43 protein-coding genes are annotated in these 48,186 nt (G+C 34.1%); 29 read left to right on the forward strand and 14 right to left on the reverse strand.

Annotation, left to right across the window (positions count from 1 at the left end):
* Nucleotides 1–356: 356 nt before the first annotated feature.
* From ACUSJC_RS15055 to ACUSJC_RS15100, 10 genes are all read left to right on the forward strand, one after another.
* A complete protein-coding gene (locus ACUSJC_RS15055) occupies nucleotides 357–1,817 on the forward strand; it encodes an NAD(P)/FAD-dependent oxidoreductase (RefSeq protein WP_449270389.1) in 1,461 nt (486 codons plus the stop codon).
* An 18-nt stretch (nucleotides 1,818–1,835) separates the two neighbouring features.
* Nucleotides 1,836–1,964, forward strand: a complete 129-nt coding sequence (locus ACUSJC_RS15060; protein WP_449270390.1) for a hypothetical protein — start codon at nucleotides 1,836–1,838, stop codon at nucleotides 1,962–1,964.
* Nucleotides 1,965–2,215: 251 nt separating this feature from the next.
* Nucleotides 2,216–3,523 carry a TolC family protein gene (locus tag ACUSJC_RS15065; protein ID WP_449270391.1) on the forward strand — a complete coding sequence of 436 codons (1,308 nt, stop codon included), beginning with the start codon at nucleotides 2,216–2,218 and terminating at the stop codon, nucleotides 3,521–3,523.
* 59 nt (nucleotides 3,524–3,582) lie between these two features.
* The gene (locus ACUSJC_RS15070) at nucleotides 3,583–4,665 is read left to right on the forward strand and encodes an efflux RND transporter periplasmic adaptor subunit (protein ID WP_449270392.1); all 1,083 of its coding nucleotides are present in this window, start codon (nucleotides 3,583–3,585) and stop codon (nucleotides 4,663–4,665) included.
* A gap of 99 nt (nucleotides 4,666–4,764) precedes the next feature.
* On the forward strand, nucleotides 4,765–7,962 hold the full coding sequence (locus ACUSJC_RS15075; protein ID WP_449270393.1) for an efflux RND transporter permease subunit: 3,198 nt from the start codon (nucleotides 4,765–4,767) through the stop codon (nucleotides 7,960–7,962).
* A gap of 12 nt (nucleotides 7,963–7,974) precedes the next feature.
* Complete coding sequence (locus tag ACUSJC_RS15080) at nucleotides 7,975–8,280, forward strand: hypothetical protein (protein WP_449270394.1); 306 nt, start codon at nucleotides 7,975–7,977, stop codon at nucleotides 8,278–8,280.
* Between the two features lie 5 nt (nucleotides 8,281–8,285).
* A complete protein-coding gene (locus ACUSJC_RS15085) occupies nucleotides 8,286–8,474 on the forward strand; it encodes a YgaP family membrane protein (protein ID WP_449270395.1) in 189 nt (62 codons plus the stop codon).
* A gap of 343 nt (nucleotides 8,475–8,817) precedes the next feature.
* Nucleotides 8,818–9,294: a hypothetical protein gene (locus ACUSJC_RS15090; RefSeq protein WP_449270396.1), complete on the forward strand. Its 477-nt coding sequence runs from the start codon at nucleotides 8,818–8,820 to the stop codon at nucleotides 9,292–9,294.
* Between the two features lie 115 nt (nucleotides 9,295–9,409).
* Complete coding sequence (gene ffh / locus ACUSJC_RS15095; RefSeq protein ID WP_449270397.1) at nucleotides 9,410–10,750, forward strand: signal recognition particle protein; 1,341 nt, start codon at nucleotides 9,410–9,412, stop codon at nucleotides 10,748–10,750.
* Nucleotides 10,751–10,811: 61 nt separating this feature from the next.
* Complete coding sequence (locus tag ACUSJC_RS15100; protein WP_449270398.1) at nucleotides 10,812–11,696, forward strand: bifunctional 5,10-methylenetetrahydrofolate dehydrogenase/5,10-methenyltetrahydrofolate cyclohydrolase; 885 nt, start codon at nucleotides 10,812–10,814, stop codon at nucleotides 11,694–11,696.
* A 298-nt stretch (nucleotides 11,697–11,994) separates the two neighbouring features.
* On the opposite strand, the gene ACUSJC_RS15105 is transcribed toward ACUSJC_RS15100, so the two are convergent.
* Nucleotides 11,995–13,590, reverse strand: a complete 1,596-nt coding sequence (locus ACUSJC_RS15105) for a peptide chain release factor 3 (protein ID WP_449270399.1) — start codon at nucleotides 13,588–13,590, stop codon at nucleotides 11,995–11,997.
* A gap of 173 nt (nucleotides 13,591–13,763) precedes the next feature.
* On the opposite strand from ACUSJC_RS15105, the gene ACUSJC_RS15110 reads away from it, so the two are divergent.
* From ACUSJC_RS15110 to ACUSJC_RS15125, 4 genes are all read left to right on the forward strand, one after another.
* A complete protein-coding gene (locus tag ACUSJC_RS15110; protein WP_449270400.1) occupies nucleotides 13,764–15,734 on the forward strand; it encodes a peptidylprolyl isomerase in 1,971 nt (656 codons plus the stop codon).
* Complete coding sequence (locus ACUSJC_RS15115) at nucleotides 15,734–16,582, forward strand: hypothetical protein (protein WP_449270401.1); 849 nt, start codon at nucleotides 15,734–15,736, stop codon at nucleotides 16,580–16,582. The genes ACUSJC_RS15110 and ACUSJC_RS15115 overlap by 1 nt, the downstream gene beginning before the upstream one ends.
* Entirely contained in the window at nucleotides 16,566–17,915 is a 1,350-nt protein-coding gene (locus ACUSJC_RS15120) for a peptidylprolyl isomerase (RefSeq protein ID WP_449270402.1), read from the forward strand. The genes ACUSJC_RS15115 and ACUSJC_RS15120 overlap by 17 nt, the downstream gene beginning before the upstream one ends.
* A 179-nt stretch (nucleotides 17,916–18,094) precedes the next feature.
* Nucleotides 18,095–19,048, forward strand: coding sequence for an AAA family ATPase (locus ACUSJC_RS15125; protein WP_449270403.1), 954 nt, complete (start codon nucleotides 18,095–18,097; stop codon nucleotides 19,046–19,048).
* On the opposite strand, the gene ACUSJC_RS15130 is transcribed toward ACUSJC_RS15125, so the two are convergent.
* Nucleotides 19,033–20,061 carry a hypothetical protein gene (locus ACUSJC_RS15130; protein WP_449270404.1) on the reverse strand — a complete coding sequence of 343 codons (1,029 nt, stop codon included), beginning with the start codon at nucleotides 20,059–20,061 and terminating at the stop codon, nucleotides 19,033–19,035. The genes ACUSJC_RS15125 and ACUSJC_RS15130 overlap by 16 nt on opposite strands.
* 150 nt (nucleotides 20,062–20,211) lie before the next feature.
* Here ACUSJC_RS15130 and ACUSJC_RS15135 point away from each other — a divergent pair, with 150 nt between their 5' ends.
* From ACUSJC_RS15135 to ACUSJC_RS15145, 3 genes are all read left to right on the forward strand, one after another.
* Entirely contained in the window at nucleotides 20,212–21,330 is a 1,119-nt protein-coding gene (locus tag ACUSJC_RS15135) for an acyltransferase family protein (protein ID WP_449270405.1), read from the forward strand.
* A 238-nt stretch (nucleotides 21,331–21,568) separates the two neighbouring features.
* Nucleotides 21,569–24,361, forward strand: coding sequence for a bifunctional aconitate hydratase 2/2-methylisocitrate dehydratase (locus tag ACUSJC_RS15140; protein WP_449270406.1), 2,793 nt, complete (start codon nucleotides 21,569–21,571; stop codon nucleotides 24,359–24,361).
* Nucleotides 24,362–24,463: 102 nt separating this feature from the next.
* Nucleotides 24,464–26,725: an aconitate hydratase gene (locus ACUSJC_RS15145; protein WP_449270407.1), complete on the forward strand. Its 2,262-nt coding sequence runs from the start codon at nucleotides 24,464–24,466 to the stop codon at nucleotides 26,723–26,725.
* Between the two features lie 124 nt (nucleotides 26,726–26,849).
* Here ACUSJC_RS15145 and ACUSJC_RS15150 read toward each other — a convergent pair whose 3' ends face one another.
* Nucleotides 26,850–28,298, reverse strand: coding sequence for a glyceraldehyde-3-phosphate dehydrogenase (locus ACUSJC_RS15150; RefSeq protein WP_449270408.1), 1,449 nt, complete (start codon nucleotides 28,296–28,298; stop codon nucleotides 26,850–26,852).
* A gap of 135 nt (nucleotides 28,299–28,433) precedes the next feature.
* Between ACUSJC_RS15150 and ACUSJC_RS15155 the strand changes: the two genes are divergently transcribed.
* Entirely contained in the window at nucleotides 28,434–29,096 is a 663-nt protein-coding gene (locus ACUSJC_RS15155) for an acyloxyacyl hydrolase (protein ID WP_449270409.1), read from the forward strand.
* A 22-nt stretch (nucleotides 29,097–29,118) separates the two neighbouring features.
* Here ACUSJC_RS15155 and ACUSJC_RS15160 read toward each other — a convergent pair whose 3' ends face one another.
* A complete protein-coding gene (locus ACUSJC_RS15160) occupies nucleotides 29,119–30,501 on the reverse strand; it encodes a Do family serine endopeptidase (protein WP_449270410.1) in 1,383 nt (460 codons plus the stop codon).
* A gap of 198 nt (nucleotides 30,502–30,699) precedes the next feature.
* Here ACUSJC_RS15160 and dapF point away from each other — a divergent pair, with 198 nt between their 5' ends.
* The 5 genes from dapF to ACUSJC_RS15185 all read left to right on the forward strand — a co-directional run bounded on the left by dapF (nucleotide 30,700) and on the right by ACUSJC_RS15185 (nucleotide 34,854).
* Entirely contained in the window at nucleotides 30,700–31,482 is a 783-nt protein-coding gene (dapF, locus tag ACUSJC_RS15165; protein WP_449270411.1) for a diaminopimelate epimerase, read from the forward strand.
* 3 nt (nucleotides 31,483–31,485) lie between these two features.
* The gene (locus tag ACUSJC_RS15170; protein ID WP_449270412.1) at nucleotides 31,486–32,016 is read left to right on the forward strand and encodes a GNAT family N-acetyltransferase; all 531 of its coding nucleotides are present in this window, start codon (nucleotides 31,486–31,488) and stop codon (nucleotides 32,014–32,016) included.
* 4 nt (nucleotides 32,017–32,020) lie between these two features.
* Nucleotides 32,021–33,061: an endolytic transglycosylase MltG gene (gene mltG / locus ACUSJC_RS15175; RefSeq protein WP_449270413.1), complete on the forward strand. Its 1,041-nt coding sequence runs from the start codon at nucleotides 32,021–32,023 to the stop codon at nucleotides 33,059–33,061.
* Nucleotides 33,062–33,173: 112 nt separating this feature from the next.
* Complete coding sequence (locus ACUSJC_RS15180; protein ID WP_449270431.1) at nucleotides 33,174–34,109, forward strand: DUF2279 domain-containing protein; 936 nt, start codon at nucleotides 33,174–33,176, stop codon at nucleotides 34,107–34,109.
* Nucleotides 34,110–34,206: 97 nt separating this feature from the next.
* Nucleotides 34,207–34,854 carry a peptidoglycan-binding protein LysM gene (locus ACUSJC_RS15185; protein ID WP_449270414.1) on the forward strand — a complete coding sequence of 216 codons (648 nt, stop codon included), beginning with the start codon at nucleotides 34,207–34,209 and terminating at the stop codon, nucleotides 34,852–34,854.
* A gap of 5 nt (nucleotides 34,855–34,859) precedes the next feature.
* Here ACUSJC_RS15185 and ACUSJC_RS15190 read toward each other — a convergent pair whose 3' ends face one another.
* From ACUSJC_RS15190 to dnaA, 3 genes are read right to left on the reverse strand one after another with little or no spacing between them, the layout of a single operon-like run.
* Complete coding sequence (locus tag ACUSJC_RS15190; protein ID WP_449270415.1) at nucleotides 34,860–35,582, reverse strand: SAM-dependent methyltransferase; 723 nt, start codon at nucleotides 35,580–35,582, stop codon at nucleotides 34,860–34,862.
* Entirely contained in the window at nucleotides 35,579–36,037 is a 459-nt protein-coding gene (locus tag ACUSJC_RS15195) for a low molecular weight protein-tyrosine-phosphatase (RefSeq protein WP_449270416.1), read from the reverse strand. Before ACUSJC_RS15195 ends, ACUSJC_RS15190 begins: the two co-directional genes overlap by 4 nt.
* The gene (gene dnaA, locus ACUSJC_RS15200; protein ID WP_449270417.1) at nucleotides 36,037–37,464 is read right to left on the reverse strand and encodes a chromosomal replication initiator protein DnaA; all 1,428 of its coding nucleotides are present in this window, start codon (nucleotides 37,462–37,464) and stop codon (nucleotides 36,037–36,039) included. Before dnaA ends, ACUSJC_RS15195 begins: the two co-directional genes overlap by 1 nt.
* Nucleotides 37,465–37,666: 202 nt before the next feature.
* On the opposite strand from dnaA, the gene ACUSJC_RS15205 reads away from it, so the two are divergent.
* Nucleotides 37,667–38,071 carry an acyl-CoA thioesterase gene (locus ACUSJC_RS15205; protein ID WP_449270418.1) on the forward strand — a complete coding sequence of 135 codons (405 nt, stop codon included), beginning with the start codon at nucleotides 37,667–37,669 and terminating at the stop codon, nucleotides 38,069–38,071.
* Here the strand turns inward: ACUSJC_RS15205 and ACUSJC_RS15210 are convergent.
* From ACUSJC_RS15210 to ribD, 4 genes are read right to left on the reverse strand one after another with little or no spacing between them, the layout of a single operon-like run.
* Entirely contained in the window at nucleotides 38,063–38,689 is a 627-nt protein-coding gene (locus ACUSJC_RS15210; protein WP_449270419.1) for an IMPACT family protein, read from the reverse strand. The two genes, ACUSJC_RS15205 and ACUSJC_RS15210, sit on opposite strands and share 9 nt — an antisense overlap.
* The gene (locus ACUSJC_RS15215; protein ID WP_449270420.1) at nucleotides 38,690–39,544 is read right to left on the reverse strand and encodes an EamA family transporter; all 855 of its coding nucleotides are present in this window, start codon (nucleotides 39,542–39,544) and stop codon (nucleotides 38,690–38,692) included.
* Nucleotides 39,537–40,148: an HAD family hydrolase gene (locus ACUSJC_RS15220; protein WP_449270421.1), complete on the reverse strand. Its 612-nt coding sequence runs from the start codon at nucleotides 40,146–40,148 to the stop codon at nucleotides 39,537–39,539. Before ACUSJC_RS15220 ends, ACUSJC_RS15215 begins: the two co-directional genes overlap by 8 nt.
* On the reverse strand, nucleotides 40,126–41,181 hold the full coding sequence (gene ribD / locus ACUSJC_RS15225; RefSeq protein WP_449270422.1) for a bifunctional diaminohydroxyphosphoribosylaminopyrimidine deaminase/5-amino-6-(5-phosphoribosylamino)uracil reductase RibD: 1,056 nt from the start codon (nucleotides 41,179–41,181) through the stop codon (nucleotides 40,126–40,128). The genes ACUSJC_RS15220 and ribD overlap by 23 nt, the downstream gene beginning before the upstream one ends.
* A gap of 81 nt (nucleotides 41,182–41,262) precedes the next feature.
* On the opposite strand from ribD, the gene ACUSJC_RS15230 reads away from it, so the two are divergent.
* The 3 genes from ACUSJC_RS15230 to ACUSJC_RS15240 are packed head-to-tail and all read left to right on the forward strand — an operon-like array spanning nucleotide 41,263 to nucleotide 43,127.
* Complete coding sequence (locus tag ACUSJC_RS15230) at nucleotides 41,263–41,769, forward strand: GNAT family N-acetyltransferase (protein ID WP_449270423.1); 507 nt, start codon at nucleotides 41,263–41,265, stop codon at nucleotides 41,767–41,769.
* A 20-nt stretch (nucleotides 41,770–41,789) separates the two neighbouring features.
* Nucleotides 41,790–42,713 carry a peptide chain release factor N(5)-glutamine methyltransferase gene (gene prmC / locus ACUSJC_RS15235; RefSeq protein WP_449270424.1) on the forward strand — a complete coding sequence of 308 codons (924 nt, stop codon included), beginning with the start codon at nucleotides 41,790–41,792 and terminating at the stop codon, nucleotides 42,711–42,713.
* A gap of 45 nt (nucleotides 42,714–42,758) precedes the next feature.
* Nucleotides 42,759–43,127 carry a four helix bundle protein gene (locus tag ACUSJC_RS15240; RefSeq protein WP_449270425.1) on the forward strand — a complete coding sequence of 123 codons (369 nt, stop codon included), beginning with the start codon at nucleotides 42,759–42,761 and terminating at the stop codon, nucleotides 43,125–43,127.
* Nucleotides 43,128–43,182: 55 nt separating this feature from the next.
* On the opposite strand, the gene ACUSJC_RS15245 is transcribed toward ACUSJC_RS15240, so the two are convergent.
* On the reverse strand, nucleotides 43,183–44,427 hold the full coding sequence (locus ACUSJC_RS15245; RefSeq protein WP_449270426.1) for an ABC transporter permease: 1,245 nt from the start codon (nucleotides 44,425–44,427) through the stop codon (nucleotides 43,183–43,185).
* Between the two features lie 199 nt (nucleotides 44,428–44,626).
* On the opposite strand from ACUSJC_RS15245, the gene hisS reads away from it, so the two are divergent.
* Nucleotides 44,627–46,330: a histidine--tRNA ligase gene (hisS, locus tag ACUSJC_RS15250; protein ID WP_449270427.1), complete on the forward strand. Its 1,704-nt coding sequence runs from the start codon at nucleotides 44,627–44,629 to the stop codon at nucleotides 46,328–46,330.
* Between the two features lie 47 nt (nucleotides 46,331–46,377).
* Nucleotides 46,378–46,722 (forward strand): hypothetical protein, encoded by a 345-nt coding sequence (locus ACUSJC_RS15255; protein WP_449270428.1) that lies wholly within the window; start codon nucleotides 46,378–46,380, stop codon nucleotides 46,720–46,722.
* A 70-nt stretch (nucleotides 46,723–46,792) separates the two neighbouring features.
* Here the strand turns inward: ACUSJC_RS15255 and ACUSJC_RS15260 are convergent, their stop codons facing one another.
* Together ACUSJC_RS15260 and ACUSJC_RS15265 are read right to left on the reverse strand one after the other, a co-directional pair.
* Nucleotides 46,793–47,128 carry a hypothetical protein gene (locus ACUSJC_RS15260; protein ID WP_449270429.1) on the reverse strand — a complete coding sequence of 112 codons (336 nt, stop codon included), beginning with the start codon at nucleotides 47,126–47,128 and terminating at the stop codon, nucleotides 46,793–46,795.
* A gap of 110 nt (nucleotides 47,129–47,238) precedes the next feature.
* On the reverse strand, nucleotides 47,239–47,595 hold the full coding sequence (locus ACUSJC_RS15265; RefSeq protein ID WP_449270430.1) for a helix-turn-helix domain-containing protein: 357 nt from the start codon (nucleotides 47,593–47,595) through the stop codon (nucleotides 47,239–47,241).
* Nucleotides 47,596–48,186: the final 591 nt, after the last annotated feature.

Consider the following 48,186-nt stretch of genomic DNA (forward strand, 5'->3'; position numbering starts at 1 on the left):
TCGATTGCGCAGATGGTACTGCAATCCTGTGGGAGAGTATGTCGCCGCCTTTCTTTAGAAAACCCTATCCAAAACGGATAGGGTTTTTTGTTTTATACCGGTTTTGAAAGACAACTACCTCAAAATATAGCCCCGATGGAAGTGAACTACTCTGTAGTGCACACAGCGGGACTACAAATCTTTTGGAATACTAAACGTGGGCTGCTTATTCCTCCCATAGAAATGTTGTGCATCATTCTATGGATTGGAGTGTTTAGTGTTTTTATAATTGGTTTATAGCTAGGTTGATATGTAACAAATGTTGCTGTAAGAGCTTAGCAATCCGCTTACCTTTGACTTATCAAAACTAATCATAAATGTCCAAAATAGTCATAGTAGGTGCAGGAATTGCAGGTCATACTGCTGCAGCACATTTAAGAAGAAAATTAGGGAAGGAACACGAAGTCTTGGTGGTTTCTCCTAATAGAAATTACCAATGGGTTCCTTCTAATATTTGGGTAGGAATCGGAAGAATGAAACCTCAAGATGTCATTTTCCCATTAGAACCATTATACAAAAGAAAAGGTATCGGATACAAACAAGCCAAAGCCGTTTCTTTTCATCCGGAAGGAGATACTCAAGAATCTAAACCTTATATTTTGGTGGAAGGTGTTTTCGGAGAGAATCTAGGGAAACAAGAAAAAGTTACCTATGATTTTCTGATTAATGCAACCGGTCCAAAATTAGCTTTCGATTTAACGGAAGGATTATTACCAGCTACAAACGATGTGTATTCAGTTTGTACATACGATCATGCTACTCATGCATCAGAAGCGTTACACAGATTAATAAATGAACTGAAAAAATCAGATAAAAAAGCCAAAATTTTAATTGGAACGGGGCATCCCAAAGCAACTTGTCAAGGTGCGGCTTTCGAATATATTTTGAATGTCGAAAAAGAACTGCAAAAGTTTGGAGTTCGTGAAAAAGCTGATATCACCTGGATTTCTAACGAATATGAATTAGGTGATTTTGGTATGGATGGAATGTTATTGGATTATAACGGTTTCAACATGAAATCTTCTGATATGGTCGAAATGGTTTTTGAAGATCGTGATATCAAATGGATTCTAGGAGCAGGAGTCAATAAAATTGAAAAAGGGAAAGCGCATTATGAAAATTTGGAAGGCGAATATAAAACCGAAGAATTTGATTTTGCAATGTTGATTCCCGCTTTCTCCGGACATGGTTTTAAAGCTTACGACAAAAATAATCAAGATATAACCGACAAATTATTTAAAGGTTTTATGATTGTAGATGCCGATTATACACCGAAACCTTACGAAGAATGGTCAGTACAAGATTGGCCGGAAACCTATCAAAACCCATCTTATAAAAATATTTTTGCACCCGGAATTGCTTTTGCCCCGCCACATACTATTTCTAAACCAAGAAAAAGTAAAAACGGAACCGAAATTTTCCCTGCGCCACCGCGTACCGGTATGCCATCAGGTATTACGGCAAAATTAGTAGCAGATAATATCATTGATAGTATTAAATCAGGAAAAGAATCTCTACATCACAAAGGATCAATGGGAAATATGGGAGCAGCTTGTATAGCTTCAGCAGGTTATGGACTAACACAAGGAAGCGGAGTAAGCATTACTACATATCCTATTGTTCCCGATTATAAAAAATATCCGAAGACTCAAGGTAGGGATATCAACAAAACGTTTGGTGATATTGGGTTAGCGGGACACTGGGTTAAATTAGCATTGCATTATGCATTCATTTGGAAAGCAAAAATGCGTCCGTTTTGGTGGTTAATTCCTGAATAAAAATTTAAAAAGAAAACAATGGCTCAAAGAATATCAAAATCTCAAAAGCGTAAAATGCAAAATCCTTTGATACAGTTTTTTAAATTCTTGTATTTGAATGTAAGAATTCTAAAAATTGTAGCCGGAGGTCACGGCAGCACGCGATAAGAATTTCATCGACGATGTTGATGATTGTTTTTAGTTTTATTGGTTAGTACAGGAAGCATCTCTTATGAGGTGCTTTCTCTTTTTGTAATAAATGTTGCAAACCAATGTAACTCTTGTTACTGATTGTACAGTTATGGAAATCTAAATTTGCTGTAAAATAATTGATGTTTGAAGTTTTAAATAGTTGAACGATAAATTACTATAAAACTTTCAATAGGTCTAACCGATTAAAAGCAAATAATAAGAAACAAATGAAAAAAAGTATCATTGTATTAACATTAACGTTTTTCTCCCAGCTTTTTTGGGCACAAGACACACTTTCCATCAAAAAAGAAGAAGTGCTTGGAAAAATAAACGAGAAGAATTTGCAGATAAAAATTGCAGAAGAAGCTTTCAACTCAGCACAAGCCGATTATCGTCAGTCCAATGCTTTGTTCTTGCCCAATATTTCAGCTTCTCATACGGCAATTACGACTACCAATCCGTTGATGGCTTTCGGTTCCAAATTAAATCAGGAGATTTTAACACAAGCCGATTTTAATCCCGCTTTGTTAAATGATCCCGAACATATTGAAAACTTCGCTACGATGATTGAAGTACAGCAACCTATTTTCAATATGGACGGAATTTACGGTCGCCAAGCAGCTAAAGCTAAAATGAATGCTTATAGTTTGCAAACGGAACGAACCAAAGAATATTTACAATTAGAAGTTTCCAAAGCTTTCATGCAATTGCAATTGGCCTACAAAGCCGTTGCAGTTTTAGAAAAGGCAAACGAAACGGCGCAAGGCAATCTTAAAATGGTGGAAAACTATTTTAAAAATGGAATGTTGCAAAAAACAGATGTTTTGGATGTAAAAGTTCGTGTAAACGAAATTGCTAACCAATTGCAATATGCAAAAAGTAACGTTCAAAATGCTTCCGATTATTTAGCTTTTCTTTTAAATGAAGACATGAAAGGAAAAGTGTATAAGCCATTTGAAGCATTGGAAAATGAAATTACAATTGAAAATCAGGTGACTGTTCTTCCAGAAAATAGAAAAGATATTCAGGCAATGGATGAATCAGCAGCAGCGTACAAAAAAATGTTCCAATCGGCTAAAATGGGCTTTTTACCACGATTAAATGCTTTCGGAAATTATCAGTTGTATGACGATAAATTATTTGGTACAGCAGCAAAAGGATATTTGATTGGTGCCCAATTATCATGGAATGTTTTTGATGGGTATAAAAACATTGGGAAAACCCAAAAAGCAAAAGCTGATTTCCACAAAGCTCAAACAGAAACTGAACAATACAAAAAACAAAGCCAGTTAGAATTGAACAAAACCAATCGTCAATTGGTCGATGCCGAAAACAAAGTTAATTTATCCCGATTAGCTTTTGATCAAGCGGAAGAATCATACAGAATTCGTAAAAATAGATTCGAACAAGGTTTGGAAAAAACAACCGATTTGTTAATGGCTGAAACACAAAAAGCTAAAAAAGAACTAGAGTTTTTACAAGCTGTATTCGAATATAATTTCACTAAACAATATTTACAATTCTTAACTAACTAAAAAGATTTGTCACTTCGAACAAAGTGAGAAATCTCATAACAATATTTAATAGACTAAAAATGAAAAAAACAATCGCTATAGTAACAATAACTTCTGCATTACTAATGTCTTGCGGAGGTGATAATAGAGAAAAAGTTGCAGAGTTAAAACCAGTTGCCGTAAAAGTAGCCGGAACAGGAGCAACTGAAGAAGGAACTTATGTTTCAGCCAGTGGAAAAATTGAAGCAGAGAATAGTGCTAATGTAAGCACTAGAATGATGGGATATGTGACCAAACTAAATGTGAAAGTGGGTCAAAAAATACGCAAAGGGCAATTGTTAGTGAGCGTAAACAACACCGATTTACAAGCTAAAAAAGCACAAGTTGAAGCATCTATCATTCAAGCACAAGCGGCTTATAATAATGCTAAAAAAGATTACGATCGTTTTGTGAATTTATTTGCGCAACAAAGTGCTTCTCAAAAAGAATTAGATGATATGACAGCTCGTTACGAAATGGCAAAAGCAGGTTTAGAAGCTGCAAAACAAATGCGTAACGAAGTGAATGCTCAGTTTGCCTATGCAAATATTGCCGCTCCTTTTGATGGTGTAGTAACCAATACATTTGTAAAAGAAGGCGATATGGCTAATCCGGGAATGCCTTTAGTAAGTGTTGAAGGAGCTAAAAAATTACAAGTAACGGCAATGGTTTCCGAAAGTGATATCGCTTCTGTAAAAGAAGGAATGAAAGTGAATGTCTTGGTGAAATCAGTAGGCCAACAATTAACAGGTAAAGTTTCAGAAGTGAGTTTATCGGCTAAAAATACAGGCGGACAATATTTGGTGAAAATCGATTTAGAGAAAACAGAAGTCAAAATATTATCGGGAATGTTTGTAAATGTTCAGTTTCCCATTGAAAAGAGAGCAACACAAACGGAAGTTTCAGATGTAGTTTTAATTCCGCAAAGCGCATTGATAAAACAAGGACAATTAACCGGAATTTATACGGTAGGAAGTGACAATGTAGCTGTTTTAAGATGGTTGCGTTTAGGGAAAACTTTTGGAGACCAAGTAGAAGTATTATCAGGTTTAAACAGTAAAGAACAATACATTGTTTCTGCAGAAGGTAAATTGTTTAATGGCGCTAAAATCAGTATTCAGTAATCAGTATTCAGTAATCAGTTTTTGTTACTTCAAGCTGTCACCTCGAGCGGAGAAGTCTCATAAAGTATCAAAGTCTCAAACTTTAAACAAACTAAAAAAATGCAAGAAGGTATTTCAGGTAAAATAGCCAATTTTTTCATCAACTCTAAACTAACCATTCTATTGATGGTAGGGTTAATGATCATTGGCGTCTACAGTTCGTTCTTGATTCCAAGGGAAGAAGAACCGCAAATTAATGTTCCAATGGCCGATGTAATGGTCATGTATCCAGGAGCAAATCCTAGCGAAGTGGAAAGTCGTGTGGTAAAACCATTAGAAAAGGTAATCAGTAATATCAAAGGAGTAGAACACATTCACAGTATGGCTTTCAATGGCTATTCTATGATGGTTGTTCAGTTCTATGTAGGTGAAAACAGCGAAGATTCATACGTTAAATTGTATGACGAATTGATGAAACACCGCGATATGTTTCCGGAAGGTGTGATGCAACCCATCGTGAAAACACGTTCTATTGACGATGTACCAATGTTAGGACTAACGCTTTGGAGTGAAAAATATAGTGATTTTGAATTGCGTCGCATTGCAGAGCAAGTAACTGACGAAATTGAAAAAGTAAAAGACGTAGCGATTACGAAAGAAATTGGAGGTAGAACTCGCGAATTGAAAGTTGTTTTAGATAAAGATAAAATGGCTGAAAATGGCGTGGATGCATTGAGTATCATGCAAATGATCAAAGCTAATAACGGAAGTTCTCAATCCGGAAGTTTTGTTCGCAACGACCAAGAATATTTAGTGACCACAGGTAAGTTTTTAGCCAATACCGAAGACGTTGAAAATTTGGTAGTTGGTGTCAATAAAAACATGCCGGTGTATTTAAAACAAGTGGCAATCATTCAAGACGGACCGCAATCGCCTAAAAATTACGTTTCGTTTGGGTATGGCAAAGCTAATGAAAAGTTCAATGAAAATCAATCAGAATATCCGGCGGTAACGATTTCTATTGCCAAAGTGAAAGGTGCTGATGCCATGAAGATTTCTGAAAAGATTTTGAATCACGTAGAAGAATTAAAGAAAACATTAATTCCAAACGATGTTCATGTCGAAATTACGCGTAACTATGGCGAAACGGCTTCTCACAAAGTAGGCGAGTTGTTAATGCACTTAGGTGTTGCCATTTTAGCCGTAACGGTTTTGGTGATGTTGGCTATGGGCTGGAGAGGTGGATTAGTCGTGTTTTTTTCTGTTCCGTTAACGTTTGCTTTAACGTTGTTTAGCTACTATATGTTAGGGTACACCCTAAACCGAATTACCCTTTTTGCCCTTGTATTCGTTGTGGGTATTGTAGTGGATGACAGTATCATTATTGCCGAAAATATGCACAGGCATTTCAAAATGAAACGACTACCCTTTAAACAAGCTGCTATTTATGCGATTAATGAAGTAGGTAACCCAACCATTTTAGCAACATTTACCGTTATTGCAGCTATTTTACCAATGGCTTTCGTAAGCGGTATGATGGGACCTTATATGAGTCCGATGCCGATTGGAGCTTCTATCGCGATGATGTTGTCATTGTTCGTAGCTTTAACAATTACGCCTTATTTAGGATATCACTTGTTACAAGAAAAAGACGAACAAGAGCATAAAGATGAACAAGGTTTAGAAACAAGTTGGATTTACAAAATCTATAAAAAACTAGAACAACCTTTGTTAGATAGTGCTACAAAAAGAAATGTAATGTTTGCTATTACCATTTTCTTATTGTTGGGTTCAGTAGCTATGTTCTTTACCAAATCGGTAGCGGTTAAAATGTTACCATTTGATAATAAAAACGAATTCCAAGTCGTAATCGATATGCCGGAAGGAACTACTTTAGAAAGAACGGCTGCGGTAACTAAAGAAATTGCGCAATATCTTTCTACAGTTCCGGAAGTGGTAACCTATCAAAATTATGTAGGAGCTTCAGCACCTATTACTTTTAACGGTTTGGTACGTCACTACGATATGCGTGGCGGAAGCAATATGGCTGATATTCAGGTGAATTTGTTACACAAAGAAGATAGAAGTTTACAAAGTCATGATATTGCAAAAGAAGTACGTCCGCAAGTACAAAAAATTGCTAAGAAATATGGAGCCAATGTTAAAATTGTAGAAGTTCCGCCTGGACCACCTGTATTATCAACTTTGGTAGCCGAAGTGTACGGACCTGATTATAAAGAGCAAATTAAAGTAGCAAATCAGGTGAAACATATTTTAGAAACTACTTCTGATGTAGTAGATGTCGATTGGATGGTGGAAGCGCCTCAAGTAGAATACAAATTAGAAGTAGACAAAGAAAAAGCAATGTTAAATGGAATTGCACCGCAACAAGTAGTGGGTAATTTAACGTATTTGCTTCGCGAAATGCCGGTTTCTAATTTATACGATGAAACTTCGGTAGATCCTGTGGGTATTGTATTAGCATTAGATGATACTGAAAAAACATCTTTGGAAGACATTGAAAATTTAAAAATCAGAGGCAGCCAAGGAAACGTAGTTTCAGTAAGTGATTTGGTTCAGGTAAAAGCCGATACCTTGCAAAAAGCAATTTACCGTAAAGATCAAAAACGAGTAGTATACGTGTTAGCCGATATGGCAGGAGCATTAGAAAGTCCGGTATATGCTATCTTAGGGATGAATGAAAAATTGCAAAAAATTCAGTTACCTAAGGGATATTCGGTTAACGAATTGTACATGGACCAACCGGAAAGTGAAAGTGATTTCACGGTAAAGTGGGATGGTGAGTGGCAAATTACTTTGGAAGTATTCCGCGATTTAGGAGCAGCCTTTGCTGTGGTGGTAATTATCATTTACATGTTGATTGTGGGGTGGTTCCAAAATTTTAAAACACCAATGGTAATGATGGTAGCGATTCCGTTGTCATTAGTAGGAATTGTGTTAGGTCACTGGTTGTTAGGGGCTTTCTTTACGGCAACATCATTCATCGGAATGATTGCTTTGGCGGGAGTTATGGTACGGAACTCGGTTTTGTTGATTGACTTTATCGAAATTCGTTTGAACGACGGTATTCCCATTAAACAAGCTATTATTGAAGCAGGAGCAGTTCGTACAACGCCTATTTTATTAACAACCGGAGCAGTAGTAATTGGAGCTTCTATTATTTTGTTTGACCCCATTTTCCAAGGTTTAGCGATTTCATTAGTAGCCGGTGCTATTGTGTCAACTTTGTTAACATTACTTGTTGTTCCGTTGATTTATTACATCACAGAACACAAAAAATGGGAGAAAAATAATTAAAATATGAAAGAGATGAAACTAGTCATTATAACCGCAATTTCAGAATTTGAAAAAGAGGTAAAGAAAATCTTGAAAGAATCAAAAGTGTTGTCGTATTCGTATAGAGAAGTAAAAGGCTATCGCGATAGCACCGAAGAAGCTGTGGAAACCAATTGGTTTGGTGCCGAAATGAATGAAACACAATCGGTTTTATTCTACGCTTTGGTTTCAAAAGAAAATGTAAGCTTGTTGCTGAATTTGACAAACGAGTTCAATGAAAAACAAGAAGCAAAATCACATATTCATATTGCTGTACTTAATGTAGAACAAACAAATTAAAAATTATGATCAATAGACTAATACGAGCAATCGCAGGAACATTCGTTATCATCAGTGTTTTATTAGGAATGTATGTTAACGAAAACTGGTTTTGGTTTACCATTTTTGTAGGAGCCAATTTACTTCAGTCCTCTATAACCAAATGGTGTTTGATGGAAGACATTCTTCGAAAAGTTTTTAAAGTAAAAGATTAATTACGGAATCCCAACTTAGGTTGGGATTTTTTGTATAAACGAGGTATTAAAAACTCATTAAAAGTTTTTTCATTGGAAAAACACATAACCTTGTTTCATCTTTTTTCAATGTTCTTAAATACTTGTTTCATGAACATCTTCGGAATAATTTAAATCTCTTGTGGCTAAAACGAACAGGTAATAGAATTTAAAATTTACTTGCTAATTTGGAAATAAAGTATTAAATTTTAGTGTGTTGATTTTTTAAGGATTTGCATTTTAATTCTATTTAGTAAAAAAAATTGAGAAAAAACGTTAATTATTTATGCTTAAAAATTACTATTAACTTCAAATAATAATTCTAATGAAAAAGCTGTCTTTATTACCTGTTTTAGCCCTTTTGTTTGTACTTAATGTTGCTTCGATGTGCAGTAACGATGATGATAACAGTACCAATACTCAGGATCCTACTCCTATTGTAAATACAATGACTAATGGTACTTGGCGTATTACTTTTTATGAAGATGATGGTGAAAATAAGACCAGTTATTTTTCTGGGTATAATTTTACTTTTGGCACTTCTAATGTTTTAACGGCAACTAATGGAACAAATACTTATACTGGAGTTTGGTCTGTAACAAACAGTGATGACAATAGTAACGATGATAATCCAAGTAGTAGTGATTTAGATTTTAATATTCTCTTTAACTCACCGGATTTATTTAATGATGAATTGAGTGATGATTGGAATATCATTACTTATACAAGTACAAAAGTTGAATTGGTTGATGTGAGCGGTGGTAACGGAGATACCGATTACTTGACTTTTGAGAAAAATTAATTTGATATAATAAGATTATAGCCAGTCCTTTGCGACTGGCTTTTTTAATTACTTCAATATTTGAAACTTTTATAGTTTATTGTATCTTTGTGGCTTATTAAAACTACAGCAAATTATGTTTGATAATTTAACCGATAAGTTAGACAAGGCTTTCCATATATTAAAAGGACACGGGAAAATCACCGATGTAAATGTCGCAGATACACTTAAAGAAGTTCGTAGAGCATTACTTGATGCCGACGTTAACTTTAAAATTGCGAAAGATTTTACCAATAAAGTAAAAGAAAAAGCAATTGGTGAAAACGTATTAACGAATTTACAACCAGGTCAATTAATGGTTAAGATCGTTAAAGACGAGTTAACCGAATTGATGGGTGGCGATGTTGCCGGAGTTAATTTGTCAGGCAATCCGTCTGTAATTTTGATGTCAGGTCTTCAAGGTTCGGGTAAAACTACGTTTTCAGGTAAATTAGCCAACTTTTTAAAGACTAAAAAAACGAAAAAACCTTTGCTAGTAGCGTGTGACGTTTATCGTCCTGCCGCTATCAATCAGTTGCATGTTGTCGGAGAGCAAATAGGAGTAGAGGTTTATAGTGAACCAGAAAATAAAAATCCTGTTGAAATTGCTCAAAATGCAATCAAACATGCTAAAGCTAACGGTTTTAATGTAGTTATTGTCGATACGGCAGGTCGTTTAGCGGTAGATGAAGAAATGATGAACGAAATTGCTAACGTTCATAAAGCAATTCAACCGCAAGAAACTTTGTTTGTCGTTGACGCCATGACAGGTCAAGATGCTGTTAACACGGCAAAAGCATTCAATGATCGTTTGAATTTTGACGGAGTGGTATTAACCAAATTAGATGGTGATACTCGCGGTGGAGCAGCTATTTCTATTAAATCGGTAGTAAACAAACCAATTAAGTTTGTAGGTACCGGTGAAAAAATGGAAGCAATTGATGTTTTCTATCCTTCTCGTATGGCTGACCGTATTCTGGGAATGGGAGATGTTGTTTCGTTAGTAGAACGCGCACAAGAACAATATAACGAAGAAGAAGCAAGAAAACTTCAAAAGAAAATTGCTAAAAACGAATTTGGTTTCGATGACTTCTTAACGCAAATCCAACAAATCAAGAAAATGGGTAACATGAAAGATTTAGTGGGTATGATTCCTGGTGCCGGAAAAGCGTTAAAAGATGTAGAAATTGAAGATGATGCTTTCAAACATGTAGAAGCTATCATTTATTCAATGACACCGGAAGAAAGAAGTAAACCGGCAATTATTGATGGGAAACGTAAAGTCAGAATTGCGAAAGGTTCCGGAACCAAAGTAGAGCAAGTCAATCAATTGATGAAACAATTCGACCAAATGAGCAAAATGATGAAGATGATGCAAGGCGGTGCCGGCAAAAATTTGATGCGAATGATGGGCGGAGGAATGAAAGGAATGAGATAAAAATAGAGGCGCGTGATTTTTCGCGTCTTTTTTTATACAAATAAATTAACAACACAACAATATGGTATTATTAGACGGTAAAAAAGTATCGGAAGATATTAAAAATGAAATTGCTGCTGAGGTAGCAAAGATGAAAGAAAACGGTGAAAAAGTTCCTCATTTAGCAGCAGTTATTGTCGGGAATGACGGCGCTAGTTTAACTTATGTAGGAAGTAAAGTAAAAGCTTGTGAGCGTGTAGGTTTTGAATCTACTTTAGTAAAAATGCCAAGCACAACTTCTGAAACTGAATTGCTAAAAAAAATTCAAGAGTTAAATGAAGATGATAATATTGATGGTTTTATCGTTCAGCTTCCGTTACCGAAACAAATTGATACACAAAAAGTATTAATGGCTGTTGATCCAAGTAAAGACGTAGATGGTTTCCATCCGGAAAATTTCGGAAAAATGGCTTTAGATATGAGTACATTTATTCCGGCTACACCATTTGGAATTTTAGAGTTGTTAGAACGTTATAACGTAGAAACGCAAGGGAAACATACTGTTGTTATTGGTCGTAGTCATATCGTGGGACGCCCGATGAGTATTTTAATGGGAAGAAAAGGATTTCCCGGAAACTCAACAGTGACGTTAACACACAGTCATACTAAAAACATCAATCAAATTACAACTCAAGCCGATATTATTATTACAGCATTAGGGGTTCCTAATTATTTAAAAGCTGAAATGGTAAAAGACGATGTAGTAGTTATTGATGTGGGAATCACTCGCGTTGCTGATGAAACTACTGAAAAAGGATACCGTATTACCGGAGATGTTGACTTTGAAAATGTTTCTAAAAAAGCATCATATATCACACCGGTTCCTGGTGGAGTTGGACCAATGACAATTGCTATGCTTTTGAAAAATACATTACTGGCAAGAGAAAGAAGAAGTTTAAAGAAATAAATGAGATATTACAAAATAAAAAAGGAAGCTGATGCTTCCTTTTTTATTTTGTATGTACTACTTTCCTTGAATTGAAAAAGTAAAGAGCAAACATAATACCTGCAATTGCTAACCATATCATTTGACTATCAATTGGAGTAGAAGGTGGATCTCCATCTGCTAAGGTACCGGACGATTGTGCTGTACTGTCAAAACCAATTAACAGAACAAACAAGCTTATAAAAAGCTTTAGATAAAGAGGTTTCATTTGTAAAGTAGATCTTTGGGGTTATATCTAATGCTAAGTTAGCAAAAAAAATTAATTCTGATAATAATCTGATGTAAAATAAAGTTTAACAGAAGGATATTTTTGTTGTGTCATTTGAATAGAAAACTCACTATCCGCTAAAAATACCAATTGTCCGTGTTTGTCGTGACCTAAGAATTTTTGCTTAACACGTTTAAATTCTGCAAATTCTTCATTTTTAGCATCATCAGGTTTTACCCAACACGCTTTGTAAGCTGGAAAGTTTTCATAGCTACATTTTGCGCCATATTCATGTTCTAAACGATACTGGATAACTTCATATTGAAGTGCTCCAACGGTTCCGATAACTTTTCTTCCGTTTAATTCTAAGGTAAATAACTGCGCTACACCTTCGTCCATTAACTGATCTAATCCTTTTTCCAACTGTTTTGCTTTCATTGGATCGGCATTGTTCACATAACGGAAATGCTCTGGAGAGAAACTCGGGATTCCTTTAAAAGCCATTACTTCGCCTTCTGTTAAGGTATCTCCGATTTTGAAGTTTCCGGTATCGTGTAAACCAACAATGTCACCAGGATATGAAATGTCTACAATTTCTTTCTTCTCAGCAAAGAAGGCATTTGGACTAGAGAATTTTAAATTTTTGTTATGACGAACATGTAAATAGGGTTTGTTTCTTTCGAATGTTCCCGATACGATTTTGATAAAAGCCAAACGGTCGCGGTGTTTCGGATCCATATTAGCGTGAATTTTAAATACAAATCCACTGAATTTTTCCTCTTCCGGTTTTACCAATCGAGTGTCTGATTCTTTAGGTCTTGGTTGCGGAGCAATTTGAATGAAGCAATCTAATAATTCACGAACCCCGAAGTTATTCAAAGCGGAACCGAAGAAAACCGGTTGTAAATCTCCTTTTAAATAAGCGTCTCTATCAAAATCAGGATAAATTTCGGTAACCAATTCTAATTCTTCACGAAGCTTATCGGCGTGTTTTTGACCTACAATTTTATCTAATTCCGGATTGTTGACATCATCAAAAGCAATAGTTTCTTCAATATCTTTACGACTATCTCCTGTAAACAAGTTAATATTCTTTTCCCAGATATTGTAAATTCCTTTGAAGTCATACCCCATACCAATTGGGAAACTTAAGGGAGTAACGGTAAGTTTTAATTTTTGCTCTACTTCATCTAATAAATCAAAAGCATCTTTACCTTCACGGTCTAATTTATTGATGAAAACGATCATAGGAATGTTTCGCATTCTACAAACTTCAACCAATTTTTCGGTTTGTTCCTCAACCCCTTTGGCAACATCAATTACGACAATAACGCTATCAACTGCAGTTAAAGTTCTATAAGTATCTTCAGCGAAATCCTTGTGTCCGGGCGTATCAAGAATATTGATTTTTTTGTCTCTATAATTAAAAGCTAAAACTGAAGTTGCAACGGAAATTCCTCTTTGGCGCTCAATTTCCATAAAGTCGGAAGTTGCTCCTTTTTTAATTTTATTGCTTTTTACCGCTCCTGCTTCCTGAATAGCACCACCAAATAACAGCAATTTTTCAGTTAATGTCGTTTTACCGGCATCGGGATGTGAGATAATACCAAAGGTTCTTCTTTTTGCAATTTCTTCTATAAAGCCCATTTTCTTTCTTTTAATTCGGGTGCAAAATTAGTTTAATTAATTTAGAATTAAAATCTTCGGTTAAAAACAATTCTTTTATGAAATAATTTTTTGTTAATAGCCTTTAGAATAGTTGCTTTATATATTTGAATTAGTATTTTTGTTGGTCGCAATTAAAAAATAAATACGTAAAAATGAAGAAAATAGCTTTCTTACTATTTGTAGTTTGTTTAAATTCAGTGAGTTTTGCTCAAAATGTGCAAAAAGAAGTACTTTTTACAATAGACAACCATCCTTATTACACTGATGAATTTACTAGAGTTTACAATAAAAACTTAGATTTAGTAAAGGATGATTCTCAAAAAGATTTAAATCATTATTTGGATTTGTTTGTGGGATACAAACTAAAAGTTGAAAAAGCTAAGAAATTAGGTCTGCAAGATCAGGCTAAATATAAAAACGAATTAGGTTCTTATCGTAACCAATTGGCTAAAAATTATGTAAACGATAGCAAAGTAACCAATGCTTTGATTGACGAAGCTTATGCCAGAACAAAAGAGGAAATAAGAGCTTCTCATATTTTGGTTTTGGTAGATGAAGGAGCAGAACCTAAAGATACTTTAAAAGCGTATAATAAAATTTTAGCATTAAAAAAACGTATTGATACAGGAGAAAATTTTGAAGATGTGGCTCAAAAGTCTTCTGAAGATCCTTCTGCAAAAGAAAATAAAGGGGATTTAGGATATTTTTCAGCATTTAAAATGGTATATCCTTTTGAAACAGCAGCTTATACTACACCAGTAGGTAAAGTGTCTAAAATTTTTAGAACTCGTTTTGGATACCATATTTTAAAAGTAACGGACAAACGTTTAAACAGAGGAGAAGTAACCGTTGAACATATTATGTTGCTTAATCCTTCAGTGCCAAGTGCTGAAGCAAATGCTGCAGTGAAAAAATCAATGGATGAGATTTACCAAAAAATCAAACAAGGCGAAAGCTTTGAAGAATTGGCAAAACAATTTTCAGAAGATAAATCAACAGCAGCTAAAGGCGGATTATTACAAAAATTCGGTTCAGGACAATTAACTTCTCAGGAATTTGAAGACGCTGCATTCTCACTAAAAGAAAAAGGTCAGGTTTCAGAACCTTTTAAATCTAAATTTGGTTGGCACATTGTTAAACTAGTAGAGAAGAATCCGGTTCCTGAATTGGATGAAATCAAATACGATTTAGAAAGTAAAATCAAAAAAGATGAACGCTCTCTTTTAATCACAAATTCATTAGCTAAAAAATTAAGAGCCAAATATGATGTAAAGCAAAATGCTAAAATGTTAGCTCAAATCAAAAAAGAAGTTACCGAAGATATTTATAAAGGGATTTGGGAATTTCCGGCAGACAGCAAAAAATATGATACTGATTTAATCGTTATCAATAAAGATAGAAAAATTTCCGGTTCAGCTTTCATTACCTATTTACAAAGTCAGCAAAAAGGAAATGTAAAAACGAGACCTATTTCGGCTTTGGTTGACGAATTATACAATAAATGGCTAGACGATCAGTTAATTATATATTTCAACGAACATTTAGAAGATGAATTTCCAGAGTTTAGATATGTAATGGAAGAATACCGTGACGGATTGTTGTTGTTTGATTTAATGGAAAAAGAAATTTGGGAAAAAGCTAAGACAGATACTGTTGGATTAGAGAAATTCTACAAAGCTAATTTGAAAGATTACATGTGGAAAACCAGATATAATATTGATATCTATTCTTCTACAGATAGTAAGATGATTGCGAAAGCACAATCTTATATCAAAAAAGGAAAATCTATTGATTATATCAAAGAAAAATTGAATAAAAAAGACAAAGTAAACATTATGGTAAAATCAGGAGTTTTTGAAGAAGATTTCGATGTCTTACCTGATTTAGCTATTAAATCTACAGGAGTTACTCAAGTAGCAGAAAAAGGAAATTATTATTTTGTAGGGAATGTAAAAGAAATTTTACCGGCTGCTCCAAAAGAAATTAACGAATGCAAAGGGAAATTAACGAGCGATTACCAACAATATTTAGAAAGTAATTGGGTTTCTGAACTTAGAAAAGAATTTAGTGTAAAAATAGATAACGCAGTTTTTGAAAAAGTAAAAGCTCAAATCAAAAAATAATGAAATACGTAACTTCATTAGTATTGTTGATTACACTGGTCTCTTGTAATTATTTTAAAAAGCCTAAAGAGCCTAAAGCCGTTGCAAGAGTAGGTGAAGTCTTTTTGTACGAAGAAGATATAGAACATTTAGTTCCAAAAGGGACTTCTAAAAAGGACAGTATAGCTATTGTTAGAGCTTTTATTGATCGTTGGGCAACACAAAAATTGTTGCTCAATGCGGCAGAAGTTAACTTAACAGAAAGCCGTCAAGAAGAATTCAGCCAATTAATAGAGCAATATAAAACCGATTTGTTTACCAATGCTTATTTGGAAGACTTGGTTGTTAGGAAAATTGATACTGTTGTAACTGACGAGCAAATAGTAGCTTTCTATGAAAAAAATAAGCAACTGTTTAAAAACGCCAACGAATTGGTTAAGCTGCGTTACATTAATTTAGTTAAAGAAAATCCAAAATTTGAGAAAATTAAAACAAAGTTTATTTCCTTTACCAAAAAAGATCAGGAAGAGCTTAATAAGCTGAGCATTCAGTTTAAAAGTTATGCTTTTAATGATTCAGTTTGGGTAGATATCAACCAGATTTATGAGAAGTTGCCATTTATAAATATAGACAATAAAGAGAAGTACATTACAGATGGTATTAATTTTCAATATCCGGATTCTACAACAGTTTGGTTAGTAAAAATAAAACAGGTGATGCCTCAGGATTCACCGACACCTTTACAATTTATAAAACCAACTATTAAACAAGTTATCATTAATAACAGGAAATTAGAATTAGTAAAAACATTAGAAAAGGAAATTACAGAAGATGCGATTAAAAATAAGGAATATGAGATTTATAAATAAAACTACAGCACTTTTTTTATTATTTACGACAGTAGTATTTGCGCAACCTAAAAAAGAAAAAGTAGATGGAGTTGTTGGTGTTGTAGGAGAATATGTTATTCTAGATTCTGATGTTGATTTAGAGTTTATTCAATTAAAGGCTAATGGAATAGATACTAAAAACATTACCCGTTGTGAACTTTTTGGAAAGTTATTAGAGGATAAATTATATGCTCATCAAGCTATTCAGGACAGTATTGTAGTGACAGACCAAGAAGTAAATGACCACATGAATCAACAAATTGATGCAATGATAGAGCAAGTGGGGTCTTTGGATAAAGTAATTAAATTTTACAAGAAAAAAGATGAAGAGGATTTTAGAAGTTACTTTTTTGATATCGTTAAAATGTATAAGTTGACTTCTCAAATGCAAAAGAAAATTGTGGATGAAATTGAAATTACTCCGGAAGAAGTTCGTAATTTCTTTAAAGATATTCCGGCTGATGAAATACCACTTTTTGGTGCTGAGGTAGAAATTGCACAATTGGTTAAAAAACCAAAAGTTACCGAAGAAGAAAAGCAACGAGTGATCAATAAATTAAAAGAAATTCGTCAAGAAGTTTTAGATGGAGCAAGTTTTTATACCAAAGTTGTTTTAAATTCTGATGACGCAGCTTCATTAGGGAATGGGGGATATTATAAAATTAATCGAAAAACACCATTTGTTAAAGAGTTTAAAGATGTTGCCTTTAGTTTAGCAGAAGGTGAAATTTCAGAACCTTTTGAAACAGAATTTGGATACCATATTATTTATATAGAAAAAATAAGAGGACAAGAGTTAGAATTAAGACATATTTTAATTTCTCCTAAAGTTTCTGATGAAGCCTTAAAAGAGGCAAAAGCTGAAATTGAAAAAATTAGAGAAAAAATTGTTGCCGGAGAAATTTCTTTTGCAGATGCGGCTAAAGCAACTTCTGATGAAAAGGAAACGCGTAACAGTGGGGGGATTTTGTTTAATCCCAGAACGATGGAATCAAAGTTTGAATTGACCAAAATGGATCCTTCATTGTACAATCAAGTAGTAGATTTGAAAGTAGGAGAGGTTTCACAGCCTATTTTAGATCAAGACGAGCGCGGTAATAAATTTTATAAAATTATAACTGTAAATTCTAAATTACCGGAACATAAAGCTGATTTTGCGAATGATTATTTAAAAATTAAAGAATTAGCTTTACGTGATAAACAAGTACAGGCTGTTGCAAAATGGACTGAAGAAAAAATAGATGAAACCTACATCAAAATTGATAAAGAATACCAAGGTTGTGAGTTCACTAATAATTGGTTGAAAAAATAAAACAAGCAAGACTGTTTAAAAAGTATTTTACTGTCAATCTGAAATAGTTTCAGATTTTTTAAGAAAATGGATATCATTTTTTTAGATTTTGAAATGAATTCAAAATGACAATATTTTACTTTTTAAACAGTCTCTTTTTATGCATTTTTTTATTACTTTAGTCACTCAAAAAATTAATTATGTCAGACGTAGCAGCAATTCAACAGTTAGTTCAAAAGCAAAAAGCACTGAAAGAAGAAATAGCCAAAGTAATTATTGGTCAAGATGAAGTAGTTAACCAAATTGTGTTAAGTGTTTTTGCAGGTGGACATGCATTGTTGATTGGTGTGCCGGGTTTGGCAAAAACCTTAATGGTGAATACTATTTCGCAAGCTTTAGGTTTGAACTTTAAACGCATTCAGTTTACACCTGATCTAATGCCTTCGGATATTTTAGGAAGTGAAATTTTAGACGAAAACAGAACGTTTAAATTCATTAAAGGTCCTATTTTTTCTAATATTATTTTAGCAGACGAAATTAACCGTACGCCTCCTAAAACTCAGGCTGCTTTGTTAGAGGCTATGCAAGAGCGTGCTGTGACTGTTGCGGGTCAACATTATAAATTAGATTTACCTTATTTTGTATTGGCAACGCAAAACCCTATTGAGCAAGAAGGAACCTATCCGCTACCGGAAGCGCAGCTCGACCGTTTTATGTTTGCTATTAAATTAGAATATCCTTCTTTTCAAGAAGAAGTTCAGGTGGTGAAAGCAACTACAACCGATTTTAAAGCGCAGATTAATGCATTGTTCACAGCACAGGAAATCTTAGAATACCAAAATGTGATTCGCAAAATTCCAGTAGCAGATAATGTAATTGAGTATGCGGTTACTTTGGTTAGTAAAACGCGCCCGGATAATACGTTGGCTCCTGATTTTGTAAAAACGTATATCGATTGGGGAGCAGGACCAAGGGCTTCTCAAAATCTAATTTTGGCTGCCAAAACACAAGCTGCTTTAAACGGTAAATTTTCACCGGATATTGAAGATGTTCAAGCGGTAGCAACAGGTATTTTACGTCACCGAATTGTGAAAAACTACAAAGCTGATGCAGAAGGTATTTCAGAAGAAAGCTTGATTCAGCGTTTATTCTGATTTTTTTGAAGTTGTTCATCCATCTCTTTATCGTAGAAAAATAAAAACATACTTCCCATCATGTCTTGAGTGATTGCAGAAGTGTTATCAGTTTCCATGACTAACTCATAACGATGGTCAGCATAAAGCCAAATTCCATTTTCAGAACTAAAAGGTTCTACTTTAGCTAAGCCAATTCTGTCGGTGTGATTTTGTATTGTACTGGTAAAAAGTGTTTGTTGAGCCATAGCATCATATAAACTAATACTTGTAGCAAACGGATGAACATGAATCGCAGAAAAGTGCAAACGCAAACTGTCTTGAATTTGCAATTGTTCGTCAATAGAACTTCTATACGTTGCTTTTCCTTTTGGAATAACCCAATGGCCTGATAACATGTTCCCGTTACTGTCGGTATAACAATGGTTTTTGGTTTCTACAGGAATACATTGATTACTACCCGGAGATAATGGAGTTTTAAAAGGATTTTCCTTGTCAAATGGCAATTGAATAAAAACGGTTCTGCTCAATAAAGGTTTTTGAGTTCCGTTGTATTTTTCATGGGCTACAGTAACCAAATGCTTTACTTTTTTAAAGATTTTAGGTTCGTTTAAATTCAAAGCCTGCGTAGTAATAAACAAATATTCATTTCCTTTGATAGGAACGCCGTAACCTTTCGGGAAATTAAAACTTTCAAATCCGTTAGAAAGCGAAGTAAGCCTTGGATATTGTTTCCCAATTCTGTCTTCTAAATTGAAATTACTATAATAATGTACATCATTCAAATCTACATTCATGTGACAGATAAAATCTTTTGATATTTCTTTTTCCGTTTCAGCCTCCAATGCTTTGACATCAAAACCTGTAATCCAAAGTAGTTCATCTGAGTTACTCAATTGAATATATCGAGATGATTTTGGACCTTCCATCGATTTGTAAATACCGTCAATTAAAAGTGTTGGTGACAGCATTTTATAAATGTCTGCGTCATTTTTTACTTCCCAATTATTGTCCACTAAGTGTAAGCTGTGCAATAATTTAGTTTTAACGATCGCTTGATGCCGATTAGAAAGCGAAAGATAAGTGATGCTCCCAAAAATAGTAGATACTATTAAAGTAAAAATGAAGTATTTATATATCTTTGGTTTTTTCAAAAGAATATTGTTTTAGCAAATGTAAACGAAATGATTTCAGAAAAACAAAACAAAAAGAGAATTTTTGGTCTAGACGTTGTAAGAGCTTTAGCTATTTCGTTAGTGGTCTTTTCACATTTGTATTATTTAATTGATAGTCAGGATGCATTTTTAATTTCAATTAGCGGTTTAGCCGGCTATTTAGGCGTTGAGATCTTCTTTGTTTTAAGCGGATTTTTAATCGGTAATATTCTGCTAAAACAGTTTTTAAATGATGACTTTTCATTTTCAAATATCGTTATTTTTTTGAAGCGAAGATGGTTTCGGACGCTTCCTAATTATTTCTTGGTTTTAGGTATTGTTTTCTGTATTGCTTATGCTTATGAGATTGAACCACAATGGAATTCTTTATGGCGCTATGTTTTCTTTTTGCAAAACTTTGATCACTATTCTATTACTGTTTTTACAGAATCCTGGAGCTTATCAGTTGAAGAATGGACGTATTTGTTGATTCCAATAGTTTTATGGTTGGTAACCAAAATACAAGGAAATAAAAAAGTGATTTTTTTAACAACAATATTGGGATTAATTGTGTTGTTTCATGGGTTGAGGTTTTGGCATTTTTATGGGAATCCTATAACCGATATGAACGTTTGGAATACAGCTTTGAAATCGACAGTAATTTACCGAATAGATTCTATTTTATATGGTTTTTTGGTAGCTTGGTGTTATCGTTTTTTAAAAGAACAACTAGAGAAACTGAGAGTTTATTTTATTATTATAGCGGTTCATTTGATATTTTTCCAATATGTGGTGATGAACGTTTTAGGTTTTGATCTGATTAACACACCATTATATTATCAGGTGTTTTATTTTACGTTTTCTTCGATTACCATTGCTTTAGGGCTGCCTTTCTTTGTTTTTTGGAAAAACAGTAAAGGAATTATAGCTCAAGCAACAGTTTTTTTGAGTGATATATCCTATAGTGTGTATTTGTTGCATTATTCTGTAGTTTCTTTTGTTTTTAAAAGTTATTTGCTAAATAGAAATACACCATTGTCTTCAATTTTTGTTATAAGTATCTATCTGTTTATCATTGTTTTATTGTCTTTTGTGATGCGTAGATTCTATGAGAAACCTATACTTCAATATAGAGATCGCAAATATTAATTTGTTATTTTTTTAATTCTACTTTTGTTGAATTGATAATTTTAAAAGTTTAAAATAACAATTAGGTAACAAAATGAAAATTTACTTAAATTTATTGAATAAAATTCATTAAAATGGAATAATTATAAATAATATTTCTCGTATTTCAAGGTTTTGATAAAAATTTTTAATTGTCGAGGATATTTACTAAATTTGGGGCAATTTAAAATAAACTAACATAATATAACGTATTAATAGTATGGATTCTGATATTCAAAAGAATGTTTACAACGATTACATCAAGGAAATAGAAGAACGCAAAGCCCAAGGTCTTCATCCTAAACCTATCGATGGTGCAGAATTACTAGACGCAATTATTGCACAAATTAAAGATTCAAATAGCCCATATCGCGAAGATTCTCTTAAATTTTTTATTTATAACACTTTACCCGGAACTACTCCGGCTGCTGGTGTTAAAGCAAAATTTTTAAAAGAAATTATTCTTGGTGAATCTGTAGTAAGCGAAATTACTCCTGCTTTTGCTTTTGAATTATTATCACACATGAAAGGTGGTCCTTCAATTGAAGTATTACTGGATTTAGCTTTAGGAAATGACGAAGCTATTGCAAAACAAGCAGCTGAAGTGTTAAAAACTCAAGTTTTCTTATACGATGCTGATATGGCACGTTTAAAAGAAGCTTTTGAAAACGGAAATGCTGTTGCAAAAACAATTTTAGAAAGCTATGCAAAAGCGGAATTCTTCACAAAACTTCCTGAAGTTGCAGAAGAAATTAAAGTGGTTACTTATGTTGCCGGTGAAGGAGATATCTCAACTGATTTACTTTCTCCGGGTAACCAAGCGCACTCGCGTTCTGACCGTGAATTACACGGAAAATGTATGATTACGCCGGAAGCTCAAGCGGAAATCAAAGCTTTACAGGCACAACATCCTGATAAATCAGTAATGCTAATTGCTGAAAAAGGGACAATGGGAGTAGGTTCTTCTCGTATGTCCGGTGTTAACAACGTGGCACTTTGGACAGGAAAACAAGCAAGTCCTTATGTTCCGTTTGTAAATATCGCTCCAATTGTGGGTGGTACTAACGGAATTTCTCCGATTTTCTTAACTACTGTTGACGTAACCGGTGGTATTGGTCTTGACCTTAAAAACTGGGTGAAAAAAGTAGACGAAAACGGAAACGTTGTTCGTAATGAAAATGACGAGCCAGTTTTAGAAGAAAAGTATTCTGTAGCTACAGGAACAGTTCTTACCATCAATACTAAAAAGAAAAAATTATACAATGGTGACCAAGAGTTGATCGATATTGCAAAAGCTTTCACTCCTCAAAAAATGGAATTCATCAAAGCCGGTGGTTCTTACGCTATTGTATTCGGTAAAAAATTACAAACATTTGCTGCTAAAACATTAGGAATTGAAGCTCCGGTTGTATTTGCACCTTCAAAAGAAATTACTATTGAAGGTCAAGGTCTTACAGCTGTTGAAAAAATCTTCAACAGAAATGCTGTAGGAACTACTCCGGGAAAAGTGTTACACGCAGGTTCAGATGTTCGTGTAGAAGTAAATATCGTAGGTTCTCAAGATACAACAGGTTTAATGACTGCTCAAGAGTTAGAGTCTATGGCCGCTACAACTATTTCTCCTATTGTTGACGGAGCTTACCAATCAGGTTGTCACACCGCTTCAGTTTGGGATAAAAAAGCACAAACTAACATTCCGAAGTTGATGAAATTCATGAACGATTTCGGTTTAATTACAGCTCGTGACCCTAAAGGTGTATATCACGCAATGACTGACGTGATTCACAAAGTATTAAATGATATTACAATTGACGAATGGGCAATCATCATCGGTGGTGACTCTCATACACGTATGTCAAAAGGTGTGGCTTTCGGTGCCGATTCAGGAACTGTGGCTTTAGCTTTAGCTACGGGTGAAGCTTCTATGCCAATTCCGGAGTCAGTTAAAGTAACGTTTAAAGGCGATATGAAATCATACATGGATTTCCGTGATGTGGTTCACGCTACGCAAGCGCAAATGTTACACCAATTTGGAGGTGAAAACGTATTCCAAGGAAGAGTAATTGAAGTTCACATCGGAACGTTAACTGCTGACCAAGCGTTTACCTTCACTGACTGGACTGCAGAAATGAAAGCAAAAGCTTCTATCTGTATTTCTGAAGATGCTACTTTAATTGAATCATTAGAAATTGCTAAAGGTAGAATCCAAATCATGATTGATAAAGGTATGGATAATGCTAAAGGTGTATTGAAAGATTTAATTGAAAAAGCAAATAAAAGAATTACTGAAATTAAAACAGGAACTAAACCTGCTTTAACACCGGATGCAAATGCTAAATATTACGCTGAAGTAGTGGTTGATTTAGATCAAATTGCTGAACCAATGATCGCTGATCCGGATGTTAACAATGCAGATGTTTCTAAACGATACACTCACGATACCATCAGACCGTTATCATATTATGGTGGAGATAAAAAAGTAGATCTTGGATTTATCGGTTCTTGTATGGTGCACAAAGGCGATATGAAAATCTTGGCTCAAATGCTTAAGAATATTGAAGCACAACAAGGTAAAGTAGAATTCAAAGCGCCTCTAGTTGTCGCTCCTCCGACATATAATATTGTTGACGAGTTAAAAGCAGAAGGAGACTGGGAAGTATTACAAAAATATTCAGGTTTTGAATTTGATGATAATGCACCAAAATCAGCTGCTCGTACGGAATATGAAAACATGTTGTATTTAGAGCGCCCTGGTTGTAACCTTTGTATGGGTAACCAAGAAAAAGCTGCTAAAGGAGATACGGTAATGGCAACTTCAACTCGTTTGTTCCAAGGTAGAGTTGTGGAAGATTCTGCTGAGAAAAAAGGAGAGTCTTTATTATCTTCAACACCGGTTGTTGTATTATCAACAATCTTAGGAAGAACTCCAACAATAGATGAATATACAACTGCAGTAAGCGGTATTAATTTAACTAAGTTTGCACCATCACACAAACTATTAGTTAGACAATAATAAATAAGTTAAGCCCGAGTTAAAACTCGGGCTTTTTTATAATTGTTATTCTTTTTTTCGTAAATTGTATACTATAAAAACTAACAAAAAAATATTAAAATTATGGCTTTTGATATTGAAATGATTAAAAATGTGTACGCAAGTATGGCTGAGCGTGTGGATAAAGCACGTGAGTTAGTTGGGCGTCCACTTACATTATCGGAAAAGATTTTATATTCTCACTTATGGGAAGGTACGCCTAAAGAGGCTTACAAAAGAGGTAAAGATTATGTTGACTTTGCTCCGGATAGAGTAGCGTGTCAGGATGCGACAGCTCAAATGGCTTTGTTGCAGTTTATGCATGCCGGAAAAAGCAAAGTTGCAGTTCCCACCACAGTTCACTGCGACCACTTAATTCAAGCAAAAGTTGGTGCTGATACAGATTTAAAAGTAGCTAAAACACAATCAAGTGAAGTTTTTGATTTCCTTTCTTCGGTTTCTAATAAATATGGAATTGGTTTTTGGAGACCAGGTTCCGGAATTATTCACCAAATCGTATTGGAAAATTATGCATTCCCTGGAGGAATGATGATTGGTACCGATTCGCACACTGTTAATGCTGGTGGTTTAGGAATGTTAGCCATTGGTGTTGGTGGTGCTGATGCTGTTGATGTGATGTCAGGAATGTCTTGGGAATTAAAATTTCCTAAATTGATTGGTGTAAAATTGACTGGGAAACTAAACGGTTGGACGGCACCAAAAGATGTAATTTTAAAAGTGGCTGATATTCTAACAGTAAAAGGTGGAACAGGTGCTATTGTGGAATATTTTGGCGAAGGCGCGCAATCGATGTCTTGTACCGGGAAAGGAACTATTTGTAACATGGGAGCTGAAATTGGTGCTACCACTTCAACTTTTGGTTACGATGATTCTATGAGAAGATATTTGGCAGCAACAGGTCGTCAAGATGTAGTAGATGCTGCTGATAAAGTAGCAGATTATTTAACAGGTGATGCTGAAGTGTATGCTAATCCGGAACAATATTTTGATCAATTGATCGAAATTAATTTATCAGAATTAGAACCCCATATCAATGGACCGTTCACTCCGGATAGAGGAACTCCGGTTTCTAAAATGAAAGAAGAAGCTGCTGCTAACGGATGGCCGTTAAAAGTAGAATGGGGATTGATCGGTTCTTGTACAAACTCTTCTTATGAAGATATGACAAGAGCGGTTTCAATTGTAGAACAAGCAGTGGAACACCATATTACGCCAAAAGCAGAGTTCGGTATTAATCCGGGTTCGGAACAAATTCGCTTTACTATCGAAAGAGATGGTATCATTGAAACTTTTGAAAAATTAGGAACTAAAGTATTTACCAATGCTTGCGGACCTTGTATTGGTCAATGGGATAGAGAAGGCGCTGATAAAGAAGAAAAAAACACTATTGTTCACTCTTTCAACCGTAACTTCTCTAAAAGAGCTGATGGTAACCCGAATACACACGCTTTTGTAACTTCACCGGAAATGGTTGCAGCTCTGGCAATATCAGGACGTTTGGATTTCAATCCTATTACAGATACTTTATTAAACGATAATGGAGAAGAAATTAAATTAAATCCTCCAAAAGGAATTGAATTGCCAACAAAAGGTTTTGATGTTGATGATCCGGGATTCCAAGCTCCGGCTGCCGATGGTTCTTCAGTACAAGTGGTGGTATCTCCAACTTCTGATCGTTTACAATTATTGGAACCATTCCCAGCTTGGGACGGGAAAAACATTACAGGTGCCAAATTGTTGATTAAAGCTTTTGGGAAATGTACAACCGACCATATTTCTATGGCTGGTCCTTGGTTGCGTTACCGTGGTCACTTAGACAATATTTCTAACAATATGTTGATTGGTGCGGTAAATGCTTTTAATCAAGAAACGAATAAAGTTAAAAACGAATTAACAGGAGCTTACGATGCTGTCCCTGCAGTAGCAAGAGCCTATAAAGCTGCCGGTGTTCCTTCAATTGTTGTGGGTGACCAAAACTACGGAGAAGGTTCATCTCGTGAGCACGCTGCTATGGAGCCTCGTCACTTAGGAGTTAAAGCGGTATTGGTAAAATCATTTGCTCGTATCCACGAAACCAACTTGAAAAAACAAGGAATGTTGGCTTTGACTTTTGCTAACGAAGCAGATTACGATAAAATTCAAGAAGATGATACCATCAATTTCTTGGATTTAACCGAATTCGCACCAGGAAAACCATTGTCTTTAGAATTTGTTCACGCTGACGGATCTAAAGATATTATTTTGGCTAATCATACGTATAATGAAGGTCAAATCGAATGGTTTAAAGCAGGTTCTGCATTAAACTTAATTGCAGCCGGTAAGTAATTTATCAAATAAATAATGAAAGAACTCCTTCTGAAAAGAGGGAGTTTTTGTTTCAATAAAAAAATCCGGCTATAAGACCGGATTTTTAACAATAATAAACCAAAGTGTTCTATAAAAATAAATATTAATAGTAAGTATATCTTCTTACTTTAGAAATATATTTTGCTAAGCGGATAACTTGATGACTGTATCCGTATTCATTATCATACCAAACATACATCACAACATTTTTTCCGTCAGGTGATACGATGGTAGCGTTGCTGTCAAAAATAGATGGAGCAGAAGTACCAACGATGTCAGAGGAAACTAATTCGTTGTTCAACGAGTATTTAATTTGCTCTACCAATTTTCCTTCCAAAGCATGCTTACGCATAATGTTGTTTAATTCTTCTTTGCTTGTTGGATTTTTAACTTCTAAATTTAAAACGACTAAAGAACCATTAGGAACAGGAACTCTGATAGCATTTGACGTTAATTTTCCGGCTAAACTAGGTAAAGCTTTTGCCACAGCACTTCCGGCACCAGTTTCAGTAATAACCATGTTTAAAGCAGCAGCTCTGCCACGGCGGTATTTTTTGTGCATGTTATCAACCAAATTTTGGTCGTTAGTGTAAGCATGAATGGTTTCTAAATGACCTTTTTCTACACCTAAAGTTTCTTCTAAAACAGCTAAAACAGGTGTTATTGCATTAGTTGTACAAGAAGCAGCCGACCAAATGTTTACTTCATCCGGATTGTATGCTAAATGATTTACGCCATGAACAATGTTCGGAACACCTTTTCCGGGAGCAGTCAATAATACTTTTGAAGCACCTTTTGATTTTAGATGACGACTTAAAGCTTCTTCTGTTGTAAAAGCTCCGGTATTGTCAATAATTAAAGCATCTTCAATTCCATATTGTGTATAGTCGATTTCTTCTGGTGAATTAGCCGTAATAAGATGAACGGTAGTTCCGTTTATAATTAAAGCATTGTTCTCAAGGTCAGTTTGCACCGAACCTTCAAAATCTCCGTGAACCGAATCATGTCTTAATAAAGAAGCACGTTTTTCTAAAAGAACAGCATCATTTTTATCACGAGTTACAATGGCTCTTAAACGCAATTGTTGTCCTTTTCCTATTTTACTCATCAACTCACGAGCCAATAAACGTCCGATTCTTCCAAATCCATAAAGCACTACGTCTTTAGGTTTGATTTCAGAATAATCTTTAGCATTTTTTAATTTACTGATAACAAAAGCCTTTGAATCGTTGAATTTGTCATCTTCTAAATGATATTCGTAAGTTAGTTTTCCAATATCAATTTTTGAAGGGGGCAAATCTAAACTCTCGATAGCTCTGGCAATTTCAACAGAATCAAAAACGTTAATTGGTTTCTGAACAAATTCTCCTGCATATTCGTGTAAATTGATAATGTCGCTCACATTGCGATCAATCAACTGATTTCTGAATAAAACTAATTCAATGGATTTGTCATACCATAAATCACTTATTATCTTGATAAATTCTACACAAGCTTTCCTGCGGTCAGCCTGAAAAGCAAGCTCTTTTTCGTATAAAACGTTATTGTTCATGTAAGTTAAGAATATGTGTTGTTTTTTAATTTGATGCAAAAGTACTTATTTCAAACGTTTTCGTAAAATATTTTTAATAAAATCATTTTATTTTTAAACTAAAGATTATTGGATTATTTTTGAGCAAAAAAAAATATGAAACTTAAAGTTATCTTTTGTTTTTTTATTTTCAGTTTCTTCTTTTCGAAAGCTCAAGATAGTTTAAACAATAAAAAATGGTTAAGAATAGGAGTTATCTATGGATATGCTTCACAAAATACGTTTATAAGGCAAGATAGTGATTATACGTATGAAGCCTATATTTTTAAAATTTCTAACCATTTTAGCTTGTATCAAAAAAAGAAGCATGCTTTAGAACTGTCAGTAGAACCAAGTTACTATGCTTCAAAACATGAATCCCTAAATCCTTGGCAAAAGTTTTATACCACTACAGATAATCCGGATTATTACAGGGAAAAATATATGAAGTTAAAAAACATGAATGAATATGTGTTGAACTTAGGACTTATCTATCGCTATCATTTAAAAACAGATCTTTCGGTTTATGCTCTCGGTAATGTTGGCCCGATGTATATAGATACCGATACCGAAATGCTGAAAAAAGGGTTCGCTTTTTCAGATATTTTTGCATTAGGAGGCAATTACAGAATGAATGACTTTTCGGTTGACTTAAAAATGATGATTCGCCATGTCTCTAATGCAGATTTACAAAAACCTAATTTCGGATTAAACTCGGTAGGTTTTGAGTTGGGAATGTATTATGAATTAAATAAAAAAACCACGCCTAAGCGTGGTTGAAAATCAAATTAAAATCAACTAACTAAAAGATGATGCGAACAACCTTACCAGTTTTCGTTAGTATTTCATAACGAGAACGCTGATTGGTTTTATCGTTTAATAATTTGGTTACGGTTTCAACATCTTTAGCTTTCACATTGTCAACACTTAAAATAATGCTTCCTTCCAATTCGTCAGCATACGCTAAAATGTCTTCATTGTTTATTTTTTTGATGATAACACCATAATCAATTCCATATTCTTTTTTCTCTGTAGCACTAATATCTTCAAATTCTATTCCTTTAGCTTCGTAAGTAATCAGTTCTTTTTTGGTAAGTTTAACCGGAATAACTTTTTCTTTTTCATCTCTGACAATAGTTACATTAACAACATCGTTAGGTCTTTTGGTATTGATGTAAGATGACAGATCAGAGAATCCATTTACTTTTTTATTGTCCAATTGAATAATAACATCACCTTCTTTCAAACCTGCTTTTTCAGCTCCCGATTTTTTGGTGATCTTATTGATGTAAAAACCTTGTGTTTTGCTTACGCCAAAATGTTCCGCAGTAGCACTATTCAATTCGGCTCCTTCCACGCCCAAAACGCCTCTTTGAACATTTCCAAACTGCATTAAATCTTCAATGATTTTACGCGTAATGTTAGACGGAACAGCGAAAGAATAACCCGCATAGCTTCCTGTTGGAGATGAGATCATAGTGTTGATACCGACTAATTCGCCACTTGTGTTTACTAAAGCACCACCACTATTTCCCGGATTTACCGCAGCATCGGTTTGAATGAAAGATTGTAAACCTTCGTTGCTTAAATCTCTGGCTTTTGCCGAAACAATTCCCGCCGTAACTGTTGAAGTCAAATTATAAGGATTCCCTACAGCTAAAACCCATTCGCCAACTCGAATTCCGTCAGAATCTCCAAAAACCATATACGGCAATTTATCATCGGCTTCAATTTTTAGTAATGCAATATCCATTTTAGAATCAGTTCCTATAAGTTTTGCTTTATATGATTTATTATCATTTAAAGTAACTTCTAAATCTGTTGCATTCTGAATCACGTGATTATTGGTCACAATGTAACCGTCTTCAGAAATAATAACACCCGAACCGGTTCCGATTTGTTCTTGTTGTTGTACACCACCTCTGGAACCATAGAAAAATTCCATAATAGGATTATACACTTTTCGTACGCTTACATTTTTAACGTGAACAACACTATGTACTGCCATGTCGGCTGCCGTGGTGAAATCTACATTTTCGGCACCAAGGCTAACGTTTTTAGAAAAATTAGGGGCAGTTGTAGTTATTGAAGCGCTGGTTTTAGGCTCTAAGAATAATTTATAGGCACCTAAAGTAATAGCTCCGCTAAAAAGGGAAACTAGTAAAAGACTTCCAATTTTTTTCATAACCTTCAATTTTTAATTTCAAAGTAAAGTTAAAAGACAAAAATTTAACATAAAATCAGTTTAACGCTCGATTAACAATGTTTAACTTTTCCTTAAGTTTATCTGGTTTTTAAGATATAACAACTAATTTATTTAGGTTAATGTTATTCTATTGCTTAGCTATTGCCATTTACCATTTACCTTTATACCTTTGTAAAGATGAAACTGACTTTTTATAAATATCAAGGAACAGGAAACGATTTTGTTATGATTGATAATCGACAAAATATTTTTCCCAAAAATGATACCAAACTTGTGGCGCGATTGTGTGACAGACGTTTCGGCATTGGTGCTGATGGATTGATTTTATTAGAAAATCATCCGAAGTATAATTTTACTATGGTGTATTACAACTCCGATGGAAATGAAAGCACGATGTGTGGTAATGGCGGTCGTTGTTTAGTAGCTTTTGCAAAGCAATTAGATATTATCGAAGATAAAGCTGAATTTGAAGCGATAGACGGTTATCATTTTGCTTCTGTAGACGAAAAGGGAATTGTTTCATTGCAAATGATAAATGTTGATACTATAAAAATAGCGGAAGGATATACATTTTTGAATACGGGTTCGCCTCATCATATTCAAATGGTAGAAAATGTTCGTGATGTAAAGGTAAAAGAACAAGGCGCAGAAATCCGTTATTCTGAACTATATGGAAAAGCAGGAAGCAATGTGAATTTTGTTTCGCCTTTGGCAAATGACAAATTTGCAGTGCGTACATACGAAAGAGGAGTAGAGGATGAAACATTGTCTTGTGGAACCGGTGCTACTGCAGCAGCTATTGCTTTATACAAAAACGGATTAACCCATTCAAATACCATAAAATTACAGGTAGAAGGCGGTGATTTAGCGGTTAGTTTCAAAGAAGATCAAGGGAAATTTACGGATGTATTCTTAATTGGACCGGCTAAATTTGTATTCAAAGGAGAAATCGAAATCTAAAAAATGACTTTAAAAGGTGAACATATTTACTTGCGTGCTCTTGAACCCGAAGATTTAGAGTTTATCTACACCATAGAAAACGACGAATCTATTTGGGAAGTTAGTCACACGCAAACGCCCTACAGTCGTTTTTTAATTCGCCAATATTTAGAAAATGCGCATCAGGATATTTATGAAGCCAAACAACTTCGGTTAGCCGTTTGTTTAAAAGATACTTTTGAAGCTATCGGACTTATTGATTTGTTTGATTTTGATCCGCAACATACCAGAGCCGGAATCGGGATTTTAATTCACCAATCCACTCATCGCAACAAAGGAATAGGAGCGCAAGCGTTACAGCTTTTAGTGACTTACGCTTTTGAGCATTTACAACTGCATCAGCTTTATGCAAATATTGCAGCTGATAATCAACCGAGTTTACAACTTTTTACTAAATTTGGTTTCCAAAAAATTGGAGTAAAAAAACAATGGAACAAAGTGGGAAATCAATACAAAGACGAACTTCTGTTTCAAATCATTAACGATAAATCTTAAATTCTTGAACTTAAAGAAACTTGTTTTAATTATTGCTGTAGCAGGAATATTAGTAGGTTCTGCTGTAGTAGGATATGTGTATTATAAAGCTTTTACACCCAATACCACTTTCAGTCAAAAAGAAGTGTATGTTTATATCCCAACGGGTTCTAACTACGAGCAAGCCAAAGAAGAGTTAGCTCCGTTCATTAAAAATATGAGCAAGTTCGATTTTGTAGCAAGCCAACGAAAATATGATGTCAATGTTAAAGCCGGGAAGTTTTTGCTAAAGCAAAAAATGACTAGTTTTGATTTGGTTAGAGCGCTTCGTCAAAACGTTCCTGTAAAAGTGGCTTTTAACAATCAAGAGTCTTTAGGGAAATTGGCGCAACGATTAGCAACGCAATTAGAACCGGATAGTTTGACTTTAGTTCAGGCGTTTACAAAACCCGATTTTTTACAAGAAAACGGTTTTACCGAAGAAAATATTTTAGCTATGTTTATTCCTAATTCTTACGAATTTTATTGGAATACTTCGGCTGATAAACTAGCCGATAAATTGGCTAAAGAATATAAACGCTTTTGGACACCGCAACGTTTACAAAAAGCATTAGATAAAAATTTAACGCCTATCGAAGTTTCTGTTTTGGCTTCAATTGTGCATAAAGAAACAGCAAAAGTGAGCGAAAGACCGCGTGTAGCGGGTGTTTATTTGAATCGTTTGCATACCGGAATGCCACTTCAAGCCGATCCTACGGTTATTTTTGCAATTAAAAAACAATCCGGAAATTTTGACCAAGTCATCAAGCGCGTTTTTCATAACGACTTAATTATCGATTCGCCTTACAACACCTATAAGTATGCTGGTTTGCCACCCGGACCTATTGCTATGCCTGATATTTCGGCTATCGATGCGGTTTTAAATGCCGAAAAACACGATTATATCTATTTTTGTGCTAGTCCTGAAAAACCGGGTTATCATGCTTTCGCGGCGAATTATGAAGCGCACATGGTCAACGCAAGAAAATATGCCGATTGGGTTAACAAATTAGGAATACAACGATAATTTGAAGCGAATCAATAGTCAATACTTGGTATCTAAATTCCTGCTGTTCGCTATATCTCTTTTGTCAGTTCGAGCATTTGATATTAAGAGGAGCAAATGTAATTTGTGGCAAATTTCGAGAACAAAAAGAGATGCCGCTTCCATCAGGGCTAAATTGTTAGCTGTTGGCTTTTTTGTTAGCTTTTTTGGTTTTTCACAATCGCGCATTAATACTTTTTTAACGCCTTCTGACAGTCTTAATCTCGTTCGGAAGAAAACGGTTTACATTGCCGAAGCTTCAGCTATTGGAGCAGGATTAATAGGTTTAAATCAATTATGGTACGCCGATTATCCGCAATCTAAATTTCATTTCTACAATGATAATTCCGAATGGATGCAAATGGATAAAGTGGGACATTTTTATTCAACCTATCATGTGGGGCATTTCGGAGCAGAACTTTTAGCTTGGAGTGGTGCTTCTAAAAAAGAGCAATTGTGTTATGGCGCTACTTTAGGACTTGGATTTTTAACCGTTGTTGAGGTTTTTGACGGTTTTTCTCAGGAATGGGGTTTTTCTTGGGGCGATATGACAGCTAATGCTGCCGGAACCGGATTGTATATTGGTCAAGAATTATTATGGAACGAACAGCGAATTATACCCAAGTTTTCGTTTCATCAAACACATTATGCTCAAGCACGTCCAGAAGCTTTAGGTGCCTCTCTAAACGAACAAATTCTTAAAGACTATAACGGACAAACGTATTGGCTTTCGGTAAATTTACATTCTTTTGTCAAGAGAAAGTATGTGCCTAAGTGGTTAAATGTAGCCGTGGGTTATGGTGCAGATGGCATGTTTTATGGAAATCAAAAGGAAGCTTTGGCTAACGAATTTTATCAAAATCCGACGCGGCAATTGTATCTGAGTCTTGATGTTGATTTAACAAAAATCAATACAAAATCACATCTGTTAAAAACGGTCTTTTCAGTCTTTAATACAGTCAAAATTCCGGCTCCAACTTTAGAGATAGGAGCATTCAGAGGAGTTAAGGGACACTTTATCTACTTTTAGAAAAGTTTAACAGCTTGTATATCAATATTATATTTTTTTTTGTATCTTTGCCTCCGCAAATTTCAGATGGGTGACAGACGCTGAGAAATGAAAATTTATGATAAAAAAAGGTTCGTATTTTTTGGGATTGACCATCCTAGTAATGTCGGTTTCAACGGGATTTAATTCTTTTGAAATTGAAAAAGTAGAAGGGTTTCATTTAGAGGAAAACGAAAAGTATGTATATTCAGTCCCTTCTGAAGACGAAGAATTCGGAAATGAATTTGATGTTGTTTTTCCTTATGTAGGTAAAACATTTGTAGGATTTAGAGAAGCAGTTGCTTTCAGAGAATCCAGAGGAATCTTAAACTTGGTTAATCCTTATGGTTACATGGGAAAATATCAGTTTGGAAGAAGTACTTTGAGAACAATTGGTATTTACGACTTTCAAGAATTCTTGAAAAATCCGGAGTGGCAGGAAAAAGCCTTCAAAGCTTTGGTAGCAAGAAATAAATGGGAATTGCGTAAGGAAATTGAAAAATATTCCGGAAGAGTGATTAACGGAGTAAAAGTTACGGAATCAGGTTTACTAGCTGCAGCGCATTTAGCGGGTGCAGGTTCTGTTAAAAAATACCTGAGAAGTAATGGAACTAATGGCTTTAAAGATGGTTTTGGTACCTCTTTAAGAAGTTATATCAAAAAATTTGGCGGATTTGATGTTTCTTTAATTGAAGCAGATGCTAATGCCAAAGTAAAATTAGATTAAAAAAATTATTCTTTGTGAATAATAAATATGCAAGGTCGCTTATGTAAGTCGACCTTGTTTTTTTTCCACTCACTTACTTTCTTTGTTTTGATAAATTCTGTTGGTAAAGTAATATCGCAAGCTACACACAATAAGGTGTTGGGCTGCAAGATTTGCGTTAAATCTTCCAATAATTTATTATTGCGATAGGGGGTTTCAATAAATAATTGCGATTGATTTTTTTCTTGTGACAGTCTTTCTAGTTGTTTCACTGCATTTTTTTTCTCGCAGGAATCAATAGGTAAATAGCCGTTAAAGGCAAAACTTTGTCCGTTCATTCCGCTTGCCATAACAGCTAATAAAATAGAACTTGGTCCTACTAAAGGAACAACTTGGATTCCTTTCTCGTGCGCTATTTTTACTATTGCTGCGCCTGGATCGGCAACTCCGGGGCAACCTGCTTCACTCATTAAACCAATGTTTACACCATTAAGCAAAGGAGTAATCATTTGGTTGTAATCGCTGACCTCGGTATGTTTGTTGAGAAGAGAAAGCTTTAGTTCCGATTGTTTTTTTTCAGGATGAACACTTTTGATGAAACGACGTGCTGTCTTTTCATTTTCAACAATATAGTAATCAATGAAATCAATACTTCTTTTAATGGTTTGAGGCAAAACATCATCAGGATTCATTTCACCTAAGGTGGTTGGAATAAGATAAAGTTTTCCTAAAAAAGTAATCGGTTTCATGATTGTAATTTATTTGCAATAATAGAACAAGCTTCATCAAGCATCTGGTAAACTTGCTCGAAGCCGTTTAATCCGCCATAATAGGGATCGGGAACTTCTACATTTTCCTCAGGAAAAAGCTCGTTCAAAATTAATTTCACTTTTTGTTCTGCTTCTTGATCGGGAGCTAAGGCTAATAGATCTCTGTAGTTGGACATGTCCATTGCGTAGATAAAATCAAAATGTTGAAAATCTTCCACTTTAAATTTTCGAGCTCTTTGAGTGGTAATGTCTATTCCATGTTCTTTAGCTGTAGCAATAGAACGTTTATCAGGCAATTCGCCTGCATGCCAACCGCCTGTTCCTGCTGAGTCTACTCTGAAAGAATCTTTAGGAAGTTTAGATTGTAAAATACCTTCTGCCAATGGAGAGCGACAAATGTTTCCTAAACAAACCATTAAGATTTTTGTTTGCATTACATCGATAATTTTTTGTTGATGTCGTCTACAAATTTACGGAACTGCTTGTCGGTAGTCACTAGGTTGTCAACCGTTTTGCAAGCGTGTAATACAGTAGCGTGGTCGCGATCACCAATTTGACTTCCAATGTTAGCCAATGAGTTTTTGGTAAACTTCTTAGCAAAGAACATAGCCAGTTGTCTCGCTTGAACGACATGGCGTTTTCTGGTTTTAGACTGAAGTGTTTCTACGTCTAATTGGAAATATTCTGAAACTACTTTTTGAATGTAATCTACAGAAATTTCACGTTTCACATTCTTAACAAATTTTTCGACTACTTGTTTAGCTAACTCAATAGTTACTTCTTTTTTATTGAAAGAAGATTGAGCAATTAAAGAAATGATAGCACCTTCTAATTCACGAACATTAGATTTAATGTTTTTGGCGACATATTCAATAATTTCTTCCGGCATAACCACGCCGTCTCTAAACAAGATGTTTTTTAAGATGGAAATACGCGTTTCAAAATCAGGTTGGTGTAACTCTGCAGATAACCCCCATTTGAAGCGAGATAATAAACGTTGTTCAATATCTTGCATATCAACCGGAGCTTTGTCAGAAGTCAAAATAACCTGTTTACCATTTTGGTGTAAATGGTTAAAGATGTGAAAAAATACATCTTGTGTTCCTAATTTTCCGGATAAGAACTGAACATCGTCAATGATTAATACATCGATTAATTGATAAAAATGGATGAAATCATTACGTGTATTTTTTTTAACAGAGTCAATGTATTGTTGCGTGAAAATTTCAGCTGAAATATATAAAACTGTTTTCTCAGGGAATTTATCTTTTATTTCAACACCAATAGCATGAGCCAAGTGGGTTTTTCCTAGACCAACACCTCCGAAAATCAAAAGCGGATTAAAAGAAGTTCCTCCCGGTTTATTAGCAACAGCCAAACCGGCACTTCTTGCCAATCTGTTAGAATCTCCTTCTAAAAAGTTGTCAAAACTATAATTAGAATTAAGTTGAGAGTCAATATTGATATTTCTAATTCCGGGAATAATAAACGGATTTTTTAACTCCGGATTTTTTTGCACAATAGGTACATCTACTTCCTGAGTTTTGATCACTTGTCTGTTGTTACTGGGAATTTGTTCGGTAAATGGAAGTTTACCCCCATAAGGGTTTTCCATTTTGATTTTATATAATAACTTTGCGTTTGGACCAAGTTCTTTAGTTAATGCAACTTTTAAAAGTTTAACATAGTGTTCTTCTAGCCATTCGTAGAAAAATTTACTAGGCACCTGAATAGACAATGCGTTATCGTTCAGATCAACAGACTGTATAGGCTCAAACCATGTTTTATAGGCTTGTTCCTGAATGTTGTCTTTTATAAAAGAGAGACAGTTATCCCATACCGATTGCGCAGTCTTACTCATAAATGTTCTTTTTTTATAGTTGCTTTTAACGATTAATAAAGGTTGTCTTACAGAGAAAAAGGTGTATAACCTTTGGTTAATTTGGGAGAACAAATATGTGAACAATTTTTGGTAAAAAAAAATGAATAGGCTATTGATTTTTTAAAAAAAATATCGTAGTCCTTGAAAATAATTTTAAGAATTAATTAAGAAAAAATTAACAATGAGAGAACATCAGTTACAAATTAGAGTCAGATATGCAGAAACCGATCAGATGGGGGTTGTATACCACGGAAATTATGCACAGTACTTTGAAATGGGGAGAGTAGAATGGTTAAGAAATCTAGGGGTTTCTTACAAATGGATGGAAGATAATGGAGTGATGCTGCCTGTGGTAAATTTATCGATGAATTACAAGAAACCTGCAAAGTATGACGACTTGTTAACGGTTAAAACAATCTTGAAAAGTCAAACAGGAGTTAAGATTGAATTTGACTATGAAATCTACAATGAGAAAAATGAGTTATTAACAACAGGGTATTCTATGTTGGTGTTTGTAGATATGAAAACAGGGCGCCCAGTTACGCCACCAATTTATGTTACCGAAAAAATTAAAGTGCTAGTCTGAATCTTTTTCTTTGATAGAAACTTCATATAAAGTATTAAAAATGTCGAATACCATTTCGGCATTTTTTTTTCGGGTAGCAATTTCAATTTCGCAGCTCAATTCCATTTTTTGATTCACAATATCCAGGTTCTTTTCCTTAATCACACGCATGACTTTGTTCATGTTTTTATAGTCAAAGGACACAATGAAATGTTTGTCAATGGTTTTTTCAATAACTTCAGAAGCTTCAAGGGCCATTTGCGCTGCAATTCGATAGGCCGAAATTAATCCGCCAACACCTAGTTTTACACCACCAAAATAACGAACGACCACTACTAAAACATTGGTTACATCAAAAGACTGAATTTGCCCATAAATAGGCATTCCGGCAGTATTATTGGGCTCGCCGTCATCATTGGCTCTGTAATATATTTTTTCTGTTCCGGTTTGAAAAGCATAACACCAATGACGCGCCGAGAAATGCTGTTTTTTGATTTCGGTAAGTATTTCTTTGACTTCGTCCTCACTTTCGATAGGAAAAGCATAACCGAAAAATTTACTGTTTTTTTCTTTGTATAAAATTTCGGGCGATGCCTGTGCAAGGGTTTTATAAATGTCTTTTATGTTTTCTGAACTCATTTATCGAACTAAAAATAAAGCAATAATTGCTATGATGATACCAATTCCGTTTTGTTTGCTCAATCTCTCCTTGAAAAAAAGCAAGCCTAAAATGGAAGTGAACAAAATTACACCAATATTTAATAAAGTAAAAATGGTTGCGCTTTCTAAATTTTCAGTTTGTAACGCTTTTATCATGTAAAACATGGAAAAGAAATTAGGAATGCCCAAAAGAATTCCGCCTAAAACATTTTTAAAATGAAAGCTAATTTGTTTTTGATATAATTTATAGAGCAAAATAATTATTCCGATAGCAAAAGCAGTTAGAAAGGTAAAAGACGAGAATGCAGCGGTTTGCTCTTCGGGAACATAATAATGTTGGATGAAATTCATACTGGTGTCAATCGTTCCGGCACCCAGAAAAAGTAAAATGGGAAGTGCTAATGAAGAAATGTTTACTTGACCGTTATCTTTTTTGGAAACAAAATAAACAGCGATTAGTGCTAATGCTATGCCTATAATTTTTTTGAGGTGAATAGATTCGTTTAAAAATACAATTCCGAAAAGAACAGGAACTACTAGCGACATTTTGCTGGCGACCGAAGCTACCGTTAAACCATTCACTTGAGCCGTTTTTCCCATAATGTTGAAAACGGTAATGAACAGAAATCCTAAGAAAATTGTTCCGGGAAACCAACTTTGTGTAATGCTTGTTGTCCAATGAATTTTAACCGGACTCATGATTATTCCGGTAGTAAAAGCTATGATGTAATTGAAAACAATGGCTTGAAAAACGTCAATATCAACCTTTTTAAAAATAGTGAAAATGACAAATAATAGTCCGGAGAAAATGATGGCCAACAGTAAATCAATCATGTATTTTTTTTAATTGATCGAATAATTGAGTCACGTTTTCGGTTTCAGGATTTAAATGCCACGTTTGAAAGCCTAATCTTTTTGCCGATTCAATATTTTCTTGTTTGTCGTCAACAAATAGTGTTTTTTTAGGGGTTAAATTGTGGTTGTTGATGACAAATTTAAAAGCTTCGGCATCGGGTTTTCGCATACCAATGTCAAACGAAAAGTAGACTTTTTCAAAGCAGCTGTAAAAATCGCGAGCAAAAGATTGTCCCACTTTATGTTCAAATTTATCGATATGTGTGGCATCTGTATTGCTCAATAAAAGTAATTGGTATTGCGAAGGAAGCATTTGTAAAAATTCCAATCGTTCCAAAGGAAAATCCTGAAGAATGGCATTCCAAGCTTCTCGGATTTCAATCAGTTTAGCATTCGGAATAAATTGTTGAATGCCTTCCATGAATGTTAATTCATCTATTTTACCGGTTTCATATTGAAGATTGAGTTGAGACAAAGTAGCATTCCATTGGGTTAATCCCAAATTTCTTAATGCATTTGGTGTTGCATTTTTGTCTAAATTGATAAACACATCTCCAAAATCAAAAAGTATGGTTTGAATCATTTTTGTACAGTTTTAATTGATCTCCTTGAATATCTTCTGTTGTAATAGGAAGATGATTGATTTTGGGTGCAGCAATTCCTTTTGTAAATTTTGAATTTCCAATAAAAACTCGGGCTTCATCCCATAAATTTTTATCAATAAAGGCTTGTAACGTTCTAGATCCGCCTTCAATTATAATCGATTGAAGCTCTTCTTGATGTAAATCGGAAATTACGAAATCTAAAAAATGAGTATCAAATATAGCTTTTTTGTATGAATAACTGTCATTTGGTGTTAAAAAAATATCTTCTGAATAAATAATGGTTTTTTGTATTCCATTTTTAATAGTATAATTTTCCGGAATTCGATTTTGTCTGTCAAAAACAATTCTTACCGGATTATTTCCGTAAAAATCACGAGCATTTAAACTGGGATTATCATCCAAAACGGTTTGAGTACCGACTAAAATAGCTTGTTCTTTGGTTCTCCATTTGTGGACTAATTGACGCGAATATTGATTAGTTATCCAAATTGGTCTATCAGTTTCTTTTTCCAAAGGAGCAATAAAACCATCGGCACTTTCGGCCCATTTCAAAATAATATAAGGTCGTTTTTTTTGATGAAAAGTGAAGAAACGTTTGTTGAGTTCCTGACATTCTTTTTCCAAAACACCAACGATAACATTTTTACCGGCTTCTTTTAATTTTTGAATTCCGGTTCCGGCTACTTTTGCAAACGGATCGATAGTTCCTACGACTACATTCGGAATTTCTTGAGCAATAATCAAATCGCAACAAGGCGGCGTTTTGCCAAAATGACTACAAGGTTCCAGCGTGACATAAATGGTTGCTTCTTTCAACAAACTTTTGTCTTTAACCGATTGTACAGCATTGACTTCGGCATGAGGTTCGCCGGCTTTTTTGTGCCAACCTTCGCCTATAATTTTTCCGTTGTGAACAATTACGCTTCCCACCATTGGGTTGGGATAAGTAGTTCCCAATCCATTTTGAGCCAATTGTAAAGCTCTACGCATGTATGTTTCATGAGTCATCATAGTACAAAAGTAGGGATTTTGGATTTTTTTAAGTGCAAAAGGGAATCAATTTGTTTATTTTTACCAAGAGAATTATTTCATATGAAAATCAGAAAAATTGAACCGCAAGACAATGCTCAAATCGCAAAGGTAATTCGCGATATTTTTGACGAATTGGACGCGCCCAAAGAAGGTACGGCTTATGCGGATCCTATTTTAGACACCTTGTTTGAAGTATACCAAAAACCGAAATCGGTCTATTATGTAGTGGAGAAAGAAGGTAGCGTAGTGGGCGGATGCGGAATTGCTCCATTAGAAATGTCACTTCGAGCGGAGTCGAGAAGTCAGCAGGGTAATAATGAGGTTTGCGAATTACAAAAAATGTATTTTGCTCCCGAAATTCGAGGAACCGGATTGGCACAACAAATTATTGAAATGTGTTTGGATTTTGCTCAATCCCAAGGATTTCAAAAATGCTATTTGGAAACCTTGCCTTTTATGCAAGCTGCCCAAAAATTATATGCCAGACTTGGTTTTCAATATTTAGATCAGCCGTTAGGTTGCACCGGGCATACAAGTTGTGATGTTTGGATGATAAAAGAATTATAAAATAAACAGAAAGAAAAGTTTTGACACTAAAACAGCTTAAAATACAATTTGAAAATCAGTTAGTCTCTATTTATGATAAAGACGAAATCGATAGTTTTTTCTTTATGATATTGGAACATCTACATCAAAAAAGGCGCATCGATTTTACATTGAATCCCGATTTCGAAATCGAAAATGAATCGGAATGGAATGCTATTATAACGGAATTGCGGCAAGAAAAACCCATTCAATATATTTTAGGCGAAGCTTGGTTTTACGGATTGCCTTTTAAAGTTACTGAAAGCACATTAATTCCGCGCCCGGAAACTGAAGAACTGGTAGAATGGATTATTGAAAGTTTAAAGTTTAAAGTCAAAAGTCAAAAAAATATTGAGCCAAGTTTGTCACATCGAGCGGAGTCGAGATGCGAGCTATCTATTTTGGATATAGGAACCGGAACCGGCTGTATTCCCATTGCTTTAAAAACCAATTTACCTGAAGCCGAAGTTTTTGCCATTGATGTTTCCGAAAAAGCATTAGAAATTGCTAAACAAAATGCGAGGCAAAATAAAACCAATATAAATTTCATTCAAACGGATATTTTACAAGTAGAAGATTTAGAAAAACTGTCAACTGTCAACTGTCAACTGTCAACTAATTTTGATATTATCGTTTCCAATCCGCCTTATGTTCGAAATTTAGAAAAGGTAGAAATCAAAAAAAATGTTTTGGATTACGAACCGCATTTGGCTTTGTTTGTAGAAGACAACGATCCTTTGATTTTCTATCGAAAAATGGCCGAATTGGCTTTACAAAGTTTAAAACCTAATGGACTATTGTTTTTTGAAATCAACCAATATTTAGGTCAGGAAACTGTTGAAATGTTGCAGCAATTAGGTTACAAAAACATCGAACTTCGAAAAGATTTAATGGGCAATGATAGAATGATAAAATGTACGAGGTAAGAATAACGAGTTACGAAGTTTGAGATTTTTTTATTTAAAAATGATATGAGAATAGATATGAAATCAAGGACAAAAAAGTTTACAATAAATTGTTCTTTGTTGTGTTCAAAATTGCCACATACAAGAGAATTTAACGCATATGTAAATCAATTAATAAGATGTTCAAGTTCTGTAGGTGCAAATTATAGAGCTTCTCAGCGTGCTAAATCAACAGCAGATTTCATAAATAAATTAAAAATAGTTGAGGAGGAAGCAGATGAGAGTTTATTTTTCCTTGAAATTATTTCTGAAATTAATACTGATAAAGATTTAAAAACAGAAATAGAGTATCTTTTAAAAGAAGGAAATGAAATTTTAGCTATTGTTGTAGCTTCAATAAAAACATCAAGAAATAATCAAAATTCTAAGAGCTAAATTTTTAATTAAAACAATACTTCGTAATTCTAACTTCGTAAATTGTACTTAAAATTTACTCATAACGCAGCGCTTCCACCGGATCTAATTTCGAAGCTTTTATTGCCGGGTATAATCCCGAAACAATAGTTACAATAAGCGTGGTGATAAACGCAGCCATGATAGCCATCCACGGAATAACAAACGGAAACCCGAAACCGAGTGCAATAGCGGTTCCGAGAAGAATTCCGAGTAAAATTCCTAAGAATCCGCCCATTTGACTGATAATAAAAGTTTCAGTGAAAAACTGCCACGCAATAGTCGATTTTTTAGCACCCAATGATTTTCGGATACCAATTTCTCGCGTTCTTTCGGTTACAGAAACTAACATAATATTCATTAAGGCAATGGTAGAGCCAAAAACGGTGATGGCGCCAATAACTACTGCGGCAATGTTAATCACAGCAATATTATCGCCTAAACGTTGAATTAAATCATCACTTCGGTCAATACCGAAATTACTTTTTTCAACCGGATTCAATCGGCGTACTTTTCGCATCATTACAATAGCTTCATCAACCGCTTCGTTCAGTAAATCATCTTGATTGACCATTACAGAAAGGTCATAATTGATGTTAGGAGCCGAAAAAAGCGAACGCGCAATTTGGTTTGGAATCAACACTCTTAAATCCTGGCTGTTGCCAAAAGTTGAACCTTTTTCTTTTAATACTCCAATTACTTTAAATTTCGCTCCGCGTATAGAAATTGTCTTATCTAAAGGATTCATGTCTTTGAATAATCCTTTTTCAAAATCAGAACCTAAAACACAAACATAATTGTTGTTTTGTACATCAAACGAATTGAAATTTCGTCCTTTTACGACTTCCAAACCTTTATTGGGACAAAAATTTTCGTCTACACCTACAATAGTAATTTCCGGATCTGTTTTTTTGTCTAAATATTTCACTTCAACACTCGAAGCTGCTGTAAAAGACAAAGAAGTCGAAGTCATAGGAAAATTGTATCGTTCCTTGAATTCTTTGGCTTGTGTATACGTAATAATAGGATTAGGTTTTTGTTTGCTGTCGTTTTGGTTAATTTCTGCTGAAAAATCATATTGACTGATCGAAAACGTATTGGCACCCATAGAAGCAAAATTTCCGAATAGGTTTTGTTCCAATGCTTTGGTTAAGGTTAAAATTCCAACCAAAAAAGTAATACCAATAGTAATAATTAGTACCGTTAAAGCAGTACGCAAAGCCTGACTTCTGATGGAATCAATGGCAATTTTCGAGTTTTCTTTGAATAATCCTATACGCATACACCATTAGACTCTACTTTTTGGGTTTTGTTACACAAAAAAATGAAATACTAAAAAGATTAGGAATTAGACGTATAATTTTTAAGAGTCAGTAATAAATTCGATATTTGCATAGTGAAAAAATAGAGTAAAAAGTCGATTAAATGGACTTTCTATTTTTATAAACTAGACAAACTTTCAACTTGATAAATTAAAGGAAATGGCTCAAAAACCTAGTATACCAAAGGGAACGCGTGATTTTTCACCCATTGAAGTAGCGAAACGCAATTATATTTTCAGTACCATAAAAGCTAATTTTGAAAAATTTGGTTTTCAACCTATAGAAACACCTTCTTTTGAAAATTCAGAGACGTTGATGGGAAAATATGGAGAAGAAGGCGACCGATTAATTTTTAAGATTTTAAATTCAGGAGATTTCTTTGATGATTATAGGAAAATAATTTTTTCTAGTCTTAAGACTTATTATAAAAGACTTATAGATTATTATTTTAAAGAGAATAGTGAAAGAAACATAGTTTTGATAAATGAAACGTTTAAAATTTTTGAAGAAATTTTAAGAAATAAGAATTTTGATGATGACAAGGTATCAAAAAAATTAGAAAAAAAGTTAAGGGAGGCTATAGGAAAAGTTATCAATGAGGTACTGTTTGATGATATGAATGATAATAAATTTCGTTTGTTGGTTACTTCTGATAGTGTGTCCGATAAAAATGAATTAAATTCTATAATAGAGGAATTAGCTTCTCAAACATATAATGGTTTTATTAATAATAGTAATAATTTTAAGTCTGATTTGACTTCTGAATATATATCAGAAAAAGCACTTCGTTATGATTTAACCGTTCCGTTTGCGCGTTATGTGGTGCAACACCAAAACGAAATCGAATTTCCGTTTAAACGTTACCAAATTCAACCGGTTTGGCGTGCCGATCGTCCGCAAAAAGGTCGTTTTAGAGAATTTTATCAATGTGATGCTGATGTGGTAGGTTCTAATTCGCTTTGGCAAGAAGTGGAATTGGTGCAATTATATGATTCTGTTTTTACGGCTTTGGGCTTAAAAGGCGTAACGGTAAAAATCAACAATCGAAAAATTTTATCGGGAATTGCTGAGGTAATTGGTGCTTCTGATAAATTGATTGACTTTACTGTAGCTTTGGATAAATTGGACAAAATAGGCGAAGAAGGCGTGAAGAAAGAAATGGTAACCAAAGGTATTTCGGAAGAAGCAATCGAAAAAGTTCAGCCATTATTCAATTTCACCGGAACACTTGCCGAAAAAATTGAGAAGTTAGCACAATTACTTTCGACTTCAGCAGAAGGAATGAAAGGAATTGACGAATTGAAATTCATTTGCGAAAACGTAATGGAGCTTGGATTGCAATCGGCTAATTTGAATTTGGATGTGACCTTAGCTCGTGGTTTAAACTATTATACCGGAGCCATTTTTGAAGTATCGGCTCCCGAAGGTGTAGCCATGGGATCTATTGGTGGTGGCGGTCGTTATGATGATTTGACGGGTATTTTTGATCCAAAAAGTAAATTAAGTGGCGTTGGAATTTCATTTGGTTTAGACCGAATTGCTTTAGTCATTGAAGAATTAGGGTTGTTTCCGGAAACCGTTACCGAAACTTCAAAAGCTTTGTTTTTGAACTTTGGTTTAGAAGAAGCAAAATATGCGATGAAAGCGGTAATGCAATTGCGTCAAAAAGGAATCAAAGTAGAAATATATCCTGATAATGCTAAAATCGGAAAACAATTTCAACACGCTGATAAAAGAGGAATTCCGTTTGCTATTTTAGTAGGAGCTGAGGAAATAAGTAACCAACAATATGCGATTAAAAATTTAGCAACCGGTGAACAAAAAACGGTTGGCTTTGAAACTTTAGTTACTGAGTTGCAATAAAAAATCAGAGAACTTTGCTCAAAATATTTTTTTAATGATTTTAAAAGATGGATGTAGATAACGAGGCAAAAAAAGTGATTTGGTCTTTACAAAACAATGTTCGTTCAGAAGAAGAGCGCAATGTTTTTAAGCCAACGGGAAAGAAACCTAAAAGTAATGGACCAAAATATGTAGCTGTTGTTTTGATAGGATTGTTAGCCATTAGTTTTGTAATGGCTCAATTTCAAAAGCAAATGGTTGAGGTGTGTTTCTTTTCAGATATTTGTTTGAATTCAGAAGACAATCCATTGCTGTATGTGCTTTATATTTTTGCAAACAACGTTATTTTACTCTTCGGAATTTACTTTGCTTATAAAATAGGAAAATATTTGGCAGCTAAGTTAGCACCATAAAAAAAGCTCCGATTTCGGAGCTTTTTTTATGTTTGTCTTGTTTTGAAAAAAGTTGACTAAAAATAAAATTTTATTCAAAAATCACTTTTTTGTACATCGCTTGGTTACCTTGTAACTGAGTTCTTTGCTCTTGAGAAAGTCCTGATAAAATTTTAGTATTAAAATTTTCATTGATTTTCTTCTTCTCAGCATCTGTTGAAGCATTAGATAAAGCTTCTAATCTCATATCAACTAACATGTCGAAAGCATCTTTTAAATTAGAATCAATTTTTAAAAAAGACGCTACTTCATTCACACCTTTAATCATTTCGGTTCTATCAAGTTTCTTTTCAGTTTTAAGATCTTGTGCAGAAGCTGTTATAGAAAAACCTAGAAACAATGCAAAAAGTAATATTGTTTTTTTCATAAGTTGGTTAAATATAAATTATATGTACTGAGAAACAAAACTAATTTAAAAAAGCTTAATATAAAAATAATATTCTAGAAAAATAACATTAAAAATGTTAAAATAGAAAATTACTTTTTATAATTTTCAAGTTCTCTTTCTAAACTTGCTATAATTTTGTCTTTATCCTGTAATGATTGTTTTAATAAATCGATGAGTTCGTTCGCTTTGTTATATGTTTCTTCCGAAGGTTCGCGTACAGTATTTTTATAACTCATTTCGTTTAATGATTTGTTTATGAAATCGTCAATGCTAATTTCAAAATACGTACAAATTTTTTGTATAGTTTCAATTTTAGGTAAAGCCTTTTTCACAACATACGAGTTAACCGCTCCGTTATTTAGACCAAACATGGCGCCAAATTCATTTTGAGAACAGTTCATTCTGTTAACTAAGTGTTGTATATTTTCAGCAATATAATTTTCCATTATTCTCACAATATGTTAATTGTCAATGTTTTATAATAAATTCAGTTTTGTATAGAAGAAAAAATCTTTATTTTTTTGTAAATTTTCTTGTTTTGTAAAGAAAAAATCTGTAATATTGTACTAACAAAATACAAAAAATATAATCAATAAACTATAGTTTCATTGAAAAATGAAATTATGCGGATTTTCCTTGGAAAAGAATAGATGTTGTGAGAATGAAATGATAAAAAAATCATAAAGAAGAAAAAAGCTTCTGAAATTGTTGTAGATTTGCATTCGTGTAGGGGTAAAAAATTAAAAATAAAGCGTAAAATTACTATATTAACTTAACCAAATTAGCGTCAGCTAGATTAATTTTAAAAAAACAGTTCAGAAATGATCTGTTTTTTTTTATTTGTAAAAAGTAAAACCTCATCAATATTAATTGATGAAATTTCAAATTCTTAATCCGTTCGACGAAAATACAAGGAATATAGTTTAGAAAAAAGCATTATTTCTCAATAAAAACTATATGTTACAATAAATAAAATGTAAAATCATTCTTTTTTAGCTTTAAAAAGGATTAAGTACATAGTATATCAAATTATAGTA

It is taken from the genome of Flavobacterium sp. U410, assembly GCF_053570605.1.

Coding starts and splice junctions, on each gene's coding strand:
- ACUSJC_RS15140 (WP_449270406.1), top strand. CDS start 21,569: ATGGATTCTGATATTCAAAAGAATGTTTACAACGATTACATCAAGGAA.
- ACUSJC_RS15245 (WP_449270426.1), bottom strand. CDS start 44,427: ATGCGTATAGGATTATTCAAAGAAAACTCGAAAATTGCCATTGATTCC.
- ACUSJC_RS15205 (WP_449270418.1), top strand. CDS start 37,667: ATGAGAGAACATCAGTTACAAATTAGAGTCAGATATGCAGAAACCGAT.
- ACUSJC_RS15100 (WP_449270398.1), top strand. CDS start 10,812: ATGGTATTATTAGACGGTAAAAAAGTATCGGAAGATATTAAAAATGAA.
- ACUSJC_RS15255 (WP_449270428.1), top strand. CDS start 46,378: ATGGATGTAGATAACGAGGCAAAAAAAGTGATTTGGTCTTTACAAAAC.
- hisS (WP_449270427.1), top strand. CDS start 44,627: ATGGCTCAAAAACCTAGTATACCAAAGGGAACGCGTGATTTTTCACCC.
- ACUSJC_RS15185 (WP_449270414.1), top strand. CDS start 34,207: ATGATAAAAAAAGGTTCGTATTTTTTGGGATTGACCATCCTAGTAATG.
- ACUSJC_RS15210 (WP_449270419.1), bottom strand. CDS start 38,689: ATGAGTTCAGAAAACATAAAAGACATTTATAAAACCCTTGCACAGGCA.
- ACUSJC_RS15060 (WP_449270390.1), top strand. CDS start 1,836: ATGGCTCAAAGAATATCAAAATCTCAAAAGCGTAAAATGCAAAATCCT.
- ACUSJC_RS15145 (WP_449270407.1), top strand. CDS start 24,464: ATGGCTTTTGATATTGAAATGATTAAAAATGTGTACGCAAGTATGGCT.
- ACUSJC_RS15160 (WP_449270410.1), bottom strand. CDS start 30,501: ATGAAAAAAATTGGAAGTCTTTTACTAGTTTCCCTTTTTAGCGGAGCT.
- ACUSJC_RS15220 (WP_449270421.1), bottom strand. CDS start 40,148: ATGATTCAAACCATACTTTTTGATTTTGGAGATGTGTTTATCAATTTA.
- ACUSJC_RS15085 (WP_449270395.1), top strand. CDS start 8,286: ATGATCAATAGACTAATACGAGCAATCGCAGGAACATTCGTTATCATC.
- dnaA (WP_449270417.1), bottom strand. CDS start 37,464: ATGAGTAAGACTGCGCAATCGGTATGGGATAACTGTCTCTCTTTTATA.
- ACUSJC_RS15190 (WP_449270415.1), bottom strand. CDS start 35,582: ATGAAACCGATTACTTTTTTAGGAAAACTTTATCTTATTCCAACCACC.
- ACUSJC_RS15120 (WP_449270402.1), top strand. CDS start 16,566: ATGAGATTTATAAATAAAACTACAGCACTTTTTTTATTATTTACGACA.
- ACUSJC_RS15195 (WP_449270416.1), bottom strand. CDS start 36,037: ATGCAAACAAAAATCTTAATGGTTTGTTTAGGAAACATTTGTCGCTCT.
- ffh (WP_449270397.1), top strand. CDS start 9,410: ATGTTTGATAATTTAACCGATAAGTTAGACAAGGCTTTCCATATATTA.
- ACUSJC_RS15075 (WP_449270393.1), top strand. CDS start 4,765: ATGCAAGAAGGTATTTCAGGTAAAATAGCCAATTTTTTCATCAACTCT.
- ACUSJC_RS15155 (WP_449270409.1), top strand. CDS start 28,434: ATGAAACTTAAAGTTATCTTTTGTTTTTTTATTTTCAGTTTCTTCTTT.
- ACUSJC_RS15090 (WP_449270396.1), top strand. CDS start 8,818: ATGAAAAAGCTGTCTTTATTACCTGTTTTAGCCCTTTTGTTTGTACTT.
- ACUSJC_RS15230 (WP_449270423.1), top strand. CDS start 41,263: ATGAAAATCAGAAAAATTGAACCGCAAGACAATGCTCAAATCGCAAAG.
- ACUSJC_RS15265 (WP_449270430.1), bottom strand. CDS start 47,595: ATGGAAAATTATATTGCTGAAAATATACAACACTTAGTTAACAGAATG.
- ACUSJC_RS15150 (WP_449270408.1), bottom strand. CDS start 28,298: ATGAACAATAACGTTTTATACGAAAAAGAGCTTGCTTTTCAGGCTGAC.
- ACUSJC_RS15135 (WP_449270405.1), top strand. CDS start 20,212: ATGATTTCAGAAAAACAAAACAAAAAGAGAATTTTTGGTCTAGACGTT.
- dapF (WP_449270411.1), top strand. CDS start 30,700: ATGAAACTGACTTTTTATAAATATCAAGGAACAGGAAACGATTTTGTT.
- ACUSJC_RS15080 (WP_449270394.1), top strand. CDS start 7,975: ATGAAACTAGTCATTATAACCGCAATTTCAGAATTTGAAAAAGAGGTA.
- ACUSJC_RS15065 (WP_449270391.1), top strand. CDS start 2,216: ATGAAAAAAAGTATCATTGTATTAACATTAACGTTTTTCTCCCAGCTT.
- ACUSJC_RS15115 (WP_449270401.1), top strand. CDS start 15,734: ATGAAATACGTAACTTCATTAGTATTGTTGATTACACTGGTCTCTTGT.
- ACUSJC_RS15260 (WP_449270429.1), bottom strand. CDS start 47,128: ATGAAAAAAACAATATTACTTTTTGCATTGTTTCTAGGTTTTTCTATA.
- ACUSJC_RS15125 (WP_449270403.1), top strand. CDS start 18,095: ATGTCAGACGTAGCAGCAATTCAACAGTTAGTTCAAAAGCAAAAAGCA.
- ribD (WP_449270422.1), bottom strand. CDS start 41,181: ATGATGACTCATGAAACATACATGCGTAGAGCTTTACAATTGGCTCAA.
- ACUSJC_RS15240 (WP_449270425.1), top strand. CDS start 42,759: ATGAGAATAGATATGAAATCAAGGACAAAAAAGTTTACAATAAATTGT.
- ACUSJC_RS15215 (WP_449270420.1), bottom strand. CDS start 39,544: ATGATTGATTTACTGTTGGCCATCATTTTCTCCGGACTATTATTTGTC.
- ACUSJC_RS15105 (WP_449270399.1), bottom strand. CDS start 13,590: ATGGGCTTTATAGAAGAAATTGCAAAAAGAAGAACCTTTGGTATTATC.
- ACUSJC_RS15110 (WP_449270400.1), top strand. CDS start 13,764: ATGAAGAAAATAGCTTTCTTACTATTTGTAGTTTGTTTAAATTCAGTG.
- ACUSJC_RS15170 (WP_449270412.1), top strand. CDS start 31,486: ATGACTTTAAAAGGTGAACATATTTACTTGCGTGCTCTTGAACCCGAA.
- ACUSJC_RS15055 (WP_449270389.1), top strand. CDS start 357: ATGTCCAAAATAGTCATAGTAGGTGCAGGAATTGCAGGTCATACTGCT.
- ACUSJC_RS15070 (WP_449270392.1), top strand. CDS start 3,583: ATGAAAAAAACAATCGCTATAGTAACAATAACTTCTGCATTACTAATG.